A 40,712-nucleotide genomic window follows, 5' to 3' on the forward strand; every position below is an offset into this window, starting at 1 on the left:
ACCTGTTCCACTCCCAATCATAAAACGCATACCAGCACTGACTTTTCTTATCCAAATCAGGAAAACTATACCCTTGCATTTGGTTTGTATTGTTAGAGAATAAAACAAACCGGTTTTTTAAGGGTAGATTGAAAAGAAGTCCTTCTTTGGTCTGTGTTATGTAGTAGACAAAAAAGCTGTAAGTACTATATGTCTCCAAACTATTTTTAAGGTCCCAATACCTATTCTTTGAACTTTCTTCAAACTTAGAATCTTGATATTGAGCAAATGCCCCACTTTCCCAATTATACACCCAATAATCGGGGGATTTAAGCCATTTGTTCTCATCCATTTTATAACCAATGGTATATTTCTCCAAAGCAAGTAACTTATATCCTTCTAAAAATTCAGTAGAAATAGGAGGCTTTTCAGCTTTTATTCTTTTCTCCAATAGTTCAAATTTATCCTTAGAGACCTGAACTACGGTACTTCCAAAGTTATGGAGAATGATAAACTTACTTTGTTCTACTTGAATGAAACCATTTATAGAAATGAAATTTGGAGAACTATTGGTGTAATTTTCTAAAAACATCTGATTGATGCTCAAGCTGTCGGTAATCAGTCGCTGACTATTTAACAGAATCACATCTTTTGGCCTTGAATTTTTAAAGCGAATAGAAATGATTTCGTCCTCATTTAACCAAAATAGCTTCGAAAGATCGTGGTTATCATTTCCATAAAACATATTATCCAATGACAGTTCTAGTGCTTGAAATTCAGATGGATCTGTAGATTGTGGTTTGGCTTGAGTGATGACAAAGAAGAAAAATCCAAGGCAAATAAGTATTCTATTCATTTTTCAATTTTCTAACTGGTAATAATTATTTAGAGGAAAAATGTCGTCACTTTCAAGATTAGATTTTTTTGAAATAAAACCATTTTTAAAAGCAGATTGGTAGATAAACTCATTCCCATCAAATTCCTCTGGCAACTCATTGACTTCAACTAAATTTAAATTTTTATCAAAAATAATGGCATATAGCTTCTTTGAAGAACAAAAGCCGGTTGCATCTTTGATGCACTTTGAAAAATCCGAACAAATTTTTCCTGATTCTTTACAAAGAATAAATTTCCAAAATAAGAATTGGACTTGTTAAAATCCCTGATACCTTTAGTATCATATTCGTTCATATCGTACTCCAGTGGAAGGCCAAGTTCAAATTCTGGAACAGATCCACATTTTTTTCCAAATGCTGTCCAACAAGGTCAAAAACATATAAATCAGGATCCATTGGATAGCTCAAAACCACTCTGTCTTCCACTAGCTCGACAATCGGGTGACTTAGGTAAAAAGGTAATAAGGTGTTTTTATCTGAAGCATAAATCCCTGGATATTTCCCAAAAAAATTAACAAATCCTTTTTTATCTAAACTATATTCTCCGATAGCAGGAAAGTTCTTTTTTCCTCCACAAAAAACCACTGATCCATTTGCCTTAATGGAATTAGAAAACTATTTCTCTCAGGAATGAAATGGAAAGTGGCTCCAAAACCAAAATATAACCCAAAATTGTCAAAGCCTTCTTTTGGCATTTCCCATAAATTCTCCCTGTACAAATTATAGGAATCTAGAATCTCGCCTTGCCTGTTGATTAAAAAAATAACCGGAAATTGAAAATCAGAAATTAAAATACTGTCCTTGGAAATCACCTGTACACCAGATGGGTAAGTAATAAAGTTGGGATCAAGGGTAATTTCTTCTATAAAGCCACCATTCTGTAAGTCTGCCACAAAAAGCTTATTTTTAGGCTTACTTGGTAAAAAATATCCCAATGAATCCTCGAAAATAAAAGAGGATATTATTCCTCCTCCAAAATCATCAGGTGATTGTATTTTTAGGTCTTCAGGTTTTGTGTTTTCTTGAATAGTAAAATCTACTTGACAATCACTATTTTCTAAATCAATGGATCTCTGACATGAAAACAATAACAAAAGTATAGATGAGCCTATTAAAAATAAATTTCCTCTCATTTTATTAAAATTAGCCCCTATCAAATAAGATAGGGGCAATCCTTTTATTCGCTTCCAGGTTCTTGGATATCTCCTACTTTACAATCATTATTCCACCAATGTGTCATACACTCTGCTCCACCATTAGCCAAAGGAACCCAATGTCCTTGCTTTAAAAATGGTCCTGGTTCTTCAGCTTTAATTACATTTAAGCTACCAATTAGGATCAAACAAAATGTGAATCCTGCAAAAATTAATTTTTTCATAAATCTTAAAATTTTAAAAGGTTAAAATTAAATAAATAGTCTTTCAATTAAGCAACTGTTTTTTTTTCAAAATTAAATTTAGTTTTCTTAAAATTTTAATTTTAGGTGGCTGATTATCAGTTAGTTTTTTTTTACCCCAAAAACTCCCAAACGCTTTTATACCCCTGATGGCTTTCAAAATACTGAAGTAACTGATCGAAAAAGTTATTTTGAGCGAGGGTGCTACTATCTCCAATGAGTACCAGTTTTCTTTTTGCACGGGTCAAAGCCACATTCATCCTGCGTTCATCGGCCAAAAAACCAATTTCCCCCTTTTCATTAGATCGGGTTAATGATATCAACATCAAATCCCGTTCTTGTCCTTGGAAACCATCAACGGTATCGATGGTAATCCTATCCGAAAACGCCTTCAGGTTAGGATAATCATATCCCTCAAAAATCAAGGATCTCAACAAGCGAACCTGAGCTCCATATGGGGCAATTAATCCAATGGTCCATCCTTCTTGCTTAAAATTTGAAATTCCAATTCTCACAATCATCTCATTCAAGTATCGGCAGGCAAAAGCAGCCTCTTCGGGATTGAATGTACTGAGGCTTTCTTCTTCTTTTTGATCTGTAAATCCAGCTCCAGCTGTATCAATCCACTCCAAGACCCCTTCCTCATTTGGAAAAAATGGCTTGAGGTGTTAGCAGCTGCTCTAAGTTCTCCATGATAAAAATAGTCATTGGAAAAGCCCATGATATCTTCTGGCATCCGATATTGTATTTGCAACATCTGCGCAGCCTGAGGTTTTCTGGTTATTACTTTTTCAAAAAGTGTTTTAGCCAAGCCCTCTTGTGCCGCATGATAGGATTTGATCGTAGGAGGCAGCTGACAATGATCTCCTGCCAAGACGACTTTCTTGGCCTTTAAGATCGGAATCCAAGTGGCTGCTTCCAATCCTTGTGCAGCTTCATCTATAAATACCACATCAAATTCCATCCCTTTCAAACTATAGGTGGAGGCTCCTACCAAGGTGCTCGCAAAGACTTTGGTCTGCTGAAAAATATCGTATTGGATGTATTCTTCCAGAGATTTGGCTGCTTCCCTGATCCTGCTCACTTCTGCATACATTAATTTACGCTGCACTCGCTCTTCTGGTCCAAAATTGCGCTTGTACTGCTTGGCCAATTTTAAGTACTGATCAGTTTCTTTACGAAGCTTTTTAAGATCTCTGTAGCTGGCATGGTTAGCTGTTTTGGCATCCAACGTCTGATTCAAAATTTTCTCCTCTACACGTGCCGGGTGTCCCAATCGCAAGGTCTCTATTCCTCTATCTATTAATTTTTCAACCAACAGGTCCACTGCGGCATTACTTGGTGCGCAGACTAAGATGGATTGTCCCGCAATCACTGCCTGCTCTATGGCTGCAATCAAGGTAGTGGTTTTCCCGGTACCCGGAGGGCCATGCACAATGGCTACATCTTTGGCATTGGCTATTTTGAAACAAGCTTTATTCTGGGAATCATTTAGGAACTCATTTAGTGGCTGTGGCTTGTCTGAAAACTGAGGAGCTTTGTCTCCAAGTAACATATCTTTCAGTTCTTCCACCCGTTGATTTTCTCCCGAAATCACCTTCTTTAAGGCAAACTCCATTTCGCGGTAACTAGCCTCATCAAACAGTAAATCGACTCCCAGTCTATTCCCTTCCATCCAATCTGGGATTTCATCTACCTGAAGCGTAACCGTCATGGAATTTTTCTTCACAAAATTGATCACTCCGTTCACCCGGTGCTCGGCACTTTGATAACTATCCTGAGTGGTAAAAAATGATACAGATTTTCCGGAATTAAAGGCAGATGGATGGTTGGAGTCGAATCGTTCCACCTCTACCAACAATCGTTCCCCCATCCCTATCTTACTCTTTTTCAATTGGATCGGATGCCAGGTAATCCCCTCTTTTTTCTTATCTGCCAAAGAAGTATTTAAGAATTTTTTCTTGTATTGAGCGAGGTCTTCCTGCCATTCTAACTTCAGCAGTTTCAGTCCATTTTTTAATTCTTCCTTGATATTTGGCATCTATCCGTATTTTAGGGTTGAAACTAATCAAAACCTTTTAGGTTTTCTATTCAAAAAACAAGGATGAATTACTTAGCCCATGCCTATCTTTCCTTTCATCAAGAAGAAATTCTCGTGGGTAATTTTTTTGGTGATTTCGTAAAGGGGAAAATGATGGATCTATACCCCACTGGCATAAGACAAGGAATCCTATTACATCGTGAAATCGATAAATTTACGGATACCCATCCACTCGTAAGAGCAGGCCAGACCTACCTCAGACCGAAATTTGGTCACTATTCTACCGTCATTACCGACATTTATTTTGACTATTTCCTAGGAAGAAATTGGGGTAGATATTCGAATCAATCTCTGGAAATCTTTACCAAGGATGTATATGAACAAATATCAAGGTATGAAAATTATTTCCCTGAGCGCTTTGGCAATCTGTTTTACTGGATGAAAAAAGATAACTGGCTTTTAAACTATTCTTCCATTGAAGGGATCCAACGCTCCTTGACAGGATTATCTAAAAGAACTCGGTTTGATTCTAAAATGGAACAAGCACATCTGGCCCTCTTGGAGAAAGAAGCAGAATTTGAATTGATATTTTTCGCTTTTTTCGAAGATTTAAAGACTTTTGCAAAGCAAAAACTGGACGAAATCCAACAAAACAATGATTCTGATTAAACCAAAACTCTCTACCTACTTTTCATTAGGACTTGTAGTCCTGATCCTAATTGCTGGACTTGTATTTATTTTACGTGATTTTGCCTATGTAGGAAGTTTTGGTCTTTGGTTTTATTTGATTGCTTGCCCTTTAATTTCTTTAGTCATTTTAATGATCTTAGTCAAATTATTGGCTGGATACCGATTCATTGCGGCAGGAAAAGATCAAATTGTTGTTAGGATGCCGCTTAAAAGCTATCAGAAGGTGTATCCGGTAACCGAGATTTTAGCATGGGATGAAGAAAAGGTCATGGCCAACAAAAAAGAGTTCAAGCAATTGACAGTGGCATTCAAAGATCAGCAATCAATCTCTATCTCCAACCATGAACATGAATCCTATGATCAATTGATCAAGTACCTACTGAAGAAGGCAGGAAAGCAAAAAGTTAAAAGCAAAAAAGCCTGAGAATTTCTCAGGCTTTCATTTTATCGTGCAGTTCTAAAATTCTTATCGTAAAGCTCAATGCTTTCTTGGATAATGCGCATGGCATCTTCTTTACCCAAGAAGTCTTCCACTTTCACCTCTTTGTTTTCAAGCTTTTTATAATCTTCAAAGAATCTGTGAATTTCTTTCATCAAATGTGGAGGAAGGTTATCGATATCTTCAATATAATTTACAGATTGATCTCCTGCCGCTACAGCAATGATTTTATCATCAGCCTCGCCACCGTCAATCATTCTCATCACTCCAATCACTTTTGCTTCAACCAAGCACATGGAAGGGATATCAATTTGGGAGATAATCAAGATATCCAATGGATCGTGGTCCTCACAAAAAGTCTGAGGAATAAACCCATAGTTAGCTGGATAATGAACCGCAGAGAAAAGAACTCTGTCAAGGTATAACATACCTGTCTTCTTATCTAGCTCATATTTGCCTTTACTTCCTTTCGGAATTTCGATCACGCCCATTACAGTTTCAGGGGCATTTTTCCCGATATTGACGTCGTGCCAAGGATTAATCATATTTTTTGTATTTGGTAATAAAAAGTGGGATTCTTTACTTTTGGACAGCAAAGATACAGTTTAGAAGTTATTTGACATATTTTCTGTCTTATTTCATGCTTGGAAGAATCACAGTTATCTGTGTTCCTTCATCCAAAGCTGATTTCAAGTTGATTTTTCCACCCATTTGTTCAACCGCCTCTTTCACCATATACAGCCCCAATCCTACTCCTACATTTTTTTGTGTGGCACGAGTAAAAAGGTTAAAAACTTCAGGATGATGCTTGGCATCAATTCCTATTCCATTGTCCTCAACGGAGATCATCGCCGAATCTTCCATCACATCGATGGTTAGGCTAATATTCTTAGGCCCAGGCTCTTGTTTTTGAAATTGTACCGAATTGCTAAACAGGTTATTCAATATCACACGGATTTTGGCATCATCTGAAAAGAAATCGTGATCCTGATTGATCTGTACATCAATATGAAAATTCGTCAAATCAAATTTCGCATGATAGGCTTCCATTTGTTGACGAACAATTTCTTTGAAATCGACTGCGGTAACTTTATGGTCTATTTTAGTGGATCTGTAAAAATCCAGCATCTTGTAGATATAGTCATCAAGTTTGACCGTTGCCGAATCAATCATTTCAAAATATTCCAAGGTTTGAGGGTCTTGAACTTCAAGTTTTGCCAACTTCGATATCCCAGAAATACTCATCAATGGACCTCGTAATTCATGGGAAAGGCTGTAAACAAACTGGTTCATTTCCGAATGAAGCTTTTTGAGCTTTACATTCTTTTCCTTCAATTCCATCCGCATGAAATAAATATCAGCAGCATTTTTTATCGAGTTTTTGATTTGCTCAATATTCCATGGCTTATCAATAAATCGATACACTTCACCTTTATTGATTGCATCAATGACACTGGCAATATCCGAATAGCCTGTCAATAAGATTCTGATAGGGTCCGGATTGATCTTCACCATTTTCTCAAAGAATTCAGTACCTGTCATTCCAGGCATTCTTTGATCTGCAATGACTACATGAATCTCCTCTTCCTGAGCGATTCTCAGTCCCTCCTCAGCATCTATAGCTGTAAAAATTTTGAAGTCTTTTCTAAGAGTTGCTCTAAATGATTTGAGGTTGTTATCCTCATCATCAATATAGAGCACATGGATTTTATTGCTCATATTTCTGAGTACTTTGGTATACTGGAAGGGTGATAATAAAAGTGGTTCCCTCTCCTTGTTTTGATTTTACTTCCAAGGTTCCTTTGTGGTTCTCAATAATAGAATAAACAATTGACAGCCCCAAGCCAGTACCTTTGCCGACTGCTTTAGTAGTAAAGAATGGTTCAAATATACGCTCTTTCACATTATCTGGCATACCTGGTCCATTATCTTCTATTTCTACCGTAACAGTTTCTTCTGCATTGGCCACTGTTCTGATGGTAATATGTGGATCCTTAATTTCATCGATATGGTCAGATAATGCATGAATGGCATTATTGATAATATTCATAAATACCTGATTGATCTTTCCTGCCAGGCATTCTACCATTGGCAATTCTCCAAATTCACGTACAATTCTAATTTTTCCGGGAATTTGACTGTTCAAAAGAATGATGGTGCTATTGATGCCATCATGAATATCTACTTTTTAACATCCTGCTCATCTACTCGTGAGAAAATCCGCAAACCTTTTACGATTTCCACAGTTCTTCTCGCTCCATCCTCCATCCCTTTGAGCAATTGATCTACTTCGTCTAGCACATAATCCAGCTCCAACTCCTCCTCCAAATCCTTGGCTTTCTTTTTAGAGCCTTCAGTAAATTCAGAGCTACCAGTAGTTCTGTAAAACTCAATAACTTCCATGATATCTTTAATATCCCTTTTAAGCGGGGTGATATTTGAACTCACAAAGTTGATAGGGTTATTGATTTCATGTGCAATACCAGCCGTCAACTGACCCAATGAAGCCATCTTCTCCTGACTTACCAACTGACTTTGGGTATTCTGCAAATTCCGAAGTGCATGCTCTAATTCATCGGTTCTCAATTTTACTTTTTTCTCTAAAAGCGTATTCTGTTCACGCACCAGAATTTCATTTTCCTTCAAGACCTCCAAACGCTCAGCCTGCTCTTTTTCTTTTTCTTTCTTGAGAATGTTGATCCTATCAGCCAATGCAAAAGAAAGTAACACTACCTCTAATGCAGACCCCAGAGGCATGATATAGGCAGTCAAGTTATTGGAAGGAATAATTCCCATTTCACTAAATACAAAAAGGAAAATACCAATCATAAAGATGGACCAAGCCAACAAGTAATATCGGGCAGGTCTATATCCTTTTCGAAGAATCATGATGGCCACCAATAACACAAAAATCACTACAATAGACTGGGTGACTAGTATTACCTGATAACTGATCGTAGTGGAAAAAAGAAGGCATTTGCCAAAATAAATCCATAGACAATAAATATGAATCGAAAACCTTTATCCAGTTTAGGAACAATGCTATTGGACATTAGAAAAATTCGCAAAAACCAAATCCCTACAATACTTACCAAGGAAGAAAAATAACAATAGATCGCTGATTCATCCAATCCCAATCTGGCCAAAGCAAACTTTGCGTATATCCCAATATGGAAGCTTGTGCAAACCAAACTAATAGGGTATGAAGAACATAAACGAAGTAAATCTTGTCCTTGACAGAGAAATAAAGAAACAGATTATAGAAGAATAGACCTATAAAAACTCCGGTCAAAAGTCCGAAAAGCAAATCTTCAAAGGTGATAATATCCAGTAATGTCTCCCTTGAAGAAAGGAAACCGTAAAATATCTTTTTATCGACATTATCAAGCCTGACTAAATAATAATCTGCATCAATTTCATTCTGATCAAACTCGAAGGCTATTTTCTGAGATGGAAAATCCCGCTCTTCAATCCCTAATAGACGACCGTTTTCATGAGTTTTTAGAACCTCCCCATTTTTTATGGAAAAAAGTCGCACATGGTCCGCAGAAGATGAATTAAGTGCAAAGACAGGGTTTTCAAAATTGCTTAAATTAGAAAGCTCTAATTTGATCCACAAAGTTTTGGAATTAATTCCAAAATTGAAATTTTGACAGTCATTGGAACTGAATTCACCACTATTTATTACCTCGCCAATCTTTACATCATTTTCTGCGAGTAAATAAGAAAAACATTCAACCTTTTCTGTTTCTTGTGCAGATACCTGGTAGGCCCCTGCAAAAAACATGAGGCCTAAAATAAAAATCCTAAATGTCATTTCTCCAATTAATGTTAGTCAATAATAGGTCATAATTAACCTCAAATTTCCCCTTGGGCCCTTCTTCAATCTTATTAAACTGAAGCTTTTCCCTCAACTCCATAATTCTTTCTCTCTCCGACGAATCTGCCAAAGGTAAATTTTCAGGGTCTTTCATCACTATAGAAGTAGCTACCAAATCCAATTTTGGATAAAAGAATGTTCCTGAATTTCCTATTCCTGTTTCAATTTCAAATCCCTTTTGCAAAGAAGGCTTCAAGGTGTATTCAGCTACCAAGGCCAATAAGGAACCTAATTTGAGTTGTGTTGCAATTGCAATCCCCGCCCGAATCAATAAAACAGCTCCTACTCCATACCCAGAAATGGACTTAGAATTCCATAAGCCAGAAACTTCTCCCGTTCCTTCTACTGAATAGTCTTTTACCAAATCAAAAATTTTGTGATCTACTTGGGATACCGCTTGCTCCATCGGTAAAGGGTAATCTGGGTGTGCAATGTGTATTCTCAATCCACTCACTACTTCCTGGGTGTCCGCCGTCTCCACTGTCACTACATACACAAAAGGGTTATTCACCCAATCATTATTTGAGGAGGTTACCTTAGTGACTCCATATTGCTTCAATACGTCAGAATGACCTTGAACGAATTTCTCACATCGTTCTGGTTCATCAATCGCTCTAAATGCCTTAAAATTGAACATTTCAGATAGTAATTAAGGTTTCTGACAGATCTCTGCGATAGGATTTTACGGAAGGATCACCTGCCTTATTCACCCTAAACATAAAAATTTCTTTCTGATCAACTGGCTTATTAAAAATATAATTAAACGTTTTCTTTAATTCTTCAATCTCTTTGCCTTCAATTTGGGTAAAACCTGATTCCTTTTCATTCAAATACATATGAAAAATAAACAGCATCGCCGAAACTGGTTGTGCACTTAAGCCCATCATATTGGCTTTAATCCAAACCCTTTGGAGTACCGTTCCCACTTTTAAAATCGAAACCGGTGTATAATTTGGAGTTTTCAGTAAGAATATTGCGGAAGCAGTGGTAATCGTGTCTTTGGAAATTTTTGTCAGGCCGTACCCCATCAAGTACTTCCTAAAAAATCGAATGGTTCTAGGATCTCTCAATAGCCCCATAGCTGCTCTTTCTGCCCCTTTCAACTCCAATGTAGCGATATCGATTCCATCTTTTGTTTCAATCGCTTCTTTTTCTGTCCAACGGACTTCATTTATAAAATCCGTCAGGCCTTGATCGTGGAAAAACCGTAAACGGTCCATTCCTCCCACCACTTTTGCCAACTGCACTAAATCTTCTGGCTCAGAAGTCCACTCCATGGAAACATCATCTTCTTTGGCTACCTCAGCCAAAGCTTGTAGTTCCTCCTCGCTCAAAATATACCTAGATGCATTTTTTCGATTTGTGCACCGAAGGTTAATCCCATCGACTAACTCAGCAAATTTGATAGGGAGTGGATTAGGTTGTTTGGATACAAACCGAACACTGGCAATACAATCCTGTTCAAAATCGCTGATTTGATAGATGATTTCTACCTCGATTCCAAGTTTACCGGCTTGTAATCGAATATTCTCCAATGCTGCTCCAAAAGCAATCAAAGAACCAGAGCCTTTATAATCCAGCATGGAGTGACTTCTTACTTTGTCATGAAAGAGATGAAGGATTCCTTTTTTATCAAAAACCCAAACCCAAGGTTGAATATTCCCTCCTGAAGGTGCCCAGTTTGCCTGATCCACCAATAATTCTAGCTCTTCCCTTGAAAGTCGGTAAGCTGACTGCAAAACATTCGTTGGAACTTCAAATTGAAAGTCCGAAAGCTTTTCATAGACTGGTGCTTCAACCTCAATTTCTTCTGCCTCTTTTAGGTTAAAAAGTTGATCAAAGTCCACATAGAATCTCCCGGATTTTACATCTTCTCCCAATAGAAATTTCCTGGCTGCATGTGCCACAGAGGCTCCACCTAGAAATACTCCTGAGGCCAGCTGAGGCCAGCTACTGATTGTTTGCCCTATTTCTAATAGGGACACTTTCATTCGAGGAGTCAGAGTTTCCAATCCAGTAATTTTCAAAACTATGGATACTTTCTCTGTATTAGAAAGGCTTTTGAGAGAGTTTACATCTACCCCTTTTAATAATCCATGGAACAATTCTCTTTCAGGCTCTATATCGAAGCGTTCAATGTCCAACATCCCCCGATCCGAAGTATCCATCATCACGGCCACTCGGTGTTGCCTTGCTTTTTCCCGCAACAGCACCTTGATATCCAAACTATCGCATTCATCAATCAGCAAATCCAACTTTCCATCCCCCAAAAGAAAATCTTCAATATTCTCGGGTGTGATTCCTTCTCTATAGACCTTCACCTTGAGGTAAGGATCTATTTCTGCGATCTCCTGGCTGCTAATATGACTTTTTCTAACCCTAAGCTAGTAACACCAGCTTTCAATCTATTTAAATTACTGAGTTCTAATGTATCAAAATCTGCTAATCTGATCTCCCCATATCCTCTCTCCAGAGTCATGGCCAATGCGATGCTTTGACCTACAGATAAGCCTACAATTCCTACTTTCTTTTTACTTAATAAATCTTGTTCCGAAGGAGTTATTTTAAAATTATTTCTAAGCGTTCTGATTTTAATAAATTCCTCTTCTGCTAAAACATGTACCAAAGTATTTTTCCAAGGAAAAACACCCAATTGCCATACTTATCTTTTTCTAGTTTATTTAAAAAGTTTTGTACCAAGTCATCTAACTCTTGGCTGGGTATAGTCCTTTCAGGATTTTCTGATTTGATTAAATCTCCTATTTGACTTTCAATTTGATCTGAAACAAAAACAAATTCACTCTTTTGTAATTCTTTGATTTTTAACCAGTCAGACTCAAGGGTTGGGTTTAGAATTACAGCAGAATAATTTACATTTTGATCCGCGAAATTTTTAATGGACATTTGTGTAATCTGGGGGTGAATAGCTCAGTAAAGATAATTTATTAAGATTTATGTCAAATATTTTCTTAAACATAATCAATTAATTTATTGAGAATAATTTATCACCTAACGCCCTAAATAGATTTCAAACTGACCTTAGTTTGTTTTTTAACTAAAAAAAGATTATTTGTCCTACGGATTACTATCTGTTGACAGTTATAGATGCCTTATGGAAACTGGAAGTGAAGAAAAAATAAAAATTCTTTATGTAGATGATGAAGAAAATAATCTTCAGGCATTTAAAGCAACATTCCGAAGAGATTATAAAATATTTCTAGCTATCTCAGCAAAAGAAGCAAGAGAAATATTAAAAGAACAAGAAGTTGATTTGATTATCACGGATCAACGAATGCCAGAGGAAACTGGTGTTGAATTTTTAGAAAGTATCATCCCTATTTACCCAAAACCAATTCGACTTTTATTAACTGGATATACTGATATACAAGCAGTTATTGATGCAATTAACAAAGGCCAAGTATATCATTATTTAACTAAACCTTGGGAGGAAGATTATTTAAGAACTGTCATCAAAAATGCTTTTGAGATGTATACGCTCAGAAGAGAAAATGAAAAGTTAACTGAGGCCTTATTGAAAGCCAATGAACAGCTTGAGTTCCTTCTTAGACAAAACCTGCTTTCTTAAATCAATAACGAGCTGCCAGTAATAATTGAAGTTCTTTGTGGGAAAGTCCAAACTTTCTTCCCAAATAAGCATTTGTTAGACTTCCACGATAGGTGTACACTCCTCTCAAAAACCATTTGTAATTAAATATCATTTCTTCTGCTCCGCCAAGATCTGCTGTCTGCAAAATAATTGGCGTAAAAATATTACTTAAAGAGTATGATGCAGTACGCGCGACTCTAGATGCAATGTTAGGAACACAATAATGAATTATGTCATGGACTCTGTAGATAGGGTCATCATGACTGGTCACTTTTGATGTTTCTATACAACCGCCTTGATCAATTCCTACATCTATCACAATGCTTCCATGCATCATGTTCGCCACCATTTCCTCACTGACCACAATTTTATTTCTGCCTTTTTCGGCCCTTAACGCACCGATCACCACATCTGCCTCTGCCATGGCTTGACTTAAACTGAAATTATCAATGGTGGAAGTATAGACTTGCTGTCCCAGCAACTGCTTGATCCTTCTCAATTTGTAGATATGATTATCAAATACCTTGATATTCGCTCCTAAACCCAAGGCAGTCCTAGCAGCATATTCAGCTACTGTACCGGCCCCAATGATCACTACTTGAGTAGGCGGAACACCAGTTACTCCCCCATGATCAAACCTTTCCCATCATTGACACTGGAAAGATACTCTGCAGCTATTTGCATGACAGTGCTTCCTGCGATTTCAGACATTGCCCTGACTACTGGCATCCCTCCTACTTTGTCTTCCAAATATTCAAAAGCGACGGCAGTGATCTTTTTTGAATTCAAGGCTTCAATGAATTCTTTACTCTGTCTTCCAAGTTGCAATGCAGAGATCAAGCAACTCCCTAGGCTCATATCCTCCACTTCTTCTAGTGTAGGAGAATCGATTTTTAAAACAATTTGAGCTGCTAAGGCCTCTTTTTTGAATACACCACCTTAGCACCGGCATCTGAATAATCCTGATCGGAGAATTTTGCCTGCAAGCCTGCACCTGTCTCTAAAATTACGCTTAGCCCATTATTGGAAAGTATACCTACTGCCTCAGGAGTAAGGACCACTCTTTTTCCTGGCTAGAAACCTCTTTTGGAATCCCAATCGTGATAGATTTTGAATCTTTTCTAACTTTTGATGGCGATTCTTTTGGTATTAAACCTACTGCAGACAGTTCACTTAATTCAGCTGACATCGTTAACGTGTTGAAGCGTGAGTTTTCTTTCTGAATCAGAAAGAATTTCTAACTTGATTAGAAAATATTGATCTGGTAGAAAATCAGCAACTTTTTCAGCCCATTCCAACCAGCAATAATTCTGACTATAAAAATACTCTTCTATTCCGATATCCAATGCCTCGGTAGGATCATCGAGTCTATAAAAGTCAAAATGATAAAATTCTTCACCCGAATCATTTTGATATTCATTTACAATTCCAAAGGTAGGGCTGCTGATCTGATCTTGTATTTGGAACTGCTCTGCCAAGGCTTTGATAAAGGTCGTCTTACCGGCTCCCATCTCCCCTTTAAACACCCAAACCTTTTCAGAACCTGCTATTTCGATTACTTTCTTTGCAGCTTTGGAAATAGCCTCCTTCCCATATGAAAATTGAATCAACTGATCTATTATTTTGGTGACAAATGAACAATCGGAATGATCATTTCTTCCAAAGATACACCTCCATGTTGAAAAGTATCTTTATAGAAGTTCACATAATAATTGTAATTATTGGGATAGGCAAAGAAATAATCCTCTACTGCAAATACATAACTGGATGAAACATTCAACCTAGGAAGTTTTGCATCTTCCGGTCTTTTAATTTCAAAAACCTTCCCGCCTTCAAAATTAAAGTTTTTCCCTTGCTTGTACCTCAAATTTGTGGTCACATTCTTATCTCCAATAATTCTATAGGGCCTATTCACCCGTTTTGTACCATGATCGGTGGTGACTATTACCTCTGCCCCAGCTGCTTGTATTTTTTTGAACAACTCAAAAGAAGAAGAATGCTCAAACCAACTTTTAGTAATAGATCGATATGCGGATTCATCAGGGGCCAATTCCCGAATCATCTTCATATCAGTCCTTGCATGGGACATCATATCCACAAAATTATAGACCAAGACATTCAAATCATTTTGGAGTAACTGATGGAATTGTTCCACTACAGTTTTTCCTTGATTAGCCTGTAAGATTTTATGATAGGAAGACTTGATGGGCAACCTGTTTTTATCCAGGTTGATTTTCAACCAGTCTTCCTCAAAATTATTTTTCCCTTCGTCTGAATCTTCATCCTCCCAAAGTTTTGGGTAAAATCTAGCCATATCCATCGGCATCATTCCACTGAAGAGTGCATTTCTTGCAAACGCGGTTGTGGTAGGCAAAATGCTAAAATAAGTATCCTTTTGCTCCACGTTGAAATAGGTAGACAATAAGGGCTCAATGTCTTCCCATTGATCCAATCTCAAATTATCTATTACAATCAAAAACAAGGGCTTGCCAGTTTTGACCTGAGGAAACACTTTTTGTTTCAAGACTTGGTGGGACAAAAGAGGTTTGTCTTTGTTCTGTTCCTCCATCCAATCCAAATAGTTGTCTTTAATAAACCTGGCAAAGGAAGCATTCGCCTCAGTTTTCTGAGTTTCCAGCACCTCAATCATACTTTTATTTTCAGTAGAATCAATCTGCATCTCCCAATAAATCAACTTCTTATAGATATCAGCCCAATCATTATGATCTTGTGCATCACCAAAAGCCATACTGATTTTCATAAACTCCTGCTGGTAATTCAGGGTAGTTTTTTCATCGATCAACTGTTTGTTTTGCAACAATTTTTTTACTGAAAGCAAAATCTGATTTGGATTTAGAGGTTTGATCAGGTAATCCGCAATTTTACCACCAATGGCATCATTCATAATGTGCTCTTCCTCTGATTTGGTAATCATCACCACTGGAATTTGGGGCTTGATGATTTTGATTTGCTGCAAGGTTTCCAAGCCTGTCATACCAGGCATCATCTCATCTAAAAAATGACGTCAAAATTTTGAGCTTCCACTTCATCAATGGCATCCACTCCAGAATTTACCGTAGTAATCTGATATCCTTTTTGCTCCAGAAAAAGAATATGTGGTTTGAGAAGGTCGATTTCATCGTCCGCCCATAGAATATTAAACTTTTGAGACATTAGAGTTTCCTTTTCTTCTAAAATTATAATTACTTTTGAGTCAATCAAATTAGGGCCAATTGAAAAGCCAAAAGATACTAAATGACCCGGTTTACGGATTTATCACTATCCCAAGCGAGTTAATTTTTACCATTATTGACCATCCCTATTTCCAGAGGTTACGGAGAATAAAACAGCTGGGTTTGACTGACTTTGTTTACCCAGGAGCTCTTCATACTCGTTTCCATCATGCCATCGGCGCCATGCATCTGATGAGCATAACGCTGGATAATTTACGCATAAAAGGAACAGAAATTTCGAATAAAGAATATGAAGCTGCCTTAATTGCCATTCTATTGCATGATATTGGACATGGTCCATTTTCCCATGCATTGGAGTATAGCCTGCTAAAAAGAGTGCCGCATGAACAATTATCCTTGCTCATCATTGAACTTCTGAACCAGGAATTGGATGGAAAACTAGATCTAGTTTTAAGAATATTTAAGAATACTTACGAAAGAAAGTTCTTCCATCAGCTAGTTTCTAGCCAATTGGACATAGATCGATTGGACTACTTACAACGGGACTGTTTCTTTACCGGGGTTTCAGAAGGTACGATTGGGGCAGATCGGATCATCAAAATGATGGACGTAAAAAATGATCAAGTGGTCATCGAAGAAAAGGGAATCTATTCCATAGAAAACTTCTTAAGTGCACGAAGGTTAATGTATTGGCAGGTCTACCTCCATAAAACCACAGTAAGTGCTGAAAAGATGTTGATCAAATTGATTGAACGTGCAAAAATGCTTCGAAAATCAGGCATGAATTTCACCATTACAGAGGAGTTTGATTTTTTCTTGCAACATGAAAATTCAGTGGAAGATTTCCAGAAGAATCCTGATACCTTGAAAAAGTTTCTGGAAATGGATGACTTGGACATTTGGGGAGCTGTAAAACTTTGGAAGAGACATCCAGATTATGTTCTTCGAAATATTTCCAATATGTTTTTGACCAGGGATTTATTCAAAATCACCTTAACAAATGAGCAGTTTGGAAATGAGGAAATTGAGGAAATGAAATTAAAGACCATTCACAAACTGGGCATCCCTGGGGAAGACATCCAGTATTTCTTCTCCCATGGAGCAGTCAGTAATTATGGATACCTAGCAAAAGATCGAATTAACATTTTGACCAAAAAAGGCAAGGTAATTGACGTGGCTCAAGCTGCTGACTTACCAAATATTAAGGTAATGAGCAAAATCGTCGAGAAACACTATGTATGTAAAGCCAAAAGCTTAAATTTAAAATTCTAAATTGTCCAACCTGCATATGGAATTCACTATAGGTCAAGTGGCCGCCATCCTTCAGGGAAAAGTAGAAGGGGATGAAACCCAAAAAGTATATAGACTAGATAAAATCCAAGAAGGAAAAGAAGGCGGAATCAGCTTCCTTTCCAATGAAAAATATCAGTCTTATATCTATGATACAGAGGCAACTGCTGTAATCGTCTCAGAAAACTTCACTCCTATCAAGGAGATCAAGACCAATTTGATCAGGGTAAAAGATGCCTATACGGGTTTTACCACATTACTCGAAGCCTATAGTCAATTTTCCAAAATGAGTCTTGTAGGAGTTCAAGAGCCTTCTTACATGGATTCAAGCTCGGAAATGGGCGAGAATGGATTCAGGGGTGCATTTTCACATATAGGAAAACTTTGCAAGATCGGATCAGGGGTCAAGATTCATCCACAGGTTTTTATTGGTGACAATGTAAAAATCGGAGACAACACCATTATTCATCCTGGTGCAAAAATCTGCTCAGGAACTGAAATCGGAAGTAATTGTGAAATTCATCCTGGCGTAGTGATCGGTTCCGATGGCTTTGGGTTTGCCCCTCAACCCGATGGAACGTATAAACCCATTCCGCAAATCGGAAATGTGATCATTGAAGATCATGTGAGTATTGGAGCAAACACTACGATTGATTGCGCCACTTTGGGATCAACCATTATTAAAAAAGGTGTTAAAATCGACAACTTGGTACAGATTGCACACAATGTGGTGATCGGTGAAAATACTGTGATCGCTTCCCAAGCAGGAATTTCAGGATCGACTGAGATTGGAAAAAACTGCGTAATTGCAGGACAAGCAGGAATCATTGGGCATCTCAAAATCGCGGATAAAACCACGATTGGAGCTAATACAGGAGTAATAAAATCTATCAAAAAAGCAGGGGAAACAGTTTTTGGGTATATTGGAATAGATATGAAAAACTTCCTGAAATCTTATTCTGTTTTCAAAAACTTAGACGACATTCAAAACCGTTTAAGAGAACTGGAAAAAAGCCGTAAATTTGCACCCTTAATCATCCTGAAAGTCTAAAATATCAGATGAAGGTAAAACAACATACCATCAAAAAGCAGGTGGAACTATCCGGAGTAGGTCTTCATACTGGAGTAATTTCCAATATGACTTTCCTGCCAGCCCCACCAAATCATGGAATTAAGTTCCAACGAGTTGATTTAGAAGGTCGACCTACTGTGGATGCTGACTGCGACTTAGTAGTAGACGTTTCTAGAGGTACTACTTTGGAGCAAAATGGTGCTCGAGTTTATACTGTTGAACACGTACTGGCCGCTTTGGTCGGCATGGAAATTGACAACGTGCTGATTCAGCTAGATGGTCCAGAACCTCCGATTATGGATGGATCTTCAATTCAATTCATCGATGTCTTACAAGATGCTGGATTAGAAGAGCAGAATGCTTTGAGAAGATTCTTTGAGGTAGAAGAAAGCATTCAATACAAAGACCCTTCTAGAGAGGTGGAAATGGTGGCTTTGCCAACTGATAATTACCGGGTCACAGTAATGGTGGATTACAACTCTCCAGTGTTGGGAAGTCAGCATGCATCTATCACTGATATCAGTCAATTCATCCCTGAGATTGCTTCCTGTAGAACATTCTGTTTTCTCCATGAATTAGAAATGCTCTATAATTCCAACTTAATCAAAGGGGGAGATTTAAATAATGCCATCGTCGTGGTGGACCGCGTGGTAGAAGAAAAAGAATTAGTACATCTAGCCAAGATGTTTAATAAGCAGAAGGTAGAAGTGAAAAAAGAAGGCATTTTGAACAATGTGGATCTTCGATACCGTAATGAACCTGCTAGACACAAGCTGCTTGATGTAGTAGGTGACTTGGCACTAGTTGGTAGACCTTTGAAAGCGCAGATTTTAGCTGCTAGACCAGGCCATGCTGCAAACGTCGCTTTTGCTAAGAAATTGAAAAGAGCTATGGAAAAGTCCGGCTCCTCTCATATACCACATTATGATCCAAAGCTGCCTCCAGTAATGGACATCAATCAGATCAGCAATATTTTGCCTCATAGATATCCTTTCCAGCTATTGGATAAAATCATCTACTTAGATGAAACAGTAGTTGCTGGGGTAAAAAATGTCACGATCAACGAGCCTTTTTTCATGGGACACTTCCCAGGCAACCCAGTGATGCCAGGAGTCATGCAAGTAGAAGCCATGGCTCAAACAGGTGGAATTTTAGTATTAAGTACAGTAGAAGATCCAGAAAACTATTGGACTTATTTTCTAGGCATTGAAAACTGTAAGTTTAGAAAAATGGTGCTACCGGGAGATACCCTTATTTTTAAATGCGAACTTTTGGCTCCTATTAGAAGAGGCATTGCAAAGATGCGAGGAGAGGCTTATGTTGGAAACACATTGGTCTGTGAAGCAGTTATGACAGCCAGCATAACCCGAAAAGAATCATGATAAGCCCAATGGCCCACGTAGACCCAAAAGCAAATTTGGGAAAGAATGTAACGGTGGATCCGTTCACCATGATCCATGAAAATGTGACCATTGGTGATAACTCTTGGATTGGCCCGAATGTGACCATTTTCCCTGGTGCAAGAATTGGTAAAAACTGTAAGATTTTTCCAGGATCTGTAGTAGCAGGAATTCCTCAGGATTTAAAATTTCAGGGGGAAGAATCAACGGTGATAATTGGAGATAATACAACCATCAGAGAATGTGTTACGATCAGCCGAGGAACAGTTGATAAACAAACTACCGTCATCGGAAGTGACTGCTTATTAATGGCTTATGTACATGTAGCTCATGATTGTGTTCTGGGCAGCCATGTAATCATCGCAAACTCCGTACAAATCGCAGGTCATGTTTCTATAGATGATTGGGCTATTATTGGAGGTTCCAGTGCCATTCATCAATTTGTGAAAATCGGAATGCACTCCATGGTTTCTGGAGGATCTTTGGTTAGAAAAGACGTGCCTCCATTTACAAAAGCTGCGAGAGAACCGCTTTCCTATGCAGGTGTCAATTCACTTGGATTAAGAAGAAGAGGTTTTTCCAGTGAGTCTATAGGGCATATTCAGGAAGTATACAGGTATTTATTCCTGAACAGCATGAATAACAGCAGAGCTTTAGAAGAAATTGAAATCAATTTACCTGCTACCAAGGAGCGGGATGAAATCCTGAACTTCATCCGTTCATCCGAACGCGGGGTCATGAAAGGTTATATCAATTAATCATGTTTAAAATCCAACTTGAAAAGGCTACAAAGCGATTTCAATATGAATGGATTTTTAAAAACCTGGATTTAACATTAGAATCAGGTGAATCTTTGGCTGTCACTGGAAGCAATGGTTCTGGTAAATCCACCTTGCTCAAATGCATCAGTGGGGCCATTCCCCTTACCTCAGGAAAAGTGAATTATATCTATGAAAACCAATCGATTTCAGAATCTGATTGGTTTTCTTATTTAAGTATTGCAGCGCCGTACATGGAGCTGCCAGAGGAATTCACTCTGGAAGAGCTGTTGAAATTTCATTTCAAGTTCAAAAACATGATTTCCAATTTCACGGTAGAAAAGATCATTTCCACCCTGTATTTGGAACAACATGCTGAGAAACCAATCGCTCAGTTTTCTTCGGGAATGAAACAAAGAGTGAAACTCGGAATCGCATTATTTTCGGAAGTTCCCTTGATTTTTTTGGATGAACCTACCTCCAACCTGGATAAAAAAGGAATTGAATGGTACCAAAATTTGATCGACACCTATAAATCGGATCGAACAATTTTCGTTTGTTCCAATGAACCTCGAGAATATGAGTTTTGTACACAAAAAATAAAACTAGAGGACTACAAATAAGATTAGTTTTTGGGATACTTGTGTATATTTAATTTTTAAGAAGGAACTATTCAATTCATGAAATTCAACTATTTAAGATTATTATCCTTTCTAATTATTGCGGCTTTCGCTCAAGCTTGTTGGAATGACGAACCAACCCCTCCTCAAAAACAGCGGAGGAATTGGCAATTGAAGCATTAACAGAAACTGGTAGAATAAATTGGGTGATTGCCGGTGGTGGAACGGTGAAAAGGGATGGCAACTTGGTTACCGACCTGTATCAAAACTTTGAATTGAATTTGAGTGCCAACACTGCTGCAAAAACATATACCAGTAAAAACAATAATGACATTTTTGACAATGCAGGAACTTGGTCTTTTGCTGGTAGTAATTTTGACAAAATTATTTTGACCGGATCTCAACCTGTCTCAGGTAGAGAGATTTCTTTTACCCGAAATGGTGATCGCCTCATTTTAATCTTTACTATTCCATTACCAGGAGCTAGAATCAATGGGGTCCAAGCCATTGCAGGAACCTACGAATTCGATCTTTTGAAGGATTAAAAAAAGGAGCTAAAAAGCTCCTTTCCTATTTTAAGGTCACCAAGGTTACGCCAGCACCACCACGATCAGGATGCTCATCCTCCAACCTCGCAACTTGAGGCATGGATCTCAATAAATTTCTGGTAATATCCCTCAGGATTCCATCACCTTTTCCATGAACGATCCTTAGGTCTTTGACCCCAAACATAAATCCTTCATCAATAAATGTCTGGATGATAGACAGCACCTCTTCTCCTCTTTTTCCTCTCAAATCCAAGTTTGGAGAAAAATCCATGAGTTTCTCGTTGGTATTATACCCACTTCTTTTGGAAGATGACTTCAATTCCTTCTTCACCTGAGTTTGTGATATTTTCTCCAATCGGGAAAGTTTGACATTGGATTTCAACTCTCCAATTGAAAGTTCCACTTCCTTATTTCTCACCTGAAGCACTTGAGCAATCGCTCCATTATCTTTTAACCTGACCCAATCTCCATTGGAGATTTTACCTCCTACCACCACAATCTCAGGATCTTTAATGGCCATCTTCTCAGGCTTTACCTCCTCTTTAAAAGTCTCGAGTTTTTTTCTGATCTTTTTAGTGGCTTCTTTATCCGCTTTGTCTTCCTTTATCTGACGGATAGTAGATTCAATTTTTTTATTGGTTTGATCCAATAATGCTTTGGCTTCCTGTTTGGCCTCTTGAATATATCGCTTCTTTGTGAGCTCTAAGGTTTCTTTCAGTTCATTGTATTCTCTGAGCCTGGTTTTGAGCAACCTTTCTTTCGCTTTGGCATCTGCCAATAAGCTGGTGTATTGATTCTTCTCATTTTCAAGCTGAGTCAATAATCTATCGTAGCGCACTCGCTCTTCTCCAATATTATCTTTTGCATATTGAAGAATATCTTTGGATATCCCGATTTTAGAGGCAATTTCCAATGCAAAAGAAGACCCGGGTTTTCCTATTTCCAATTGGTACATTGGCTCCAATTTATCTACATCATAGCGCATGGCTCCATTTACCAGACCTTGGTTTTTATTGGCTATTTGTTTCAAGTTTCCATAATGGGTAGTCACAATACCAAAGGCTCCTAATTTATTCAAAGCCAGCAATATGGATTCAGCAATCGCTCCTCCAAACTGAGGTTCCGTCCCTGTTCCAAATTCATCAATAAAGAGGATGGTTTTCCTATTTGAAAATTGAGTAAAATGCTTCATACTCATCAAGTGTGAGCTATACGTACTCAAGTCATTTTCAAGGTTCTGCTCATCTCCTATATCAATGAAGAAATTATCAAAGAGCGAGCTTTTTGAGTCAGGCTGGACAGGTATTAACAAACCACATTGCAACATATATTGAAGCAAAGCGACCGTTTTTAATGAAACAGACTTACCTCCTGCGTTGGGTCCTGAAATTACTAACAACCGCTCATGTCCACCTAATTTCACATCCAAAGGAATGATTTTCTTCCCTTGACCTTTCAATGCCATTTCCAATAAAGGATGTCTTGCCTTGGTCCAAGTCAGTTGTCTTTCTTTGGTAATCTCAGGTTTGACACTTTCTGTTTTCTGAGCAAATTTTGCTTTGGCTCTGACAAAATCCATCAAGCCTAGGTAATTTGTCGCTTTCCTTAAGGCTGGGATTGCAGGTCTCAGTTTATCAGTTAGAGTCGTGAGTATTTTGATAATCTCACGGCGCTCCATGTATTCCAAATCCCGGATTTCATTATTGATATCCAAGGCCTCTTCCGGCTCCATAAAGACCGTTTGGCCCGTTGCAGATTCATCATGGATAAAGCCTCGTAACTTCCTCTTATTTTCTGCTGCCACTGGAATCACCATTCGACCTCCACGGATGGTCATCGCCGAATCTTCAGGAGTTAGCCCTTTGGCCCTTGCCTCTTTAAAGATTCTTTCCATCACTTTTCTTAACCTTCCTTCTTCAAAGATGATCTGATTCCTTATCAATTGAAGATCCCTACTCGCATTACTCCTGATTTTCCCTTTATCGTCGATTACTTGTTCTATTGATTTCAACAAGCCCAAATCTAGATCAACCAATAAGCCTAAGAGTTGACTAAGGGCTGGATATTCATCTCCGAATTTTTTAAAAAATGAAATACATCCTCTCAAGGTATATAGTGCCAACTTCACTTCATGAAAATCCTCCTGATCTAGAAACGCGCCTTCTAATTTGGCTTTTTCTAAAAAAGGATAAAGATTCGTAAAATTGGAGGAAGGAAAAACTTCCCCTGAAACCAAGATCTGAAAAAATTCATTTGTTTGGTCTAGGAGTTTTTCGACCAATTTGTGATCTGAGGAAAAGGAAACTTTATCTACATAACTCATTCCCAAAGGAGAGGTACATTCCTCCTTTAGCAATTCCTTGACCTTTCCGAAATTTATTTTTTGCTCTAAATTAGAGGGGTATATCATTAGAAAATCTCTCCTTCGTCTTTTTTAATCCCAATTGTTTCTCTTGCCGCCAACGAATCTAAAATCTGGGCATACATATTATCCATGATTCCTGGGTATTGCAGGTAGTATCGGAGGCTTTGAGTAAAAACTGAATCTTCTACTTGATGTTTTTTGAAGACTTCTTTTTCCATTAGCTTGTATAAAACCTCAGAAGAATCATAGGCTACTGGTATTGCACTGGCGATCCCCTCCGTTATCTGTATATCAATCAGGACATTAATCATTTTATCCTGACTCAACAAACCCTCTGGTTTCTCATCTTCGGAGCAAGAGGCTACAAAAAGTAGACTTATACAAATTAGTAGTAATCGTTTCACGATGTAAAATTATGGTTTTTTAACTGAAATTTCCTTCACCCTTCATATAAGACAAATTTTATAATTCAACCTGTTCCTATAAATTAGCCAGTTCAAATCACCAGGAATGAATCAACTATTCAGTAAGCTTAGAAAATACGAGATAATGATCCGAAAAGTGGCAAACAACCACTTGCAAGGAGAATACCAATCTCTTTTCAAAGGCTCTGGTTTGGAATTTGACGACTTACGTCCCTATCAATACGGAGATGATGTAAGAACGATCGAATGGAAAGTGTCAGCTAAAGGTCATGGCACCTTTGTGAAGACCTTTCGAGAAGATAAAGATCAATGTGTTTATTTCTTGCTGGACATCAGCGGAAGCCAAGATATTGGTCAAGTAGGAAACAAGAAAATAGATCAGGGTAAAATCATTGCCGGAGTTCTTAATCTGGCCGCCGTTTTTGATGGTAGTCAGGTGGGACTTATCAGCTTTTCTGATCAAAAAGAGAACCTGATTTTACCCGGGAAAGGGCCTAAACAAGGTGTAAAGATGGTCAGAGGAATCTTTGAGCATGAAAACAAATCTTTAAAAACTGATTTGAATGCCATGTTTACCTTCGCCTTAAACCTTATCAAGAAAAGAAGTGTCATCATTGTGATTTCTGACTTTATTGATGAAGGATACGAAAGACCTTTCAGAGCCCTTGCAGAAAGACATGACTTGGTTGCAATTCAGTTGACTGACCCACGAGAATCCGCCTTGCCTTCACTGGGAATTATTCCTATTTATGATAAAGAGAGAGGGAAAACAACTTGGGTAAATACCGCTTTCGGAAGCTTTTCAAAAAAATAGCTGAAACCTTTTCTTCGGAACGGGTGAACCTTCAAGAAATTTGCAAAAAGAATCAGATCAATTACCTAAGTATTGATACGAGTCAAGATATTGTAGCTCCCTTGATTGAATTATTTAAGTACAGAAACAAAAGAATGAAACGTGGGTAAACTTAGTAAGATCATTCTTTTATTTTTCCTCCCTATTCTAAGCTGGGCTCAAGAAGTCAAGATAGATGGATATTTTCTTCAGGATTCTGCAAAACTTGGAGAACGTGTAGGTTATGTATTAAAAGCTACCTACCCTGAACAGAAACAACTCATATTTCCAGATTCACTGTATGATTATTCTCCATTGGTATTACTTGAAAAAAGACATTTATTTCGAGTACTACAGAAGGAGTAACCAGTGATAGCACCATCTATTATGTATCCAACTTTTCCCTGGAACCTAGTGTATTTATGACACTCCCAGTATATGAGGTGGCTAGATACGATAGCATCACGCATTTTCCATTAGAGGCAGAATTAAAATTAAAACTCACCTTAGACAGCATTCCGGAACAACCAGTTTTTCAGGAAAACAATGTATATCAACCGCTTGAAAAAGAATTTAATTGGATTGTTGTAGGTGTCTTAGTTGGAGGAATTGTTTTAGTAATATTGGTTTTCTATCTGCTTTTCGCAGAACGTATAAAACGCCTTTTGAAGGATAGAAGTCAAAAAAGAAGGTGGAGGCAATTTGAAAAAGAATGGATCAAACAAACGACCCGCCTTACCCAAAACCCTAGCTTAGATCTAGCTGATGAAGTTCAGGGACTCTGGAAATCTTTTATGGAGAAACTCACTCATCAGCCTTTCCAAGAATGGACTTCCAGTGAAATCGGAGAAAAACTGGATGACCCTGAAGTTTTTAAAGCTTTGAGAGCAATTGACTTGATCATTTATGCAGGGGTTTCAGAAAAAGTGAAGAAGCTACTGATTATCTACTTCAGGTAGCAAAAGAAACACATTTAGAAAAACTAAACGAGATGAAGCATGCAAGAGCAACTAGCTGAGTTTTTTAGCTGGTCTTGGTTTTTGCCTGAGACCTTCAAATCATACGAATGGGAAAATCTTTGGATTCTGCATTTGCTTTGGATCATTCCTGCGCTGATGCTTTTGAGGATTTTCGTGAAGTTTTTGAAAAACCCTGTTTTAGAACTTTCACTTCCTAAAAGAGCCGCAAAAAACAATCCTTGGACTTACCTGAGACTTATCCCTACAGGATTCTTCTTCTTGGCTTTGGTCATGATCGTGATAGCATTAGGAAGACCTCAGCGAAGTAACGAGCGGGTGGAGCAATTTACGGAAGGTATAGACATTGTCCTAGTGATGGATATTTCGGAATCAATGGATCTTCAGGATTTTACTCCAAACCGGTTGGAAGCAGCTAAATCCACCGCTGTTGACTTTATTAATGGTCGTTTTGGCGATAGAATTGGAATGGTGGTGTTTGCGGGAGAAGCGTATTCACTTGCACCATTGACGAATGATTATCAGCTTTTGACAGATTTGATTGGGGATATTTCATTTAATATGATGGAAGCAAAAGGTACTGCCATTGGTTCGGCAATAGCCTCAGCTACGAATCGAATGAAAGAATCAGAGTCTGCTTCCAAAGTGTTGATTTTATTGAGTGATGGGGAAAGTAATGCTGGGAATGTAGACCCCTTGTTTGCCGCGGAGCTTGCCTCTGCATTGGACATAAAAATATATACCATCGCAGTGGGAAAAGATGGCATGGTTCCTTACGGGACTGATTTTTTGGAAGACCTCAAATGGTCGAAAGTTACTTGGACGAAACTACCTTGAGAGAAATTGCTAAAATTGGGAATGGGGAGTTTTTCAGGGCTTCCGATGGCGGTACACTAAATAGTATTTTTGAAAGAATTGATACCCTGGAAAAAGCGGAAGTGATAGAAAATAGGTATAAGGAGACTTCAGATTATTATCGAGTTTATTTATTCTGGGGGATGCTATTATTCTTTATCTGGTTACTTCTGAAAAGTAGCTTTCTCAATAATTTCTTACTTGATTAATGATCCTATTAAGCAACTAAAACCTGACAAATATCAGGTTTTGTTCTTATTCTAGTCAGTCAAAAAAAGTCATTTAAGTACAGTTTTGTACAAAGAAAAAAGAATGACTTTATCACCAGAACTTATAGAAAAGTATAACAAACCTGCTCCTCGTTATACTTCTTATCCAACGGTACCACTTTGGGAAAACAATCTTTATTCAGCAACTTGGGAAGGGCTCGTTCAAACTGCTTTTGACCAGTTTGGTGCACAAGAAGGAATTACTTTGTACATCCACCTACCCTATTGTGAGAGTCTTTGCTCCTATTGTGGTTGTAATAAGCGAATTACAAAAAACCATACGGTAGAAATCCCATATTTGGATGCTGTTCTAGTAGAATGGAAAAAATACCTGAAGCTATTTAATGGAAAACCCAAACTAGCTGGAATTCACCTAGGCGGTGGAACACCTACCTTTTTCCAACCTGAGTCCTTAGAATATTTTCTGAGCGAAATCATTCAAAACTCTGAAATCCTGGAATCGGCTGAATTCAGTTTTGAAGGGCATCCCAACAACACCACGTTGGCACACTTACAAACATTAAGCAGGCTTGGCTTTGATCGAGTGAGTTATGGAATCCAAGATTTTGATCCGAATGTTCAGCAGGCCATTCACAGAATCCAGCCCTTGGAAAAGGTGATCGAAGCTACTGAAAACGCCCGAAAATCAGGTTATACCTCTATTAACTTTGATTTGATTTATGGATTGCCCCATCAGACCATGGCTTCTTTAGAAGATACTTTTGAGAAGGTCGCTGATTTAAAACCGGACCGCATTGCCTTTTATTCTTATGCTCATCTACCAAGTGTATTCCCCGCCCAAAAGAGCTTTGAAAGCTATTTGCCAGCGGATATTGAAAAGCGGGAACTTTATGAATTTGGAAGAAAAAAATTGATTGATATGGGATACGAGGAGGTAGGAATGGACCATTTTGCCCTACCCAATGACCCCTGAACTTGGCGAAGCATAAGGGTACTTTGCATAGGAATTTCATGGGCTATACCACCTCTCCTTCCAAGATATTAATTGGCTTGGGAGCAAGCAGTATTAGTGATATCCATCTTGGCTATGCTCAAAACGAAAAGAATATTGAAGCCTATAAAGAAATATTGAATCAGGATCAATGGGCGATTCAAAAGGGACACGTTTTGACAGAGGAGGATATTCAGATCAGAGAGATCATCCTAGATTTGATATGTAGAAATGAAGCGCACATTCCTTCCAAGGTTTGGAAAAAGCTAAATGAAGATCAGATTTTCAAACTGAAAAATATGGAGTCAGAATATCTGGTGAGAATAGAAGGTGAAAAATTAAAAATTACTGAAACAGGAGTGGCCATTATTCGTCATGTCTGTAAACAGTTGGACCTAAGACTGTCCAGTAATCAAAAGCACCATCAGGTGTTTAGTAAAGCTATTTAACGACACATCGTTATTTCGATTTGTTTAGCCCCATAGTCATAGATTTGCAGATCAGGGCTAAACCCATGCAACCCTAGGCCAAGTCCACGAAAAATAAATAGAATCCCAATCAGAACTCCCAAATATGGGATGGCTGATTGGAATTTTTGTCTAAGGGAAAGGCTAAAAAGACTTCCAGAAATCATTAATGCCAATAAAAGAGGGACTGTACCCAATCCAAAGAAAAACATGTATGCTGCTCCTAACCATGGATTTTGCAAGGCCAAAGCAGCGATCAGAGCCATATAGACCATGCCACAGGGTAATAATCCATTGATCATACCTGTACTAAAATAAGCTGATGTCTTTCCAGACTTTAGATAAGTTCCTAATGTCTTTTTTACCCATTTTACAAAACCTGAAAAAATTGGAATGGATAAGAATTGATCTGATGTTTTAACTGATAGTGCAAAGATTAAAATAAGCACTCCCATCCCAATTGATAAGCCTTGTTGTACTCCTGCCAATGCCAGAGAAAAACCAAGACTGCCTACCAAAAGCCCCAAAAGAGAGTAAGTAAGACTTCTTCCTACATGGTAGATGATTTTATTTCCTAAAAATTTATTTTTATTGGAACCACCCACCGCCAATGCAATAGGTCCACACATTCCAACACAATGAAATGATCCCAAAAAACCTAATATGACAGCAGTCCAAAGCATCAAAAATTTAATTTCTTTTCTTGATAATATTCTACTCCATTTTCCACCCAATTCAATTGAGCCTTCCAATACCCACTTTTCAATTGATTAATTGGAACTTCAATAGCCCTTTGGCTATTACCATCTAATTTGATTTTTTGGTCTAAGGCAGCATCTGAAGGTCTGAAAAGATGAAGAGTCCCAGAGGCGCCGGAAGGAAGATCCACCAATATCATTTGCCCCTTCATATCAAAAGTCATAATATCCTTGTTTTGATCTAAGGTGGCCTGTTCTTTATCTATTTGATCCTGATAAACTATTTCCTTTTCATAATAGCTTTCGGTCACCAACTCAATTCCATCCATTCTAACCGATATAGTCACCATGGTCATGATGACCACAATAAAACCTAAAAACGAAAGGAATATTCCAGTTCCCCAATTCATAGTCAATTTCATTGTCTTATTTGTTTATAGGTGCCATAAAGTTTGTTTCAATATCCCCAAATTCTTGACCACCGGCACTTAACTGTAATTGTACCTTTTCCTGGCTTACTTGTACATCTGATTGATTTCTAACTAAGAAAAATCTTCCTTCAAATTTTGATTGGGGCTCCAAGGTCCAGTGGGTATCCCCGACTACTTCCAAATCTATCCCCTCTACCAATGGGGTCAATTCCACCGTCTGTGGTTCAAATGTTTTGTTGATTAAAGTGATTTCATACAAGTTTGATACCCTTCCATCCTCTCTGGTTTGATAAGTCATACCTGGAAATCTAGTAATTGTTCCATTAATAGGTTCTCTAGTGGCAATTAAAGAGACAAAAGCGGCAACCAATACCAACAAAACCACCACATATGCCTTGACTCTACCCGTGATCAATTTCTGAAAACCTTCTTTAATACTATTTTGAGAAGCATATCGGATCAAACCTTTTGGTCTATCTACTTTGACCATGACCTCATCACAGGCATCAATGCAAGCAGTACAGTTCACGCATTCCATTTGAATTCCATTTCGAATATCGATTCCTGTTGGGCAAACCTGTACACAAAGGCTGCAATCCACACAATCGCCTTTTGGCTCAAGTTCTGCCTTGTTTTTCCGTATTGGTGCTCTAGGTTCACCCCTCACGTAATCATACATGACGTTGATGGAGTTATTGTCTAATAAAACACCTTGAAGTCTTCCATATGGACAAACAACCAAACAAGCCTGCTCCCTAAACCAGGAAAACACAAACATGAATATTCCCGAAAAAGCAATCAATCCAATAAAACCAGCCATATGGGCTGAAGGGGGCTGGGTAACTACCTCTATCACTTGATCCACCCCTATTAAATAAGCCATTACCAAATGACCAATCATCAATGAAATGAACCCAAAGATCAGGTATTTAGCTCCTTTCTTTCCAATTTTTCCGGCGTCCCAAGGAGCACTATTCAATGCTCTTTGCTGATTGGCATCTCCTTCGATCCAATACTCAATTTTACGGAAAACCATTTCCATAAAAAGAGTTTGAGGACAGGCCCAACCACAAAATACCCTTCCAAAAATTACTGTAAAAAGAATTACGAAAACGAAAAAGATTAATAAAAGGAAGATCAACAAATAGGTATCCTGAGGCCAAAAAACAGCTCCAAATATGATAAACTTCCTTTCAAAAATATTGAACAAAAGCCAAGGTCTTCCATCTACCTTTATGAAGGGTCCAGCAAATAAAATAGCCAATAAAAGCCAAGAAAGATAGGTCCTATATTTAAAGAACATACCTCTAACTTTCTTTGGGTATACCCAGTTTCTTTTTCCATCTTCTTGGACAGTTGCCAAGGCATCACGGAAATTCTCAGGGTTTAAATGTGGATTCTTTTTTGCCATAATACAGTGTATGGAAACACCGGAAGAATTTCTTCTTCCGGTTTATTGGAAACAATCTATTTTCTATTCTACCGCGGTACTATCGGACTCTGAAGGAGTTTCTACCGCAGGAGCTCCACCAACTAATTCACCTTGAGGTTCCTTCGGATTGGCTGGGCTTGTACCCTTAAGCGTAAGAATATAGCTTGCTACTTGTTGGATTTCCTCTGGACTTAGCTGATCCTCCCATGGCACCATCCCTTTACTTACTACACCATATTTTATCACAGTGAATACATCTGAAATCGAATTCCCATGAATCCAATAATCGTCGGTTAAGTTGGGACCAACTCCACCACCTCCATCAATAGCATGGCAAGCGGCACAATTACCTTCAAAGATGCTTTTACCTCCTGCTAATGCTGAAGCCGATTCATCAAAAACGACGGTTGTCTCATCAATTCCAGCGGCAGCATTGGCCTTACGTTCTTCGGAGGCAATGGCTTCGATTCTCAATTCTTCTTCATATTCTTCCACTCCTGTTTTCCCATAGCCCAATACAGAGTAATTGAGGAAATAACCTATGCCAAAAACGGCTGTAATTAAAAATACATATTGAAGCCAAGGCGGCATGAAATTGTCAAGTTCAGTAATCCCATCGTAGGAGTGATCTGTCATTTCCTTTTTCTCCACCGCTTCTTCTGCGACATCTCCTGTAATGAACTTTTCTTTAAAGGATTCCCACCATGTTGGTTCTGCTGCCATTGCAGGGTTTTCTTTTCTAAACACTGCAGTGATAAAAGACATGAGATAAATGATCAATATTAAAAGAAGAATAATGACTCCTAATATGACCCCCATGATGATTAGAAGGGTAAGTTGATTCCCATCCATATTCATCAGTTTTTCGTAAGTCGAACTTTCTACTGCTTGAGCAAAAACTGCGTTAGTCACAGAAAGCCCAACAAAAGCAAATAATAAGGTTAGTATATTTTTCATGGCTCTTTCTTAATAATATCGTCATCTTCCATAGGAAGTGACCTCATATGGTCTATGTAAGATTTAGGTACCTTAATCACCCATAGCAACATGGCGACAAAGAATAGGACAAAAATCAAAAGCGAAATGATTGGATAGATTTCTATGTTTTCGATAGATCTTAAAACTTCTTTATACATGACTTTTTGATTTATTCGTTAGAAGAAGTTGCCTTGATATCAGTACCAAGTCTTTGTAAATAAGATATCAATGCCACGATTTCTGTATTTGGCATTACCTCAACACCTGCATCTTTAAGGTTAGCAGTAATCTGAGCAGCTTGAGATTCCAAGTCTGCCAACGCGCGCTCGTCATACCCCTCTGGATAAGGAACTCCCAATTTTTGAAGTGTCCTGATTTTTGCTGGTAAATCGGAGTAATCCATTTCATTTTCTACCATCCATGGATAAGGAGGCATCAAGGATCCCGGAGACATAGATCTTGGATCCATCATATGGAAGTAGTGCCAGCTATCTGGATATTTGCCACCTACACGGTGTAAATCAGGCCCCGTACGTTTGGATCCCCATAAGAAAGGTCGATCATAGACAAATTCCCCTGCTTTGGAATACTCTCCATATCGCTCTGTTTCAAATCTAAAAGGTCGGATCATTTGTGAATGACAACCCACGCAGCCATTCGAGATATACAAATCCCTACCCTCCAATTCAAGAGGAGTATATGGTTTTACAGAACTAATGGTTGGTACATTGGATTTCACCAAAATGGTAGGAATAATCTCTATGGCACCTCCAATCGCGATTGCAACAGTCGCTAACACAGTGAAGAAAACAGGCTTTCTTTCCCAGGCTCTGTGCCAAAATTCTCCAGCCGGCTTGTAGTTTTTAGCCAAAGCCGGTGCAGAATCTTCTTCAGATTCTTGGAATTCTCCCTGTTGAGCAGTTTTCCACATGTTGTATACCATGATCACGGCACCGCTCAAGTAAAGTAAACCACCAAAGGCTCTCAACATATACATCGGTACCAATTCCACAACAGTTTGCAAGAAATTACCATAGGATAATCGTCCCATTTCATCAAACTCTCTTAACATCAAGAACTGAGTCAAGGCAGCGACATACATGGGAAGTGCATAGAATATAATCCCTAGGGTTCCCATCCAAAAATGGGTATTCGCCAATTTGGTGGAGTAAATCTTGGTTTTGAATATTCTTGGCCACATCCAATACAGCATTCCGAAAGTCAAGAACCCATTCCAGCCCAAGCCTCCAATATGTACGTGAGCAACAATCCAGTCTGTATAGTGAGCAATCGCGTTCACATTTTTCAAGGATAACATCGGTCCTTCAAAGGTCGCCATACCGTATGCGGTAAGAGCTACCACCATAAACTTCAAAACGGGTTCATTGCTGACTTTATCCCAAGCTCCACGAAGGGTCAATAGACCATTGACCATCCCTCCCCAGGAAGGCGCAATCAGCATTACCGAAAAAGCAGTACCCAATACCTGAGCCCATTCTGGAAGAGCGGTATACAACAAATGGTGAGGTCCTGCCCACATGTAAATGAAGATCAACGACCAGAAGTGGACTATAGAAAGTTTATAAGAATAAACAGGTCTATTCGCAGCCTTTGGCAAGAAATAATACATCAGCCCTAAAAATGGGGTAGTAAGGAAAAATGCAACTGCATTGTGACCATACCACCATTGCACCAACGCATCTTGAACCCCAGCATAAGCAGAGTAGCTTTTTAGGAAGGAAACGGGTAAGGCCAAGGAATTGAAAATATGCAGTACGGCCACCGTCACAAAAGAAGCCATGTAAAACCAAATGGCCACGTACATGTGCCGCTCCCTACGAGTGATTAACGTTCCTATCATATTGGCACCAAATGCCACCCAAACCAAAGCAATCGCTATGTCAATTGGCCATTCTAACTCTGCATATTCTTTAGAGGTTGTAAGACCTAAAGGAAGGGTAATTGCAGCAGCTAAAATAATCAGCTGCCATCCGTAGAAATGAAACCAGCTCAATGTTTTATTCCACATTGGCGTTTTCAATAACCTAGGCATGGAATAATACACGCCTGCGAAAATCGCATTTCCTACGAAGGCAAAAATTACTGCATTCGTATGCAATGGTCTAATCCTACCAAAAGTGGTATAAGGATTACCCAAATTGGCTTCTGGTAAGAAAAGTTGGGTGGCAGCGATGACTCCCACCAACATCCCGACGAGCCCCCATATAACGGTGGCTGCTCCAAAATACTTGACAATTTTATTGTCATATTGGAACGTTTCTAAAGTAGAATCATTCATAGGACTTTGTTTTTGTTGGTTGATCTTTTGTTTCTTTTTTTGTTTGCTGTCGAATAATATTCTAATGGATGGCGTATAATCATCATCAAACTGGCCATCCTTCATTGCTTTAAAAAACAGGTAAAGGAATGTCCCTGCTAGAATTAAACTCACACCGATCAATAGAAAAATCACCTCCATATTAGTTGAAGTTTGTCTTAAATAATCCTTTTCTCATCGCCACTAGATTGGTTGCTACTGTAGTAAATACCACTACCGTTATACTACTGATTGGCATTAAAATGGCACAAATTACGGGGCTGAGAGCACCTTGAACTGCCAAGGAAATCCCGATAATATTGTACATAAAACTCAGTATAAAACTGATTTTAATAATGTACCTATTCGCCTTTGCAAAGCTTAAAAATGCAGGAATACTAGAAATCACGGTGGCATCCATAATGGCATCACTGGCAGGAGAAAAATGGCTGATCTGCTCTGTAACTGCAATCCCAACTTCACTTTCTTGTAAGGCCCCTGCATCATTCAAACCGTCCCCTACCATGAGCGTATGCTTCCCTTCTTGATTCAGGTGTTTTAGGTATTGGAGCTTATCGGAAGGACTTTGATTAAATTTAAACTGAATGGAAGTTCCCAGTCTATCCCGTAAAGTAACTTGTTCATGGCTATGGTCCCCAGAAAGTAAGTGCAATTCATATTCATCCTCCAATTGTTGGATGACAAATGGGGCAGTTTCCCTCAATCCAGACTTAATGGAATAATACCCAAGATCTTGGCCAGCTACAGAAAAATATACCAGGTTACCTTCCTCGATACTTGGTTCTAAATTTGATCCAGTGAAGTCTTTAGACCCCAATTGAAAAAGTTGTCCTTGGTAAAACGCTTGAATTCCTTTCCCTTTGATTTCTTGAAAATCTGTAATTCGTTCCAGTTCCCTATCCCCTAAATAGTAATTGATTCGATTACTCAAGGGATGACTGGACTTTGAAACCATAGATTTTAAAATATTCTTGGTTTGGGAAGTCAATTCATCTCCTACAAATTCTATTTGTGCATTGGCAGGGAAGTAAGCGTACCTGTCTTATCAAATACGATGGTATCTAATTGAGCCATCTTTTCAATGACAGAAGCATTTTTCAAATAAAACTTTGCCTTCCCAAAAATTTCAAGGTATTGCCCAACGTAAATGGAGTAGACATGGCCAATGCACATGGACATGCGACTATCAATACAGAAGTAAAGGCTTTGATTGCCAATGAAAAATCCTGCAAACTCCAATATCCAAAAGCCAGGAAAGAGATAGAGAGCACAGTCCAAGTAAACACGCTACTTACTTTATTGGCCAAGGGCTCTAGTAATCCATCTTGCTTTTTTTCAAAAGTTTCATTGTTCCAAAGATCTGTCAAATACCCTTGGGACGGGGATTTTTGAATAGTTAAGAGAATAGGATCTCCTACTTGTCTTCCACCCGCATAAATAATTTCTTTTTTAGACTTAGGCACAGGGATCTCTTCTCCTGTGACAAAACTATAGTCAATACTAGCTTGGTCGCTAAGTAAAATAGCATCGGCAGGAATCAATTCCTCATTTCTTATTAAGATGACATCCCCTATTTCAAGCTTAGAAATAGGAACTACTTCTTCTTTGTCTTGAACAAGCTTTGTTACGGCCATTGGAAAATAGGATTTATAATCCCGATCAAATTCCAAAGCCGAAAAAGTTTTCTGCTGATAATATTTACCCAACAAAAGGAAGAACAATAATCCTCCTAGACTATCCATGAAACCTGCATTCCCAAAAATAAATATCTGCCAAAGGGAATAAAGAAATAATGCAATAATTCCCAGCACGATAGGCACATCCATATTGATTTTCCTCTGTTTGAGAGAATTCCAAGCAGATACGTAATAGCTATTCGCAGAGTAGAAAACGACCGGTAAAGCAAGCAAGACATTCAAATAATTGAATAAGCCTTTAAATCCTTCTCCTAAGAATTGGGTTTCTGAAAAATACTCCGGCAAACTGAACAACATCATATTTCCGAAACAGAACCCTGCTACTGCTAACTGGGAAATCAGTTTTTTGTCTATCGTAGTTTTGGGTTTACCTCCTTGATCAGATAAACTAATTTTTGGTTCATAACCGATGGTAGCCAACAATGAAACCAGCTCCTTTAAACTGATTTTATGCTGATTCAATTTGACTTGAACTTTCTTCTTTATGAAATCAACCCTACTTGAAAGGATCCCAGAATGGATTTGAACTAGGTTTTCGAGCAACCAAATACAGGATGCACAATGGATATGAGGAATAGTAAAAGTAATATGGCTTTCAGAATCACTTTTAAAATCTAACAATTGAGACTGAACGTCTGCATCTTCTAAGTAGTCAAATCTATTTTCTTTGGAACTCTTTAATTTTTGATTTTCACCGGGGAATTCTTCTAGCTCATAGTAGCTACACAGGTCATTTTCAGAGAGAACTTCGAAGACTAGTTTACAGCCTTGGCAGCAAAAGTGTTTATCATCATGAACCAAGTCCAACTCATTGCACACCTCTCCGCAATGATAGCATTTAGTAATAGAATTTGAATTAGAGGTGGTTTTCATGAGTATTAGTTTACTAAATTTACTTAAATAAGTAATAAAAAAACATGATTAAAGTCAGGTGAAGTCATTAATTATAAGGATAGGTAAAATGATAATTGATCATCCCATAATTCTCCTTTGTAAAAATCAAAAAGCACATTAGAGAGCTCTTGTTGGTAGGTTTTTGTCGTGACTAATAAAGTACAGTCATGCTGTACTGAATAGGACCAAAAGTCTCCAATTCTCATAAAATTGAATTTGATAAAACTTGTCTCTTTGGTTGCTGAAGAGATCTTTTGGATAATATCCTGTTCCTCTCTAGACCTGGATTTTGGAATAAAACTGGGTGAAATGATGGTAGCTTTGCTCTCCTTGATTAAGTCTTGAAATAGGAACAAAAACTTATGGATGATTCTGGCTGAATCGGTAGTCCCATCATAGTGAAATAGAAGATGTTTCAATGAGAATTTAGGGACATAAAGTAAGACAGGCGTTTGGCAAGGTTCTTTTTCCAATGATTTAGGATATTCATGGGTTTGCAACCAATCCAATACTTTATTAAGATCTAATGAAAACAAAGTAGGGTGTGAATCATCAATGGCAAGGTTGTTAAGTTCAATCGCTGGATTAAACTCTTCATCCAAAATCTCTTGGTGAAAAACATTGATCAATTGGGTGGGTAGATCAAACTTCGTCATACTTGAAGGCTTGGCTTCCATATAGAATAACTTTATTCAAAGCTATTCAAGAGAGCACTTACAGCTCATGACCATTCCTAGTTGGAAAAATGATAAAAGTCAGTTTTTGAATTTTATTTCAATAGTCAATGAAAACTGGAATGGATAGTCGCTATTGTAGATAATCAATAGAGCATTTATAAACAGAAAAAATAGAATTCTGAAGGGAAAATTAAGTGATTTGAAAAAGCTATAAGGCAGATTCTAAATTTGGAATACTTGAATTCGATTGATTGGCACACCACCAAAAAAGCCAGCATGGCTGGCAAGAAGACAGGGGACCTTAGGATCGGTTTGTTTCTTGGGGGCTAAAAAACACAAAAGCCCCTTCCGGAGTGATCAAAGGGCTTGAATAATGTGGCGGCGACCTACTCCAGGTGTAACCCCAGTACCATCGGCGCTGCAGGAAGCAGCTTCTCTGTTCGGGATGGGAAGAGGGTGGGACCCTGCGCTTCTTCGGCCGCCTAATCTGTAAGTATACAGTCATCAGTGATCTGTGATCAGCTTTTCCTGTATCTAATATCTTAAGTTCTTCTTCGGTAGTAGGTAATTCATGCCCAGTACTTCTACTTCTGACTTTACTAACATGTCTTGGCAGAAACTGCTAAACAGCGGTAAGCTTTTGAGCAATTAAAACGCTACTCAGCTATGACATTACTGCCTTTTACCTGCGCCTTTATACAACGTCATCGTCTCTGACGGCCCTATTTGGAAGTCTCATCTTGGGGAGTTTCGCACTTAGATGCTTTCGCGCTTATCTCTTCCCGACGTAGCTACCCGGCAATGCAATTGGCATCACAACCGGTACACCAGCGGTCAGTCGCGGTCCTCTCGTGCTAAGGTGGGTCCTCGCAAACTTCCCACGCCCGCAACAGATAGGGACCGAAGACTGTCTCACGACGTTCTGAACCCAGCTCGCGTGCCACTTTAATGGGCGAACAGCCCAACCCTTGGGACCTTCTCCAGCTTCCCAGGATGTGACGAGCCGACATCAGGGTGCCAAACCTCCCCGTCGATATGAGCTCTTGGGGGAGATCAGCCTGTTATCCCCAGCGTACCTTTTATCCTTTGAGCGACAGCCCTTCCATTCAGAACCGCCGGATCACTATACCCGTGTTTCCACCCTGCTCGGCTTGTCGGCCTTACAGTCAAGCTCCCTTATGCTATTGCACTCCTCGTACGGTTACCAAGCGTACTGAGGGAACCTTTGAAGCCTCCGTTATCCTTTTGGAGGCGACCACCCCAGTCAAACTACCCACCAAGCAATGTCCCCATTCGGGGTTAGATACCAAACAAACAAAGGGTGGTATTTCAGCAGTGACTCCACGAATCCTGGCGAACCCGCTTCATAGTCTCCCACCTATCCTACACATCATTTGTCCAGTACCAATGCTAAGCTGCAGTAAAGGTGCATGGGGTCTTTCCGTCCCGTTGCGGGTACGCGGCATCTTCACCGCGACTACAATTTCACCGAGCTCATGGCTGAGACAGTGCCCAGATCGTTACACCATTCGTGCAGGTCGGAACTTACCCGACAAAAATTTCGCTACCTTAGGACCGTTATAGTTACGGCCGCCGTTGCTGGGGCTTCGATTTCAGAGCTTCTCTTGCGATAACTCCCTCTTAACCTTCCAGCACCGGGCAGGTGTCAGGCCTTATACTTAGTCGTTAAACTTTGCAAAGCCATGTGTTTTTGTTAAACAGTCGCCTGGGCCTCTTCACTGCGGCCCCGATTGCTCGGGGCGCCCCTTCTCCCGAAGTTACAGGGCTATTTTGCCGAGTTCCTTAGCCATGATTCCTCGAGCACCTTAGGATACTCTCCTCGACCACCTGTGTCGGTTTGCGGTACGGGTAATTATACGCTTAACGCTAAGTTTTTCTTGGAAGCCACTTAGGATCACTATCCGATTGTCCGTAAACGCTCGGTACTATCAGCTTCGGCTAAACCCACGCATTTAACTATGGGTCCAATACACACTACCTTTAACGCGGTATTCCGTCACCGCGCGGATCTTTCATCACTCCGTCGCTCCATCACCTGTATAATTAGTATGGGAATATTAACCCATTTGCCATCGACCGCCCCCTTCGGGTTCGCCTTAGGTCCCGACTAACCCTGATCCGATTAGCGTTGATCAGGAAATGTGAGTCTTACGGTGTACGGGTTTCTCGCCCACATTATCGTTACCGCCTTCATTTGCTTTTCCAAAAGCTCCACCACAACTGACGCTGTAGCTTCACCGCCGTTGGAATGCTCCCCTACCACTGTCCGCCGTGGCGGACAATCCTTCGCTTCGGTACTATGTTTGATGCCCGATTATTATCGACGCCCTGTCGCTCGACCAGTGAGCTGTTACGCACTCTTTAAAGGAATAGCTGCTTCCAAGCTAACCTCCTGGCTGTCTCTGCAACTGGACCACCTTTGTTCAACTTAACATAGATTTGGGGACCTTAGCGGAAGGTCTGGGTTCTTTCCCTCTCGGACTGGGACCTTAGCACCCCAGCCCTCACTGCCGGTTCTGGTATGACGGCATTCGGAGTTCGTCAGGATTTGGTAGAGTTTGACTCCCCCTAGTCCTATCGGTAGCTCTACCTCC

The 40,712-nt window shown here is 39.0% G+C and carries 37 protein-coding genes, 1 rRNA gene and 5 pseudogenes (2 of these 43 only partly in view); 15 read left to right on the top strand and 28 right to left on the bottom strand.

Features of this window, described 5'->3' with window-relative positions; genetic code table 11:
* The 5 genes from V8V91_RS07740 to V8V91_RS07760 form a co-directional block, all read right to left on the bottom strand.
* Window positions 1-835: the 5' portion of a hypothetical protein gene (locus V8V91_RS07740; protein WP_373399582.1), read on the bottom strand. It extends 209 nt beyond the left edge of the window; the window shows 835 of its 1,044 coding nt (coding positions 1-835); the start codon lies at window positions 833-835; its stop codon lies off the left edge, out of view.
* Between the two features lie 570 nt (window positions 836-1,405).
* Complete coding sequence (locus V8V91_RS07745; RefSeq protein WP_373399583.1) at window positions 1,406-2,008, bottom strand: DUF4221 family protein; 603 nt, start codon at window positions 2,006-2,008, stop codon at window positions 1,406-1,408.
* A 44-nt stretch (window positions 2,009-2,052) separates the two neighbouring features.
* Entirely contained in the window at window positions 2,053-2,253 is a 201-nt protein-coding gene (locus V8V91_RS07750) for a hypothetical protein (RefSeq protein ID WP_373399584.1), read from the bottom strand.
* Window positions 2,254-2,384: 131 nt separating this feature from the next.
* Window positions 2,385-2,903, bottom strand: a complete 519-nt coding sequence (locus V8V91_RS07755) for a C-terminal helicase domain-containing protein (RefSeq protein ID WP_373399585.1) — start codon at window positions 2,901-2,903, stop codon at window positions 2,385-2,387.
* Window positions 2,798-4,312, bottom strand: coding sequence for an AAA domain-containing protein (locus V8V91_RS07760; RefSeq protein WP_373399586.1), 1,515 nt, complete (start codon window positions 4,310-4,312; stop codon window positions 2,798-2,800). The genes V8V91_RS07755 and V8V91_RS07760 overlap by 106 nt, the downstream gene beginning before the upstream one ends.
* Window positions 4,313-4,375: 63 nt before the next feature.
* On the opposite strand from V8V91_RS07760, the gene V8V91_RS07765 reads away from it, so the two are divergent.
* The gene (locus V8V91_RS07765; RefSeq protein WP_373399587.1) at window positions 4,376-4,981 is read left to right on the top strand and encodes an ACP phosphodiesterase; all 606 of its coding nucleotides are present in this window, start codon (window positions 4,376-4,378) and stop codon (window positions 4,979-4,981) included.
* A complete protein-coding gene (locus V8V91_RS07770; protein WP_373399588.1) occupies window positions 4,968-5,426 on the top strand; it encodes a hypothetical protein in 459 nt (152 codons plus the stop codon). Before V8V91_RS07765 ends, V8V91_RS07770 begins: the two co-directional genes overlap by 14 nt.
* 20 nt (window positions 5,427-5,446) lie before the next feature.
* On the opposite strand, the gene V8V91_RS07775 is transcribed toward V8V91_RS07770, so the two are convergent.
* From V8V91_RS07775 to V8V91_RS07810, 8 genes and pseudogenes are all read right to left on the bottom strand, one after another.
* Entirely contained in the window at window positions 5,447-5,986 is a 540-nt protein-coding gene (locus tag V8V91_RS07775; RefSeq protein ID WP_373399589.1) for an inorganic diphosphatase, read from the bottom strand.
* Between the two features lie 88 nt (window positions 5,987-6,074).
* A complete protein-coding gene (locus V8V91_RS07780; RefSeq protein WP_373399590.1) occupies window positions 6,075-7,160 on the bottom strand; it encodes a hybrid sensor histidine kinase/response regulator in 1,086 nt (361 codons plus the stop codon).
* The gene (locus V8V91_RS07785) at window positions 7,150-7,587 is read right to left on the bottom strand and encodes a sensor histidine kinase (protein WP_373399591.1); all 438 of its coding nucleotides are present in this window, start codon (window positions 7,585-7,587) and stop codon (window positions 7,150-7,152) included. Before V8V91_RS07785 ends, V8V91_RS07780 begins: the two co-directional genes overlap by 11 nt.
* Before the next feature lie 35 nt (window positions 7,588-7,622).
* Window positions 7,623-8,453: a sensor histidine kinase gene (locus V8V91_RS07790; protein ID WP_373400642.1), complete on the bottom strand. Its 831-nt coding sequence runs from the start codon at window positions 8,451-8,453 to the stop codon at window positions 7,623-7,625.
* 76 nt (window positions 8,454-8,529) lie between these two features.
* Entirely contained in the window at window positions 8,530-9,228 is a 699-nt protein-coding gene (locus tag V8V91_RS07795; RefSeq protein ID WP_373399592.1) for a 7TM diverse intracellular signaling domain-containing protein, read from the bottom strand.
* 19 nt (window positions 9,229-9,247) lie between these two features.
* The gene (locus V8V91_RS07800) at window positions 9,248-9,958 is read right to left on the bottom strand and encodes a hypothetical protein (protein WP_373399593.1); all 711 of its coding nucleotides are present in this window, start codon (window positions 9,956-9,958) and stop codon (window positions 9,248-9,250) included.
* Window position 9,959: 1 nt separating this feature from the next.
* Window positions 9,960-11,974, bottom strand: a pseudogene (locus V8V91_RS07805) (Rv1355c family protein).
* Window positions 11,932-12,225, bottom strand: a complete 294-nt coding sequence (locus tag V8V91_RS07810; protein WP_373399594.1) for a hypothetical protein — start codon at window positions 12,223-12,225, stop codon at window positions 11,932-11,934. The pseudogene V8V91_RS07805 and the gene V8V91_RS07810 overlap by 43 nt, the downstream one beginning before the upstream one ends.
* A 208-nt stretch (window positions 12,226-12,433) precedes the next feature.
* On the opposite strand from V8V91_RS07810, the gene V8V91_RS07815 reads away from it, so the two are divergent.
* Window positions 12,434-12,907, top strand: a complete 474-nt coding sequence (locus V8V91_RS07815; protein ID WP_074225003.1) for a response regulator — start codon at window positions 12,434-12,436, stop codon at window positions 12,905-12,907.
* Window position 12,908: 1 nt separating this feature from the next.
* Here the strand turns inward: V8V91_RS07815 and V8V91_RS07820 are convergent.
* The 3 genes and pseudogenes from V8V91_RS07820 to V8V91_RS07830 form a co-directional block, all read right to left on the bottom strand.
* Window positions 12,909-14,117, bottom strand: a pseudogene (locus V8V91_RS07820) (alanine dehydrogenase).
* Window positions 14,107-14,538, bottom strand: coding sequence for a tRNA (adenosine(37)-N6)-threonylcarbamoyltransferase complex ATPase subunit type 1 TsaE (tsaE, locus tag V8V91_RS07825; protein WP_373399595.1), 432 nt, complete (start codon window positions 14,536-14,538; stop codon window positions 14,107-14,109). The pseudogene V8V91_RS07820 and the gene tsaE overlap by 11 nt, the downstream one beginning before the upstream one ends.
* 8 nt (window positions 14,539-14,546) lie before the next feature.
* A pseudogene (locus tag V8V91_RS07830) lies at window positions 14,547-16,102 on the bottom strand (PglZ domain-containing protein).
* 59 nt (window positions 16,103-16,161) lie between these two features.
* Between V8V91_RS07830 and V8V91_RS07835 the strand changes: the two are divergent.
* The 6 genes from V8V91_RS07835 (at window position 16,162) to V8V91_RS07860 (ending at window position 21,807) form a co-directional block, all read left to right on the top strand.
* The gene (locus V8V91_RS07835) at window positions 16,162-17,394 is read left to right on the top strand and encodes an HD domain-containing protein (protein ID WP_373399596.1); all 1,233 of its coding nucleotides are present in this window, start codon (window positions 16,162-16,164) and stop codon (window positions 17,392-17,394) included.
* Between the two features lie 16 nt (window positions 17,395-17,410).
* Entirely contained in the window at window positions 17,411-18,463 is a 1,053-nt protein-coding gene (gene lpxD, locus V8V91_RS07840; protein ID WP_373399597.1) for a UDP-3-O-(3-hydroxymyristoyl)glucosamine N-acyltransferase, read from the top strand.
* Between the two features lie 8 nt (window positions 18,464-18,471).
* Complete coding sequence (locus V8V91_RS07845) at window positions 18,472-19,866, top strand: bifunctional UDP-3-O-[3-hydroxymyristoyl] N-acetylglucosamine deacetylase/3-hydroxyacyl-ACP dehydratase (RefSeq protein ID WP_074225009.1); 1,395 nt, start codon at window positions 18,472-18,474, stop codon at window positions 19,864-19,866.
* On the top strand, window positions 19,863-20,642 hold the full coding sequence (lpxA, locus tag V8V91_RS07850; protein WP_373399598.1) for an acyl-ACP--UDP-N-acetylglucosamine O-acyltransferase: 780 nt from the start codon (window positions 19,863-19,865) through the stop codon (window positions 20,640-20,642). The genes V8V91_RS07845 and lpxA overlap by 4 nt, the downstream gene beginning before the upstream one ends.
* A 2-nt stretch (window positions 20,643-20,644) precedes the next feature.
* Window positions 20,645-21,265 carry an ATP-binding cassette domain-containing protein gene (locus tag V8V91_RS07855; RefSeq protein ID WP_373399599.1) on the top strand — a complete coding sequence of 207 codons (621 nt, stop codon included), beginning with the start codon at window positions 20,645-20,647 and terminating at the stop codon, window positions 21,263-21,265.
* A 161-nt stretch (window positions 21,266-21,426) separates the two neighbouring features.
* Complete coding sequence (locus V8V91_RS07860) at window positions 21,427-21,807, top strand: hypothetical protein (RefSeq protein ID WP_373399600.1); 381 nt, start codon at window positions 21,427-21,429, stop codon at window positions 21,805-21,807.
* Between the two features lie 25 nt (window positions 21,808-21,832).
* On the opposite strand, the gene V8V91_RS07865 is transcribed toward V8V91_RS07860, so the two are convergent.
* Window positions 21,833-24,220: an endonuclease MutS2 gene (locus V8V91_RS07865; RefSeq protein ID WP_373399601.1), complete on the bottom strand. Its 2,388-nt coding sequence runs from the start codon at window positions 24,218-24,220 to the stop codon at window positions 21,833-21,835.
* Complete coding sequence (locus V8V91_RS07870) at window positions 24,220-24,579, bottom strand: DUF4296 domain-containing protein (RefSeq protein ID WP_373399602.1); 360 nt, start codon at window positions 24,577-24,579, stop codon at window positions 24,220-24,222. The genes V8V91_RS07865 and V8V91_RS07870 overlap by 1 nt, the downstream gene beginning before the upstream one ends.
* Before the next feature lie 106 nt (window positions 24,580-24,685).
* Here V8V91_RS07870 and V8V91_RS07875 point away from each other — a divergent pair.
* The 6 genes and pseudogenes from V8V91_RS07875 (at window position 24,686) to V8V91_RS07900 (ending at window position 28,934) form a co-directional block, all read left to right on the top strand.
* Window positions 24,686-25,563 (top strand): annotated as a pseudogene (locus V8V91_RS07875) (DUF58 domain-containing protein).
* Window positions 25,556-25,798, top strand: coding sequence for a hypothetical protein (locus V8V91_RS07880; protein WP_373399603.1), 243 nt, complete (start codon window positions 25,556-25,558; stop codon window positions 25,796-25,798). Before V8V91_RS07875 ends, V8V91_RS07880 begins: the two are co-directional and overlap by 8 nt.
* 56 nt (window positions 25,799-25,854) lie before the next feature.
* Window positions 25,855-26,391, top strand: a complete 537-nt coding sequence (locus V8V91_RS07885; RefSeq protein WP_373399604.1) for a hypothetical protein — start codon at window positions 25,855-25,857, stop codon at window positions 26,389-26,391.
* A 39-nt stretch (window positions 26,392-26,430) separates the two neighbouring features.
* Window positions 26,431-27,473, top strand: a pseudogene (locus tag V8V91_RS07890) (VWA domain-containing protein).
* Between the two features lie 103 nt (window positions 27,474-27,576).
* The gene (locus V8V91_RS07895) at window positions 27,577-28,467 is read left to right on the top strand and encodes a radical SAM protein (RefSeq protein WP_373399605.1); all 891 of its coding nucleotides are present in this window, start codon (window positions 27,577-27,579) and stop codon (window positions 28,465-28,467) included.
* Between the two features lie 2 nt (window positions 28,468-28,469).
* On the top strand, window positions 28,470-28,934 hold the full coding sequence (locus V8V91_RS07900) for a hypothetical protein (RefSeq protein WP_373399606.1): 465 nt from the start codon (window positions 28,470-28,472) through the stop codon (window positions 28,932-28,934).
* On the opposite strand, the gene V8V91_RS07905 is transcribed toward V8V91_RS07900, so the two are convergent.
* The 10 genes from V8V91_RS07905 to V8V91_RS07950 form a co-directional block, all read right to left on the bottom strand.
* On the bottom strand, window positions 28,931-29,635 hold the full coding sequence (locus tag V8V91_RS07905) for a sulfite exporter TauE/SafE family protein (protein WP_373399607.1): 705 nt from the start codon (window positions 29,633-29,635) through the stop codon (window positions 28,931-28,933). The two genes, V8V91_RS07900 and V8V91_RS07905, sit on opposite strands and share 4 nt — an antisense overlap.
* Window positions 29,635-30,072, bottom strand: coding sequence for a FixH family protein (locus tag V8V91_RS07910; RefSeq protein WP_373399608.1), 438 nt, complete (start codon window positions 30,070-30,072; stop codon window positions 29,635-29,637). The genes V8V91_RS07905 and V8V91_RS07910 overlap by 1 nt, the downstream gene beginning before the upstream one ends.
* 4 nt (window positions 30,073-30,076) lie before the next feature.
* Window positions 30,077-31,492 (bottom strand): cytochrome c oxidase accessory protein CcoG, encoded by a 1,416-nt coding sequence (gene ccoG, locus V8V91_RS07915; protein ID WP_373399609.1) that lies wholly within the window; start codon window positions 31,490-31,492, stop codon window positions 30,077-30,079.
* Window positions 31,493-31,555: 63 nt separating this feature from the next.
* Window positions 31,556-32,470: a cbb3-type cytochrome c oxidase N-terminal domain-containing protein gene (locus tag V8V91_RS07920; protein WP_373399610.1), complete on the bottom strand. Its 915-nt coding sequence runs from the start codon at window positions 32,468-32,470 to the stop codon at window positions 31,556-31,558.
* Window positions 32,467-32,649, bottom strand: coding sequence for a cytochrome C oxidase Cbb3 (locus tag V8V91_RS07925; protein ID WP_074225022.1), 183 nt, complete (start codon window positions 32,647-32,649; stop codon window positions 32,467-32,469). The genes V8V91_RS07920 and V8V91_RS07925 overlap by 4 nt, the downstream gene beginning before the upstream one ends.
* A gap of 11 nt (window positions 32,650-32,660) precedes the next feature.
* Complete coding sequence (gene ccoN, locus V8V91_RS07930; protein WP_373399611.1) at window positions 32,661-34,970, bottom strand: cytochrome-c oxidase, cbb3-type subunit I; 2,310 nt, start codon at window positions 34,968-34,970, stop codon at window positions 32,661-32,663.
* A 1-nt stretch (window position 34,971) separates the two neighbouring features.
* On the bottom strand, window positions 34,972-35,760 hold the full coding sequence (locus tag V8V91_RS07935; protein ID WP_373399612.1) for an HAD-IC family P-type ATPase: 789 nt from the start codon (window positions 35,758-35,760) through the stop codon (window positions 34,972-34,974).
* A 166-nt stretch (window positions 35,761-35,926) separates the two neighbouring features.
* The gene (locus tag V8V91_RS07940; RefSeq protein ID WP_373399613.1) at window positions 35,927-37,399 is read right to left on the bottom strand and encodes a heavy metal translocating P-type ATPase; all 1,473 of its coding nucleotides are present in this window, start codon (window positions 37,397-37,399) and stop codon (window positions 35,927-35,929) included.
* 71 nt (window positions 37,400-37,470) lie between these two features.
* Window positions 37,471-38,076, bottom strand: coding sequence for a hypothetical protein (locus V8V91_RS07945; RefSeq protein WP_373399614.1), 606 nt, complete (start codon window positions 38,074-38,076; stop codon window positions 37,471-37,473).
* 649 nt (window positions 38,077-38,725) lie between these two features.
* A 23S ribosomal RNA gene (locus V8V91_RS07950) occupies window positions 38,726-40,712 on the bottom strand (it continues 879 nt past the right edge of the window).

The sequence above is a fragment of the Algoriphagus halophilus genome (assembly GCF_041729275.1).
In the GTDB taxonomy this organism is placed as follows: Bacteria; Bacteroidota; Bacteroidia; order Cytophagales; family Cyclobacteriaceae; genus Algoriphagus; species Algoriphagus halophilus_A.

Coding starts and splice junctions, on each gene's coding strand:
- V8V91_RS07745 (WP_373399583.1), bottom strand. CDS start 2,008: ATGAGAGGAAATTTATTTTTAATAGGCTCATCTATACTTTTGTTATTG.
- V8V91_RS07885 (WP_373399604.1), top strand. CDS start 25,855: ATGACACTCCCAGTATATGAGGTGGCTAGATACGATAGCATCACGCAT.
- V8V91_RS07845 (WP_074225009.1), top strand. CDS start 18,472: ATGAAGGTAAAACAACATACCATCAAAAAGCAGGTGGAACTATCCGGA.
- V8V91_RS07780 (WP_373399590.1), bottom strand. CDS start 7,160: ATGAGCAATAAAATCCATGTGCTCTATATTGATGATGAGGATAACAAC.
- V8V91_RS07750 (WP_373399584.1), bottom strand. CDS start 2,253: ATGAAAAAATTAATTTTTGCAGGATTCACATTTTGTTTGATCCTAATT.
- V8V91_RS07925 (WP_074225022.1), bottom strand. CDS start 32,649: ATGTATAAAGAAGTTTTAAGATCTATCGAAAACATAGAAATCTATCCA.
- V8V91_RS07865 (WP_373399601.1), bottom strand. CDS start 24,220: ATGATATACCCCTCTAATTTAGAGCAAAAAATAAATTTCGGAAAGGTC.
- ccoG (WP_373399609.1), bottom strand. CDS start 31,492: ATGGCAAAAAAGAATCCACATTTAAACCCTGAGAATTTCCGTGATGCC.
- V8V91_RS07795 (WP_373399592.1), bottom strand. CDS start 9,228: ATGTTTTTTGCAGGGGCCTACCAGGTATCTGCACAAGAAACAGAAAAG.
- V8V91_RS07940 (WP_373399613.1), bottom strand. CDS start 37,399: ATGAAAACCACCTCTAATTCAAATTCTATTACTAAATGCTATCATTGC.
- lpxA (WP_373399598.1), top strand. CDS start 19,863: ATGATAAGCCCAATGGCCCACGTAGACCCAAAAGCAAATTTGGGAAAG.
- V8V91_RS07775 (WP_373399589.1), bottom strand. CDS start 5,986: ATGATTAATCCTTGGCACGACGTCAATATCGGGAAAAATGCCCCTGAA.
- ccoN (WP_373399611.1), bottom strand. CDS start 34,970: ATGGAGGTGATTTTTCTATTGATCGGTGTGAGTTTAATTCTAGCAGGG.
- V8V91_RS07855 (WP_373399599.1), top strand. CDS start 20,645: ATGTTTAAAATCCAACTTGAAAAGGCTACAAAGCGATTTCAATATGAA.
- V8V91_RS07905 (WP_373399607.1), bottom strand. CDS start 29,635: ATGCTTTGGACTGCTGTCATATTAGGTTTTTTGGGATCATTTCATTGT.
- V8V91_RS07765 (WP_373399587.1), top strand. CDS start 4,376: ATGAATTACTTAGCCCATGCCTATCTTTCCTTTCATCAAGAAGAAATT.
- lpxD (WP_373399597.1), top strand. CDS start 17,411: ATGGAATTCACTATAGGTCAAGTGGCCGCCATCCTTCAGGGAAAAGTA.
- V8V91_RS07945 (WP_373399614.1), bottom strand. CDS start 38,076: ATGACGAAGTTTGATCTACCCACCCAATTGATCAATGTTTTTCACCAA.
- V8V91_RS07760 (WP_373399586.1), bottom strand. CDS start 4,312: ATGCCAAATATCAAGGAAGAATTAAAAAATGGACTGAAACTGCTGAAG.
- V8V91_RS07910 (WP_373399608.1), bottom strand. CDS start 30,072: ATGAAATTGACTATGAATTGGGGAACTGGAATATTCCTTTCGTTTTTA.
- V8V91_RS07770 (WP_373399588.1), top strand. CDS start 4,968: ATGATTCTGATTAAACCAAAACTCTCTACCTACTTTTCATTAGGACTT.
- V8V91_RS07815 (WP_074225003.1), top strand. CDS start 12,434: ATGGAAACTGGAAGTGAAGAAAAAATAAAAATTCTTTATGTAGATGAT.
- V8V91_RS07920 (WP_373399610.1), bottom strand. CDS start 32,470: ATGAAAAATATACTAACCTTATTATTTGCTTTTGTTGGGCTTTCTGTG.
- V8V91_RS07800 (WP_373399593.1), bottom strand. CDS start 9,958: ATGTTCAATTTTAAGGCATTTAGAGCGATTGATGAACCAGAACGATGT.
- V8V91_RS07810 (WP_373399594.1), bottom strand. CDS start 12,225: ATGTCCATTAAAAATTTCGCGGATCAAAATGTAAATTATTCTGCTGTA.
- V8V91_RS07895 (WP_373399605.1), top strand. CDS start 27,577: ATGACTTTATCACCAGAACTTATAGAAAAGTATAACAAACCTGCTCCT.